This is a genomic window from Arthrobacter sp. 01N442, assembly GCF_056399345.1.
Window position 1 is genome coordinate 334,351 of the sequence record NZ_JBFTRD010000002.1, and the last position, 56,420, is coordinate 390,770.

The 56,420-nt window shown below is 68.1% G+C and carries 53 protein-coding genes and 1 tRNA gene (2 of these 54 only partly in view); 27 read left to right on the plus strand and 27 right to left on the minus strand.

The features are described 5' to 3' along the window. The 5 genes from AC1DNC_RS03940 to AC1DNC_RS03960 form a co-directional block, all read right to left on the minus strand. Positions 1-102, minus strand: the 5' end (the start) of a protein-coding gene (locus AC1DNC_RS03940; RefSeq protein WP_476861250.1) for an NAD-dependent succinate-semialdehyde dehydrogenase. 1,272 nt of this gene lie to the left of the window's left edge; 102 of the gene's 1,374 nt are visible here — the first part of the coding sequence; the start codon lies at positions 100-102; its stop codon lies off the left edge, out of view. A 309-nt stretch (positions 103-411) separates the two neighbouring features. After that, positions 412-2,742, minus strand: a complete 2,331-nt coding sequence (locus AC1DNC_RS03945) for a glycoside hydrolase family 65 protein (protein ID WP_476861251.1) — start codon at positions 2,740-2,742, stop codon at positions 412-414. A 58-nt stretch (positions 2,743-2,800) separates the two neighbouring features. Next, the gene (locus AC1DNC_RS03950; protein WP_476861252.1) at positions 2,801-3,592 is read right to left on the minus strand and encodes an HAD family hydrolase; all 792 of its coding nucleotides are present in this window, start codon (positions 3,590-3,592) and stop codon (positions 2,801-2,803) included. A gap of 106 nt (positions 3,593-3,698) precedes the next feature. After that, positions 3,699-4,709, minus strand: coding sequence for a LacI family DNA-binding transcriptional regulator (locus AC1DNC_RS03955; protein ID WP_476861253.1), 1,011 nt, complete (start codon positions 4,707-4,709; stop codon positions 3,699-3,701). A 161-nt stretch (positions 4,710-4,870) separates the two neighbouring features. Continuing rightward, a complete protein-coding gene (locus AC1DNC_RS03960) occupies positions 4,871-5,488 on the minus strand; it encodes an alpha/beta hydrolase (protein ID WP_476861254.1) in 618 nt (205 codons plus the stop codon). A gap of 396 nt (positions 5,489-5,884) precedes the next feature. Between AC1DNC_RS03960 and AC1DNC_RS03965 the strand changes: the two genes are divergently transcribed. The 7 genes from AC1DNC_RS03965 (at position 5,885) to AC1DNC_RS03995 (ending at position 12,050) form a co-directional block, all read left to right on the plus strand. Then, the gene (locus AC1DNC_RS03965) at positions 5,885-6,148 is read left to right on the plus strand and encodes a DUF6458 family protein (protein ID WP_476861255.1); all 264 of its coding nucleotides are present in this window, start codon (positions 5,885-5,887) and stop codon (positions 6,146-6,148) included. Positions 6,149-6,810: 662 nt separating this feature from the next. Continuing rightward, positions 6,811-7,626 carry a DeoR/GlpR family DNA-binding transcription regulator gene (locus tag AC1DNC_RS03970; RefSeq protein ID WP_476861256.1) on the plus strand — a complete coding sequence of 272 codons (816 nt, stop codon included), beginning with the start codon at positions 6,811-6,813 and terminating at the stop codon, positions 7,624-7,626. After that, positions 7,623-8,609: a 1-phosphofructokinase family hexose kinase gene (locus AC1DNC_RS03975; RefSeq protein ID WP_476861257.1), complete on the plus strand. Its 987-nt coding sequence runs from the start codon at positions 7,623-7,625 to the stop codon at positions 8,607-8,609. The genes AC1DNC_RS03970 and AC1DNC_RS03975 overlap by 4 nt, the downstream gene beginning before the upstream one ends. Before the next feature lie 2 nt (positions 8,610-8,611). After that, complete coding sequence (locus AC1DNC_RS03980) at positions 8,612-10,693, plus strand: PTS fructose transporter subunit IIABC (protein ID WP_476861258.1); 2,082 nt, start codon at positions 8,612-8,614, stop codon at positions 10,691-10,693. Between the two features lie 59 nt (positions 10,694-10,752). Further along, positions 10,753-11,031 (plus strand): HPr family phosphocarrier protein, encoded by a 279-nt coding sequence (locus AC1DNC_RS03985; RefSeq protein WP_138767728.1) that lies wholly within the window; start codon positions 10,753-10,755, stop codon positions 11,029-11,031. 201 nt (positions 11,032-11,232) lie between these two features. Further along, positions 11,233-11,760: an SRPBCC family protein gene (locus tag AC1DNC_RS03990; RefSeq protein WP_476861259.1), complete on the plus strand. Its 528-nt coding sequence runs from the start codon at positions 11,233-11,235 to the stop codon at positions 11,758-11,760. 2 nt (positions 11,761-11,762) lie between these two features. After that, positions 11,763-12,050: a DUF7218 family protein gene (locus tag AC1DNC_RS03995; RefSeq protein ID WP_476861260.1), complete on the plus strand. Its 288-nt coding sequence runs from the start codon at positions 11,763-11,765 to the stop codon at positions 12,048-12,050. A gap of 43 nt (positions 12,051-12,093) precedes the next feature. Here the strand turns inward: AC1DNC_RS03995 and ku are convergent, their stop codons facing one another. Beyond that, positions 12,094-13,152, minus strand: coding sequence for a non-homologous end joining protein Ku (gene ku, locus AC1DNC_RS04000; RefSeq protein ID WP_476861261.1), 1,059 nt, complete (start codon positions 13,150-13,152; stop codon positions 12,094-12,096). 40 nt (positions 13,153-13,192) lie between these two features. On the opposite strand from ku, the gene AC1DNC_RS04005 reads away from it, so the two are divergent. Continuing rightward, entirely contained in the window at positions 13,193-15,715 is a 2,523-nt protein-coding gene (locus tag AC1DNC_RS04005; RefSeq protein WP_476861262.1) for an ATP-dependent DNA ligase, read from the plus strand. Between the two features lie 30 nt (positions 15,716-15,745). Here AC1DNC_RS04005 and AC1DNC_RS04010 read toward each other — a convergent pair whose 3' ends face one another. Both AC1DNC_RS04010 and AC1DNC_RS04015 read right to left on the minus strand, forming a co-directional pair. After that, entirely contained in the window at positions 15,746-16,003 is a 258-nt protein-coding gene (locus tag AC1DNC_RS04010; RefSeq protein ID WP_476861263.1) for a hypothetical protein, read from the minus strand. Positions 16,004-16,075: 72 nt separating this feature from the next. After that, entirely contained in the window at positions 16,076-16,300 is a 225-nt protein-coding gene (locus AC1DNC_RS04015; RefSeq protein ID WP_476861264.1) for a hypothetical protein, read from the minus strand. A 124-nt stretch (positions 16,301-16,424) separates the two neighbouring features. On the opposite strand from AC1DNC_RS04015, the gene AC1DNC_RS04020 reads away from it, so the two are divergent. From AC1DNC_RS04020 to AC1DNC_RS04030, 3 genes are all read left to right on the plus strand, one after another. Continuing rightward, entirely contained in the window at positions 16,425-16,928 is a 504-nt protein-coding gene (locus AC1DNC_RS04020; protein ID WP_476861265.1) for an N-acetyltransferase family protein, read from the plus strand. 268 nt (positions 16,929-17,196) lie between these two features. After that, positions 17,197-18,795: an MFS transporter gene (locus AC1DNC_RS04025; RefSeq protein ID WP_476861266.1), complete on the plus strand. Its 1,599-nt coding sequence runs from the start codon at positions 17,197-17,199 to the stop codon at positions 18,793-18,795. Between the two features lie 205 nt (positions 18,796-19,000). Further along, positions 19,001-20,068, plus strand: a complete 1,068-nt coding sequence (locus tag AC1DNC_RS04030; protein WP_476861267.1) for an FUSC family protein — start codon at positions 19,001-19,003, stop codon at positions 20,066-20,068. A gap of 14 nt (positions 20,069-20,082) precedes the next feature. On the opposite strand, the gene AC1DNC_RS04035 is transcribed toward AC1DNC_RS04030, so the two are convergent. The 5 genes from AC1DNC_RS04035 to AC1DNC_RS04055 all read right to left on the minus strand — a co-directional run bounded on the left by AC1DNC_RS04035 (position 20,083) and on the right by AC1DNC_RS04055 (position 23,900). Further along, positions 20,083-20,889 (minus strand): SDR family NAD(P)-dependent oxidoreductase, encoded by an 807-nt coding sequence (locus AC1DNC_RS04035; protein WP_476861268.1) that lies wholly within the window; start codon positions 20,887-20,889, stop codon positions 20,083-20,085. A 32-nt stretch (positions 20,890-20,921) separates the two neighbouring features. Then, entirely contained in the window at positions 20,922-21,764 is an 843-nt protein-coding gene (locus tag AC1DNC_RS04040; RefSeq protein ID WP_476861269.1) for a hypothetical protein, read from the minus strand. Between the two features lie 83 nt (positions 21,765-21,847). Continuing rightward, positions 21,848-22,192, minus strand: a complete 345-nt coding sequence (locus tag AC1DNC_RS04045; RefSeq protein WP_476861270.1) for a GNAT family N-acetyltransferase — start codon at positions 22,190-22,192, stop codon at positions 21,848-21,850. Next, on the minus strand, positions 22,189-23,520 hold the full coding sequence (locus AC1DNC_RS04050; protein ID WP_476861271.1) for an acyltransferase family protein: 1,332 nt from the start codon (positions 23,518-23,520) through the stop codon (positions 22,189-22,191). Before AC1DNC_RS04050 ends, AC1DNC_RS04045 begins: the two co-directional genes overlap by 4 nt. Positions 23,521-23,642: 122 nt before the next feature. Next, positions 23,643-23,900 carry a metal-sensitive transcriptional regulator gene (locus tag AC1DNC_RS04055; RefSeq protein ID WP_138767747.1) on the minus strand — a complete coding sequence of 86 codons (258 nt, stop codon included), beginning with the start codon at positions 23,898-23,900 and terminating at the stop codon, positions 23,643-23,645. 201 nt (positions 23,901-24,101) lie between these two features. Between AC1DNC_RS04055 and AC1DNC_RS04060 the strand changes: the two genes are divergently transcribed. The 4 genes from AC1DNC_RS04060 to AC1DNC_RS04075 all read left to right on the plus strand — a co-directional run bounded on the left by AC1DNC_RS04060 (position 24,102) and on the right by AC1DNC_RS04075 (position 26,312). Beyond that, entirely contained in the window at positions 24,102-24,923 is an 822-nt protein-coding gene (locus AC1DNC_RS04060; RefSeq protein WP_476861588.1) for an SGNH/GDSL hydrolase family protein, read from the plus strand. An 82-nt stretch (positions 24,924-25,005) separates the two neighbouring features. After that, the gene (locus AC1DNC_RS04065) at positions 25,006-25,215 is read left to right on the plus strand and encodes a dodecin (RefSeq protein ID WP_175322466.1); all 210 of its coding nucleotides are present in this window, start codon (positions 25,006-25,008) and stop codon (positions 25,213-25,215) included. Between the two features lie 171 nt (positions 25,216-25,386). Next, positions 25,387-25,650 (plus strand): GlsB/YeaQ/YmgE family stress response membrane protein, encoded by a 264-nt coding sequence (locus tag AC1DNC_RS04070; protein WP_138767750.1) that lies wholly within the window; start codon positions 25,387-25,389, stop codon positions 25,648-25,650. 122 nt (positions 25,651-25,772) lie between these two features. Then, positions 25,773-26,312 carry a hypothetical protein gene (locus AC1DNC_RS04075; protein ID WP_476861272.1) on the plus strand — a complete coding sequence of 180 codons (540 nt, stop codon included), beginning with the start codon at positions 25,773-25,775 and terminating at the stop codon, positions 26,310-26,312. 33 nt (positions 26,313-26,345) lie between these two features. Here the strand turns inward: AC1DNC_RS04075 and AC1DNC_RS04080 are convergent, their stop codons facing one another. Then, positions 26,346-27,194 (minus strand): putative protein N(5)-glutamine methyltransferase, encoded by an 849-nt coding sequence (locus tag AC1DNC_RS04080; protein ID WP_476861273.1) that lies wholly within the window; start codon positions 27,192-27,194, stop codon positions 26,346-26,348. Between the two features lie 320 nt (positions 27,195-27,514). Between AC1DNC_RS04080 and AC1DNC_RS04085 the strand changes: the two genes are divergently transcribed. Continuing rightward, positions 27,515-30,565, plus strand: a complete 3,051-nt coding sequence (locus AC1DNC_RS04085; protein WP_476861589.1) for an alpha-amylase family glycosyl hydrolase — start codon at positions 27,515-27,517, stop codon at positions 30,563-30,565. A 133-nt stretch (positions 30,566-30,698) separates the two neighbouring features. On the opposite strand, the gene AC1DNC_RS04090 is transcribed toward AC1DNC_RS04085, so the two are convergent. The 4 genes from AC1DNC_RS04090 to AC1DNC_RS04105 all read right to left on the minus strand — a co-directional run bounded on the left by AC1DNC_RS04090 (position 30,699) and on the right by AC1DNC_RS04105 (position 32,744). Then, a complete protein-coding gene (locus AC1DNC_RS04090) occupies positions 30,699-31,622 on the minus strand; it encodes a serine/threonine-protein kinase (RefSeq protein ID WP_476861274.1) in 924 nt (307 codons plus the stop codon). Next, positions 31,619-31,921 (minus strand): hypothetical protein, encoded by a 303-nt coding sequence (locus tag AC1DNC_RS04095; protein WP_476861275.1) that lies wholly within the window; start codon positions 31,919-31,921, stop codon positions 31,619-31,621. Before AC1DNC_RS04095 ends, AC1DNC_RS04090 begins: the two co-directional genes overlap by 4 nt. Positions 31,922-32,029: 108 nt before the next feature. Beyond that, on the minus strand, positions 32,030-32,533 hold the full coding sequence (locus tag AC1DNC_RS04100) for a MarR family winged helix-turn-helix transcriptional regulator (protein ID WP_476861276.1): 504 nt from the start codon (positions 32,531-32,533) through the stop codon (positions 32,030-32,032). 138 nt (positions 32,534-32,671) lie between these two features. Then, a tRNA-Lys gene (locus tag AC1DNC_RS04105) sits at positions 32,672-32,744 on the minus strand. A gap of 204 nt (positions 32,745-32,948) precedes the next feature. Between AC1DNC_RS04105 and AC1DNC_RS04110 the strand changes: the two genes are divergently transcribed. The 3 genes from AC1DNC_RS04110 to AC1DNC_RS04120 all read left to right on the plus strand — a co-directional run bounded on the left by AC1DNC_RS04110 (position 32,949) and on the right by AC1DNC_RS04120 (position 35,628). After that, positions 32,949-33,620, plus strand: a complete 672-nt coding sequence (locus AC1DNC_RS04110; protein ID WP_476861277.1) for a hypothetical protein — start codon at positions 32,949-32,951, stop codon at positions 33,618-33,620. Between the two features lie 372 nt (positions 33,621-33,992). Continuing rightward, complete coding sequence (locus AC1DNC_RS04115) at positions 33,993-34,610, plus strand: DUF47 domain-containing protein (protein ID WP_476861278.1); 618 nt, start codon at positions 33,993-33,995, stop codon at positions 34,608-34,610. A 1-nt stretch (position 34,611) separates the two neighbouring features. Beyond that, entirely contained in the window at positions 34,612-35,628 is a 1,017-nt protein-coding gene (locus tag AC1DNC_RS04120; RefSeq protein WP_476861279.1) for an inorganic phosphate transporter, read from the plus strand. Between the two features lie 79 nt (positions 35,629-35,707). On the opposite strand, the gene pstB is transcribed toward AC1DNC_RS04120, so the two are convergent. The 4 genes from pstB to pstS form a co-directional block, all read right to left on the minus strand. Further along, the gene (gene pstB / locus AC1DNC_RS04125) at positions 35,708-36,487 is read right to left on the minus strand and encodes a phosphate ABC transporter ATP-binding protein PstB (RefSeq protein ID WP_476861280.1); all 780 of its coding nucleotides are present in this window, start codon (positions 36,485-36,487) and stop codon (positions 35,708-35,710) included. A gap of 46 nt (positions 36,488-36,533) precedes the next feature. Continuing rightward, positions 36,534-37,643: a phosphate ABC transporter permease PstA gene (gene pstA, locus AC1DNC_RS04130; protein ID WP_476861281.1), complete on the minus strand. Its 1,110-nt coding sequence runs from the start codon at positions 37,641-37,643 to the stop codon at positions 36,534-36,536. Further along, positions 37,644-38,576 (minus strand): phosphate ABC transporter permease subunit PstC, encoded by a 933-nt coding sequence (gene pstC / locus AC1DNC_RS04135; protein ID WP_476861282.1) that lies wholly within the window; start codon positions 38,574-38,576, stop codon positions 37,644-37,646. Positions 38,577-38,722: 146 nt separating this feature from the next. Next, on the minus strand, positions 38,723-39,841 hold the full coding sequence (gene pstS / locus AC1DNC_RS04140) for a phosphate ABC transporter substrate-binding protein PstS (protein WP_476861283.1): 1,119 nt from the start codon (positions 39,839-39,841) through the stop codon (positions 38,723-38,725). Positions 39,842-40,101: 260 nt separating this feature from the next. Between pstS and AC1DNC_RS04145 the strand changes: the two genes are divergently transcribed. The 6 genes from AC1DNC_RS04145 to AC1DNC_RS04170 all read left to right on the plus strand — a co-directional run bounded on the left by AC1DNC_RS04145 (position 40,102) and on the right by AC1DNC_RS04170 (position 47,477). Further along, positions 40,102-41,229, plus strand: coding sequence for an FUSC family protein (locus tag AC1DNC_RS04145; protein ID WP_476861284.1), 1,128 nt, complete (start codon positions 40,102-40,104; stop codon positions 41,227-41,229). 82 nt (positions 41,230-41,311) lie between these two features. Continuing rightward, complete coding sequence (radA, locus tag AC1DNC_RS04150; RefSeq protein ID WP_175322452.1) at positions 41,312-42,685, plus strand: DNA repair protein RadA; 1,374 nt, start codon at positions 41,312-41,314, stop codon at positions 42,683-42,685. Positions 42,686-42,781: 96 nt separating this feature from the next. Next, positions 42,782-43,117: an SHOCT domain-containing protein gene (locus AC1DNC_RS04155; protein WP_476861285.1), complete on the plus strand. Its 336-nt coding sequence runs from the start codon at positions 42,782-42,784 to the stop codon at positions 43,115-43,117. After that, positions 43,117-44,601 carry a multicopper oxidase family protein gene (locus tag AC1DNC_RS04160; RefSeq protein WP_476861286.1) on the plus strand — a complete coding sequence of 495 codons (1,485 nt, stop codon included), beginning with the start codon at positions 43,117-43,119 and terminating at the stop codon, positions 44,599-44,601. Before AC1DNC_RS04155 ends, AC1DNC_RS04160 begins: the two co-directional genes overlap by 1 nt. Positions 44,602-44,713: 112 nt before the next feature. Further along, positions 44,714-46,819 (plus strand): copper-translocating P-type ATPase, encoded by a 2,106-nt coding sequence (locus AC1DNC_RS04165; protein ID WP_476861287.1) that lies wholly within the window; start codon positions 44,714-44,716, stop codon positions 46,817-46,819. Positions 46,820-46,847: 28 nt separating this feature from the next. Next, positions 46,848-47,477, plus strand: a complete 630-nt coding sequence (locus AC1DNC_RS04170) for a class I SAM-dependent methyltransferase (protein WP_476861288.1) — start codon at positions 46,848-46,850, stop codon at positions 47,475-47,477. A gap of 17 nt (positions 47,478-47,494) precedes the next feature. On the opposite strand, the gene AC1DNC_RS04175 is transcribed toward AC1DNC_RS04170, so the two are convergent. From AC1DNC_RS04175 to AC1DNC_RS04185, 3 genes are all read right to left on the minus strand, one after another. Next, complete coding sequence (locus AC1DNC_RS04175) at positions 47,495-48,211, minus strand: EAL domain-containing protein (RefSeq protein ID WP_476861289.1); 717 nt, start codon at positions 48,209-48,211, stop codon at positions 47,495-47,497. Between the two features lie 172 nt (positions 48,212-48,383). Beyond that, positions 48,384-49,574 (minus strand): fatty acid desaturase family protein, encoded by a 1,191-nt coding sequence (locus AC1DNC_RS04180; RefSeq protein ID WP_476861290.1) that lies wholly within the window; start codon positions 49,572-49,574, stop codon positions 48,384-48,386. Between the two features lie 14 nt (positions 49,575-49,588). Then, positions 49,589-50,686 carry a ferredoxin reductase gene (locus tag AC1DNC_RS04185; protein ID WP_476861291.1) on the minus strand — a complete coding sequence of 366 codons (1,098 nt, stop codon included), beginning with the start codon at positions 50,684-50,686 and terminating at the stop codon, positions 49,589-49,591. Positions 50,687-50,785: 99 nt separating this feature from the next. Here AC1DNC_RS04185 and AC1DNC_RS04190 point away from each other — a divergent pair, with 99 nt between their 5' ends. Beyond that, positions 50,786-51,988 (plus strand): PucR family transcriptional regulator, encoded by a 1,203-nt coding sequence (locus tag AC1DNC_RS04190; RefSeq protein ID WP_476861292.1) that lies wholly within the window; start codon positions 50,786-50,788, stop codon positions 51,986-51,988. On the opposite strand, the gene AC1DNC_RS04195 is transcribed toward AC1DNC_RS04190, so the two are convergent. Together AC1DNC_RS04195 and AC1DNC_RS04200 are read right to left on the minus strand one after the other, a co-directional pair. Next, positions 51,985-53,355, minus strand: a complete 1,371-nt coding sequence (locus AC1DNC_RS04195; protein WP_476861293.1) for a protein kinase domain-containing protein — start codon at positions 53,353-53,355, stop codon at positions 51,985-51,987. The two genes, AC1DNC_RS04190 and AC1DNC_RS04195, sit on opposite strands and share 4 nt — an antisense overlap. Before the next feature lie 211 nt (positions 53,356-53,566). After that, positions 53,567-55,180 carry a peptide chain release factor 3 gene (locus AC1DNC_RS04200; protein ID WP_476861294.1) on the minus strand — a complete coding sequence of 538 codons (1,614 nt, stop codon included), beginning with the start codon at positions 55,178-55,180 and terminating at the stop codon, positions 53,567-53,569. A 331-nt stretch (positions 55,181-55,511) separates the two neighbouring features. Between AC1DNC_RS04200 and disA the strand changes: the two genes are divergently transcribed. After that, positions 55,512-56,420, plus strand: partial view of a DNA integrity scanning diadenylate cyclase DisA gene (gene disA, locus AC1DNC_RS04205; RefSeq protein WP_476861295.1) — the 5' portion only. It continues 168 nt past the right edge of the window; 909 of the gene's 1,077 nt are visible here — the first part of the coding sequence; the start codon lies at positions 55,512-55,514; the stop codon falls past the right edge of the window.

A 56,420-nucleotide genomic window follows, 5' to 3' on the forward strand; every position in this document is an offset into this window, starting at 1 on the left:
CTGCGCGGCGGCGAGCGCCGTCTCGACCTCTTCCTGGGTTGCGAGCGGAAATTCCTTTTCCGTCTCTCCGGTCGCGGGGTTCACTGTCTTGTAGGCAGTCATTGGTCCACCATCTCCGTTTCTGGCTGGGTTGAGCCGGTGCGGGCGCGGACCGCCGGTGGCGCCGGCTACGGCGTCGACGGCGGTTCCCGCCCATTGCGCGGGGCCGGCGTGCCGTTCCGGCAGCATCGGTCCCTTAGGCGCCAACCGAGGTGGCCCCGGGAGTATTCCGGCCGAGGGTTCCGGCGGCCGTTCCGGGTCCCAACTACACCAGCCGTTTCGACGGTTCCCTGCCCAAAAGATGCTTCGCGACGTCGAGCGCGCAGGCAACCGTCGAAACGGACGCGGCCGCGGGTCGGCCGCGCAAGCCGCCTAGTTGACGGCGCGCACCACCGGGATCGACGCCGTCGCCGGGCCCGGGAACACCGTCGGCTCCGGGCTCGCCACGGCGTGCAGCGGCACGGTCACCGGCTCGCTGCCCACGCTGAACCGTTCGCCGCGCACGTCGACGTCCAGCGGCGTGCCCTCCCGGACGCTCAGCCGAAGCGCCTCATGGCCCAGCTCCACGTGCAGCAGCCCCCCGCGGAGTTTCAGGTGGAAGGACAAGGAGTCCCATTCGGCCGGCAGCCGCGGATCGAAGTACGGAACTTCGCCCTGGTCGCGGAGGCCGGCGAAGCCGCTGACCAGCGAGCTCCAGACCCCGCCCGTCGAGGCGATGTGCACGCCGTCGATCGTGTTGCCGTGGGTGTCGTCCAGGTCGATGTAGAGGGCGTGGATGAAGTGGTTGAGCGCGGCTTCCCCGTAGCCCACCTCGGCCGCCATGATGCCCTGCACACAGGCGGACAGGGTGGAGTCGCCGGTGGTGATCGGGTCGTAGAAGTCGAAGGCGCGGCGCTTCTCCTCGGCGGTGAAGTCCTGCCACTGCAGGAACATCGCCAGGACGGTGTCGGCCTGTTTGAGGACCTGGTGCCGGTAGATCACCAAGGGGTGGAAGTTCAGCAGCAGCGGGTACTTTGACCGCGGAGTGTCCCAATCCCACGGTTCCAGGGTCATGAAGTCGTTGTCCTGCGAGTGGACCTGCAGGTCCTCGTCGTAGGGCACCTGCATCCGGCTCGCGGCCTGCTCCCAGACCTCCCGCTCGGCGTCGTCAATGCCCGGGTGGTCCAGCGCCGCGGCCGCACGGAGGTTAAAGCGGGCCATGACGTTGGTGTAGAGGTTGTCGTTGACGACGGCGGTGTACTCGTCCGGGCCGGTGACTCCGTGGATGTGGAACAGCCCGTCCTTGCCGAAGAAGCCCAGCGAGGCCCACATCCGAGCCGTCTCGATCAGCAGCTCCGCGCCCTGGGTTTCCTTGAACCCGGTGTCGCCGCTGGCCCAGAGGTAGCGGTTGGTGGCGAAGGCGATTGCGGCGGCGATGTGGAACTGCGCGGTGCCGGCGGCGTAGTACGCGCTGGCTTCGAGGCCGTTGATGGTGCGCCACGGGAAGAGGGCGCCGTCCACGCTGAGCTCCTTCGCGCGGACCCTTGCCTCGGGCAGCAGCTCGTGGCGGAATTCCAGGACCTGGCGGGCGTTGCCGGGGCTGGTGTAGGTCAGGTACGGCAGCAGGTACACCTCCTGGTCCCAGAAGTAGTGCCCGTCGTAGCCGGAGCCGGAGACGCCCTTGGCCGGAATGCCGGCCACGTCCGCGCACGCCGTGGCCTGCGCCAGCTGGAAGAGGTTCCAGCGGATGGCCTGCTGCAGCTCGGCCCGGCCGCCGATGACAATGTCGCTGGTGGTCCAGTAGTCGCGGTAGTGCGCCGCGCTCTGGGCGAAGATCTCGCTCACCGGCAGCAGGGCCGCCTCGGCCGTCTCGGCGAGGTCCTCGTCCGAGGCAGGCCCCACCGCGTAGCTGACGCTTTTCTCGAGCACGAAGGGAACCTCCGCGCTGACGGCGAGGACGTAGCGGACGCTGCTGTCGTCCTGGTCCACCTGGGTGTCGAACGGCTGGACGCCGGCGGAGGTCCAGTGGTCCACGGCCATGCCGAGCCGCTGCTTGGACTCTGCGGCTTCCCAGGACAGCCGGAGCGAGCCGTCGCCGCCGTCGAGCCTTACCGGGAGCAGCACGCGCCCGGCGTGCCGGCCGGCGCGGCGCGGGTCGTGCGCCGAGTGGTCTTCCACCGGCTGGTCCTGGCGGTTCACGACGGCGGAGGTCACGTCGGCGGAGATGTCCCGGTCGGCCGCGACTTCCAGCGAGATGCCGAGGGCGCCGCGCGCCTGGTACCCCACCGCACGGCGTTCCGTGGTGGTCACGGTAGCGCCGGAGCGGCACTGCCAGACGATCCGGCACTCGTAGACGCCGGTGGCGAAGTCCACGCTCCGCCGGTAGTCCAGCACCGTGGATTCTTCAAGGCTGAGCATTTCGCCGTCGATGACCACGGCGAAGTTGTTGGCATCCGGAACGTAGAGGATGCGCTGGCCGGTGCGGGCGAAGCCGTACGCGTTTTCCGCGTGCTTGATGTCCCAGATCTCGTGGAAGCCGTTGATGAAGCTGCCCGGGAGTTCGGCGTCGGCGGCTGCCCAGTGGGCGCCGCGGATGCCGAGGTGGCCGTTGCCGAGGCTGAAGAGGGTCTCTAGCGTCCCGGCGTTACCCGGCAGGTGGACGGTTTCCACGAGCTGCCAGGGGTCATTGGGGAACCTGGCGCGGTCCGAGGTGATGAGTGCCATGGTGGGGGTCCTTTTGGCGGTGAGGGTTGTGCGGGCGGGTGATGGTGGAGGCGCTGGGCTAGAGCAGTTCGGCGAGATCGTTGACGACGATCGTGGCGCCGGCGTCGAGCAGGGTTTTCCGGCCCGCGCCGCGGTCCACGCCGATGACCGAGTGGAAGCTCCCCGCGCTTCCAGCCTGGACACCGGAGACCGCGTCCTCGACGACGACGCACTCTTCACTGGGAAGGCCCAGCAGTCGCGCGGCGTACTCGTAGGTGGCCGGGCTGGGCTTGCCCGGCAGCCCCTCGGACACCGCGACGACGCCGTCAACTACCACCGGGAAGTAGTCCGAGAGCCCGGCCGCCTTGAGCACCGGAACGGCATTGCGGGAGGAGGAGACGACGGCGAGCTTGAGTCCGCGCTTCAGCGCGGCCTCGATGAAGCGGACGGAGCCCTCGAAAGGCCGCACGCCGCCGGCGGCCACAATGTCGTTGAAGACCTTGTTCTTGCGGTTGCCGAGGCCGTGCACGGTGTCGTGCGACGGGTCGTCGTCGGCCGGGCCTTCCGGCAGCACGATGTCCCGTGACGCCAGGAAGTCGCGGACCCCGTCGAAGCGGGGCTTACCGTCGATGTGGTCGAAGTAGTCGCTCTCGCGGTAGCCCGGGGCGTCCGGGACGCTCCTGAGGAACCCGTCGAAGAGTTCCTGCCAGGCGCGCTCGTGCACCACCGCGGTGGGCGTCAGGACGCCGTCGAGGTCGAAGAGGATGGCGGAGGCGCCGGCGAGCACGTCGGCCGGCGCGCTGGCGGCGTTGGAAATGCCGGCCTGGGAAACGTCGGTGCCGTTGCCGTGGCTGTTGGAGGTCTCAGTCATGGGGCGTATGTCCTTTCAGACGGTGGCGGGAAAGTCTTCGAAAAAGTTGGTGGGCTCTCGGGACGGCGTGCCGGGACGGGCACTTGTCTGGGGGCGTTGGCCGGCCTCAGCGCCGGCGGCGGGTGCTCCTGCGCTCGACCAGCTTGGTCTCCAGCAGGTGGGTGGCGGGGGGATTCGGAAGCCCCGAGCGGTGCAGCCTTTCGATCAGCAGGTTGGCGGCAAACGCGCCCTGGTCCGCGACCGGCTGGGCAATAGTGGTCAGCCCGAGGAACCAGCTCATCTGATGATCGTCTATTCCAATGATGGAGACGTTTTTTGGCGCCGACAAACCGAGATCCCGCAGTGCCATCAGTGCACCGAACGCGGTCTCGTCGCAGCCGGCGAACACCGCGGAGGGCCTCCGGCGGTTTTCGATCAGCTCGGTCATGGCCCTGCGTCCACCCTCAATGCTGGACCCGGCGTCGAGCACGAGGTCCGGGTCGACGGTGAGCTCGTGCTCGGCCAGGGCCTGTTCGAAGCCGCGCCGACGCGCGTCGGCGGTGTTCACCGAGCGGCCCTCCGGCTCCCGGCCGGCCAGTACCGCCAGGTCCCAGTGGCCCAGCCCAAGCAGGTGGCCGGTGGCCTGCCGGGCGGCGGCCTCGTTGTCGATTCCCACGTTGTCCCACGGGACGCCGTGCATGCCCACGCTCGCGACGGCGAGGCCCGAGGCTTCGAGGGCGGCCACCTCGTCGCCGTCGAGCGCGACGTTCAGCAGCAGGACCCCGTCCACCCGCTGGGCCAGCCCGGCCAGGTCGCCGAAGAGCTTGCGCTGCACACTGGGTCGGTTCCGCAGGCTGATCAGGACGGTGTCGTAGCCGCTGTCGGCGAGGACTTCCTCGGCGGCCTCGACAGCGCGGGCGAAGAACCACGCCGTGGCGGTAGGCACGACGATGGCCACGGCGCCGGTGGTTCCGCCGGCTAGGCGGGAGGCAGCGGAGGACGCCTTGTAGCCGAGCTTGGCGGCCGCGTCGGCGACTTTGGCCTGGGCGTTTTCGGATACGTTGGGGAGGTGCCGGAGAGCACGGGAAACGGTGCAAATGGAGAGCCCGGCGAGGGCTGCGACGTCCTGGATTGTCACGCGTGGAGCCTTAGCCATGCGACACGGGCCTGGACCTTTCTTCCCCCTGCAGTAGTGGGCCGATCAAAATGGCCAAAGTAAACTGTAAACGCTTATAAATTCAGCGCGCAAGTGGCAGCGGTTTTCCACCGAATGGAATTTGTTCCGCGGGCCGGGACGGTTCAGCGCAGCACGTAGTGGCGCAGGAACGCGCCGACGTCGGCAAGTTCGGCCGGGGACACCGCATGGCCCATTCCGGGGTAGCTGCGGGCCGTGAGTTGGGTGTTCCGTTCGAGCCATTCTTCGGTGTGCGCGGTGGCGTCCTCGTTGATTACGGGATCCGCCTTGTCCCGCCCCCAGAAGAACGGCGGCCGGGCGTCGAAGGACTCGCTCATGGCCAGCAGTTCGTTGTCCAGCACGAACCCGGACAGCCCGACGACGGCTTTGAACGCTTCCGGCCGCAGCCGCAGCAGCGTGCTCGCCATGGCCATGCCCTGGGAGTAGCCCAGCAGGCTGACACTGCTGTGCTGGCCCCGAACCGTGTCGATCCAGCTGAAAACAGAGTTCGTCGCGGTGATGACGTCCGCGAAGTCGTGGGTGAGGAAATAGTCCAGCAGGAACCAGCCGTAGTCGTCGCCGATCACCTTCGGCCCGCGCAGCGCTGCGCAGGTGAACGCCGGCGGCAGGCCAGGGAAGAGTTTCGCCATCCGGGTCTCGTCCGTGCCGTAGCCATGCAGCATCACCAGCAGCGGTGTGCCGGCGCGCTCCGACTCCGGCCTGGACCAGACGACTGTGTTCATGGGGCCAGCCTAGCGATCGCGGTGGGCTTGCTCGATTCCCAACCCCGGTGTCCGCTACGGTTTGCGCTACGACCCGGGGATTCCGCTACGACCCGGGGATTCCGCTACGACCCGGGGATTCCGCTACGGCCCGGGGATTCCGCTACGGATTCGGACAGACGCATCCCGGATCCGCGCAGCGTATGTCCGGAATTGCCGCCGCCGTCCGGAACCCCCGCCGTCGTCCGGAACCCCCGCGGAAATGCCCCGACGTGGCCCGATTCCGCCCTTCACCTGCGCATTTCCCGGCGGGGCGGCCCCGGAATCGTTGAAAGGACACATACCTGGCTGTAGCGTGACGCTGGACAGCATGCTTAGCAATACCTATCGGTCACACCGGACACCAAGGAGCAAGTCATGAGAATCGGTTCCTCCATCTTCCTCATCGCCATCGGCGCCATCCTCGCCTGGGCCGTCACGCCCGGCCTGATCCCCAATGTGGACCAGACCATGATCGGCTACATCCTCATGGTGGTCGGCGTCATCGGGCTGATCGCGTCCCTGGTCCTGGCCTCCCCCGGCCGCAGCCGCACCCGCCGCGTCAGTGAGACCCGCTCCGTCGTCGATCCCAACACCGGCGAAACCATCACCCGGAATGAAAGCCGCGACGCCGGGATCTGATCGCCGGGCGCAGCAACGCGCCACCAACTTGACCCGGACGCCGGGCCGGACCGCACAGGTCGGGCCCGGCGTCCGGCGTTTAAGCTGCAGCCGCCGAACTCCTCGCGGCTATTTTTTGGCCCGGCCCTGCCGCGGACATGCCCGACTCTCGACCCTCCGGATGGGCATGCCCCGCCCTGGCCGCAGGGAGTGGACATAGTCCCGAAATGTCCAAGCTGCGCCACGAGGAATGAGCATGTCCATAGCTGGGCGCCCCAAGGGCTGGGCATGTCCCGCAGCCAAGCCGAGCCCGGACACCAAAAACCTGGGCCCATCGAACGGACTTGCCCTTCCTCGGACTCAGGGARTGGACATAGTCCCGAAATGTCCAARCTGCGCCACGAGGAATGAGCATGTCCRTAGCTGGGCGCCCCGACGAATGAGCATGTTCCCACCGCGCCGCGAGAAACGGGCATGCCCTCAGCGAGGGCACCAGCACCGGGCATGTCCCCCGGGCCCAACAAACCCCACTTCTGCGTACTTGTTGTTTTTCGTTGACAAAGCCACATGAACAAAGATAAAGTCAATCAATTCCACTTCATGTGATGAGGGTCACCGACGAAGCCGGAAGCCGCAGAACCGGAAATAGCAGCACTTGAAGTAAATGTCGCAATGGAGGGCACGTGTTCGCCGAGGAACGCCAACAACTGATCGTGGAGCTCGTCGCCGCCAGCGGCCGGGCCAGCGTCACCGACCTCGCCGAGCGCTTCAGCATCACCACGGAAACCGTCCGCCGCGACCTGGCCGCCCTTGAGATCGCCGGCACTGTCCGCCGGGTGCATGGCGGCGCCGTCTCGCCGGAGCGTTTCAGCACTACGGAAGAAAGCATCCTTGAGCGCACGGTGCAGCGGCCGACGGAGAAGACCCGGATCGCCGAGGCCGCCCTTGCCCTCATCCCCCAGGGCCGTGCCGGCAGCATCCTGATCGACGCCGGCTCCACCACCGAGGCCCTGGCAGAACTGCTCGCCGCCCGCACTGCGGGGAGCGGCGCGGGGACAGCCGCCGGAACAGCCGGCGAGACGGAACTCGTGGTCATCACCCACGCACTGCCCATCGCGGCCAAGCTTTCCGGCGAAGCCGGCATCGCCCTGCACCTGCTCGGCGGCAAGGTCCGCGGCCTGACGCAGGCCGCCGTCGGCCAATCCACCGTGGAAGCCGCCCGGCGGATCCGGCCCGACATCGCGTTCATTGGCACCAACGGCATTTCCGCGGCCTTCGGGCTGAGCACTCCCGATCCTGAAGAAGCAGCCGTCAAGGCCGCCTTCGTCCATTCAGCGCGCCGCATTGTGGTGCTGGCTGATTCCTCCAAGCTGGACGCCGAGACGCTGGTCCAGTTCGCCTCCTTGAAAGATCTGGACACCGTGATCACAGACACGCAACCCAGCCCGGCCCTCGCCGAAGCCCTCGCGGACGCCGGAGTGGAGGTGGTGGTCGCATGATCGTCACCCTCACAGCCAATCCCAGCCTGGACCGCACCGTGGCGCTGCCCGGCCCGCTGCTCCGCGGTGAGGTCCAGCGAGCCCTCTCCGTCCGGCAGGAGTCCGGCGGCAAGGGAGTCAACGTCTCCCGCGCCCTCGTAGCCTCCGGCCTGCAAACCCTTGCCGTGCTCCCGGGCGCGGCTGCGGATCCGGTGCTCGCCGGCCTGCGGGACCATGACGTGCCGTTCGCCGCACTGCCCATCGGCGAGTCGCTGCGCAGCAACGTGGCGCTCACCGAGCCCAGCGGCGTCACCACCAAGATCAACGAGCCCGGCCCGGCGCTGAGCGGCGAACAGCAGGAGGCCCTGATCGGGCTGCTGCTGGATTCCTCCCGCGGCGCCAGCTGGGTGGTCCTGGCCGGGTCCCTCCCCCCGGGAGTCCCGGCCGACTTCTACGCCACCGTTACCCGGCGGCTGCGTTCCCTGCACGACGGCACCGAGGTACCCCTCATCGCCGTCGACTCCTCCGGCGAACCGCTCGCCGCCGCGATCTCCGGGGATGCCCTGGGGAAACCGGACCTGCTCAAACCCAATGCCGAGGAACTGGCGGAACTGGCTGCCGCAGCCGGATTCGCCACGGATAAGTCCGCCGAGGAGCTCGAGGGCGATCCGGAGGCTGCCGCGGCAGCCGCCGCCGCCGTCGTGGCTTCCGGAGTGGGCGCTGTACTCGCCACCCTCGGTTCCAAGGGTGCGGTGCTTGTGACGGCCGACGGCGCGTGGCTGGCCACGCACCCGCCGGTCAAGGCGGTCAGCACGGTCGGCGCCGGAGATTCCGCGCTGGCCGGCTACCTGCTCGCCGCCAGCCAGGGCGCCGCCCCGGCCGATTGCCTGCGTCAAGCGGTGGCCCACGGTGCCGCCGCGGCTTCCCTGCCCGGATCCACCGTCCCGGCAGTGCACCAAACAACCCCCGCCGCCGTTACCATCACGGCCCTGAAAAAGGATTGACAGTGACCCAGCTCATTACTACCGAACTGGTCGAGCTCGACCAGAATCTGGGCAATTCGCCCGAGGACGTGATCCGGCACCTGGCAGGCAGAGTTGCGGCCAACGGGCGCGCCACCGAAGTCGAAGGACTCTTCACGGACGCCTTCGCCCGCGAGTCCAAGACCGCCACCGGCGTGCCCGGCGGCATCGCGATCCCGCACTGCCGCTCGACGGCGGTCACGGAGGCCACACTGGCCATGGCACGGCTGTCCCAGCCGGTCGATTTCGGCGCCAAGGACGGCCCGGCCGACCTGATTTTCTTCATCGCGGCCCCGGAAGGCGCGGACCAGGAGCACCTCAAGCTCCTGTCCAAGCTCGCCCGGTCCCTGATCAAGAAGGACTTCACCGGCGCGCTGCGGGCCGCCACCACGGAGGCCGAAGTCGTGGAGCTGGTCGAGGGTGCGCTGGCGGACAAGCCCGCCAGCCACGCCGCGGCCGCTCCGGTGGACGCAGCACCGGCGGCCAGCGCCGCCGCAACGTCCGGCGCAACTCCGGCCGGCGCAACCGCAGTCGCCGGGGCTCCCCGCACCAAGCGCCTCGTTGCCGTCACGGCCTGCCCCACCGGCATCGCCCACACCTACATGGCCGCGGACTCCCTCGTCGCTGCCGCCAAGGAAGTCGGCGTGGACCTGCAGGTGGAAACCCAGGGCTCGTCCGGGGCCAAGGCCCTGGATCCGGCCGTGATCGCCGCCGCCGACGCCGTGATCTTCGCCGTCGACGTCGATGTCCGCGGCAAGGAGCGCTTCGCCGGCAAGCCGGTCATCAACGCCCCGGTCAAGCGCGGCATCGACGAGCCGGACAAGATGGTCCAGGAAGCCCTGGCCGCGGCGGACAACCCCCACGCCCGGCGCGTTCCGCACTTCGGCGCGGAGGAGCAGGCCGAGCACGAGGCGGAGGAAAAAGGTGAGCACATTGGCCAGAAGCTGAAGAAGGCACTCCTCACCGGTGTCAGCTACATGATTCCGTTCGTGGCCGGTGGCGGCCTGCTGATCGCCCTCGGCTTCCTCATGGGCGGCTACCTGATCACCAAGTACGCGGACACGATCGTTGTCCAGAACAGCCTCTTCAACCTGCCCACCGAGTTCCCGGACAATGCCTGGGGCCCGCTGGGCGCCTACCTCGGCGCCGTGCTGTTCAAGATCGGCGCGCTCTCGCTGGGCTTCCTGGTTCCGGCCCTGGCCGGCTACATCGCCTACGCAATCGCTGACCGCCCCGGCATCGCTCCCGGCTTCGTCGCCGGCGCCGTGGCCGGGTTCATGGGTGCCGGCTTCCTCGGTGGCATCGTCGGCGGCCTGCTCGCCGGCTACATCGCCCTCGTGATCGGCCGCCTGCAGGTGGCCCGCTGGCTGCGCGGCCTAATGCCGGTGGTGATCATCCCGCTGCTGGCCTCGATCGTCGCCTCCGGCCTGATGTTCCTGATCCTGGGCGGCCCGATCGTCGCCATCACCAAGGGCCTGAACGCCTGGCTTTCCGGCCTGACCGGCGCCGGCGCGATCGCCCTCGGCGTGATCCTGGGCCTCATGATGTGCTTCGACCTCGGCGGCCCGGTCAACAAGGTTGCCTACTCCTTCGCCGTCGCCGGCCTGGGCGCCGCTTCCCTGGACAACCAGGCTCCGTGGCAGATCATGGCTGCCGTGATGGCCTCCGGCATGGTGCCGCCGCTGGCCATGGCCCTGGCTTCCACGGTCCTGAACAAGAAGCTCTTCAGCCTCGCGGAACAGGAAAACGGAAAGGCGGCCTGGCTGCTGGGCGCCTCCTTCATCTCGGAAGGTGCCATCCCCTTCGCCGCGGCCGACCCGCTGCGCGTCATCCCGGCCAGCATGCTGGGCGGCGCGGTGACCGGCGCCATTTCGATGGCAGCCGGCGTCGGATCCAAAGCCCCGCACGGCGGCATCTTCGTCTTCTTCGCCATCGACAACTTCCTGATGTTCGTCGTCGCAATCGCGGTCGGCACGGTGGTCACCGCGCTTTCCGTGATCGCACTCAAGCGCTGGGCAGTCAAGAAGACCGTTGATACGGTTGAACCGGTTCCCGTAACCGTCTGAGCCGGTCCACAACAGACCTTCCCAAGCTGATAACCCAAAGCTGAATTCAAGGAGCAAATATGACCGAACGTAACGCCACCATTGCCAGCCGCGTCGGGCTGCATGCCCGCCCGGCCGCCATCTTTGCCGAGGCTGCAGGCGAGTTCGATCTCGAAATCACCATCGCCCGGCTCGGCGAACCCGAGGACGAGGCCATGGACGCGGCCAGCATCCTGTCCCTGATGAGCCTGGGCGCATCGCACGGTGAGGTTGTGGTGTTGCGGGCCGAGGGCGACGGCGCCGACGCCGCCCTGGACCGCCTCGTCCAGATCCTTGAGACGGACCACGACGCCGAATAGCACCAGGTTGGGCGGCGGCCCGGCAGCACCCTACGGGGTGGTGTCGGGCCGCCGTCGTATCCGGCCGGACCCGCTCCGGACCACTTCATAAGGGGACTTAGTAAATGCTTGTCTTCCCCGGCGGGCGTCGATAGTTTGGACATCGTGGCCGCCGCCCCAGGCAGCCCCCAGGAATAGTTCCCGGCCCAAAGGAGACCACCCGTGGCAAGCGTGCAGGAGAGCATCGAAGTCGACGTCCCCGTGTCGACGGCCTACAACCAGTGGACCCAGTTCGAGACCTTCCCGGAATTCATGAAGGGGGTCGAGGCGGTGGAACAGGTCGATGAGACCTCGCTCCAGTTCCGCACCGACGTTGCCGGCGTGCGGCGCGAGTACCTGGCCCAGATCACGGAGCAAACCCCGGACCGCAGGATTGCCTGGGTCAGCGCGGACAAACCACGCAACGCGGGCACCGTCACCTTCGAATCCCTCGGCGCCGAGCGCACCCGCGTCAACGTCGAGCTCGAGTGGGAGCCCGAGGGCGTGGCGGAGAAGACCGGCGCCGCGCTCGGCGCCGACAGCCGCCAGGTCAGCGCCGACCTGGGCCGCTTCAAGGAGTTCATCGAGTCCCGGGGCATTGAAACCGGGGAGTGGCGCTCCTCCGTGGACCGCGGCGAGGTCGACGACGCCGACCCGGCGGACCCTGCCGACGTCGACCCGGCCGATCCGGCCGGCGGGGGGCCGCGGTAGCCATGCCCACGAAAAAGGGAGCACCGCAGGGTTCCGAAAGCCCGAGCATCAAGGACCCGGAACTCTATGAGGCGCTGCTGGAGGACGGGGCCTCGAAGCAGAAGGCTGCCCGCATTTCCAACGCCGCCGCCAAGCGCGGCCGGTCCTCGGTAGGCCGCAAGGGCGGCAGGTCCGGCGACTACGAGGACTGGACAGTCCCGCAACTGCGCGAGAAGGCCAAGGAAATCGGCCTCAAGGGCTACTCCGCGAAGAAAAAGAGCGAACTGATCTCCGCTCTGCGGAATTCCTAGGCCGATGACGCCGCGGACGCGGGCTGGCTCCGCGGGCGCGGACTCAGGCGCCCTTCCGCGCCGCTCCCTTCGCGGCAGCTGTCTTCGACGCGGAGGTCTTCGAGGCGGCGGGCTTGGATGCGGCGGTTTTCGACGCCGCCGGCTTGGCCGCAGCGGATTTCTCGGCGGCCGTCTTGGACGCCCTGCCGGTTCCGCCGGCGGCAGCCTTCGGGGCCGCCTTGGACCGGGTGGTTTTAGCCGGTGCAGCCTTGGCCTTGCTGCCGCCCGCCCCGCCACCTGCGGCCCCGCCGTCGTCCGCGGCGGAACCCGAAGCGGCCCCGCGCTTGCGCTCAATACTGCGCTTCAGCGCGTCCATCAGGTCGATCACCTCGCCGGTGCCGGCTTCCGCCGCGGGAGCGCCAAAGGTCTCCTCGGTGTCCAGCGACTCGCCCTGCTCGATCTTTGCGTCGATCAGCTGCCGCAACTGCAGCTGGTAGTCATCCGTGAACTGCTCGGGTTCGAAGTCGGCAGCCATCGAGTCCACCAAGGCCGCGGACATCTCCCGTTCCTGGGCGGAGATCCGGACGCTGGTCTCGAGGGCAGGGAAGGCCGCCTCGCGCACCTCGTCGGCCCACAGCAGCCCCTGCAGCACCAGCACGTCGCCGCGGATGCGCAGCGCACCCAGTCGGGTCTTTTCCCGCAGCGCGAACTGGACGATTGCCACCCGGTCGGTGTCCTCCAGGGCCCGGCGAAGCAGCACGTAAGCCTTGGGCGACTTGGCGTCCGGTTCCAGGTAATAGCTCTTCTCGAACATCATCGGGTCGAGCTGCTCGGCCGGGACGAACTGCACCACCTCGATCTCGTGGCTGTTTTCCGCGGGGATCGACTTGAGCTCCTCGCGGCTGAGGATCACCGTGCGGCCTTCGTCCTCGTAGGCCTTGTCGATGTCCTCATAGTCGATGATCTTGCTGCAGACCTCACACCGGCGCTGGTAGCGGATCCGGCCGCCGTCGGCGTTGTGGACCTGATGCAGGCTGATGTCGTGGTCCTCGGTCGCGCTGTAGACCTTGACCGGCACGTTGACCAGCCCGAACGCTATCGCGCCTTTCCAGATGGCTCTCATGGCTCAAGTGAACACCAGAGCCGCAAGGAGGTGAAGTGTTTTGGCTGACAGCAAGGAACGCGTCCGCGTCGACGGCCGGGAGTTGGTGCTGACCAACCTGGACAAGGTGATGTACCCGGAGACCGGAACCACCAAAGCCGACGTACTCGCCTACTACGCCGCGGTGGCGCCCGTGCTGATCCCGGCCGCCGCGAACCGACCGGCCACCCGGAAGCGCTGGGTCCACGGCGTGGGGACCGCCGACGAGCCGGGCGAGATGTTCTTCCAAAAGAACCTGGACCACTCCACGCCGGGCTGGGTGCCGCGCGCCTCCATCACGCACAAGGAGCGCACCATCCAGTATCCGCTGGTGAACGATCCGGCCACGCTCACCTGGCTGGCCCAGATCGCGGCACTGGAGATCCACGTGCCGCAGTGGCGGGTGGATTCGCACGGCAACGCGCTGCCGCCGGACCGGCTGGTACTGGACCTCGACCCGGGCGACGGCGCCGGCCTCGCCGAATGCGTGGAAGTCGCCAAACTCGCCCGCGGCATCCTGCAGGACGTCGGCCTGGAGCCCGTGCCCGTGACCAGCGGCAGCAAGGGCATTCACCTCTACGCCGCGCTGGACGGGACGCAGAGCTCGGACCAGGTCTCGGAGTTCGCCCACGAACTCGCCCGGGCGCTGGAGGCCGACCACCCCGATCTGGCGGTCAGCGACATGAAGAAGACGCTCCGCACAGGCAAGGTGCTGGTGGACTGGAGCCAGAACAGCGCCGCGAAAACCACCATCGTGCCCTACTCGCTGCGCGGCAGGCTCCGGCCCACCGTGGCGGCGCCGCGGACCTGGCGGGAGCTCGGCTCACCCTCGCTGCACCAGTTCGACTACCTGGAGGTGATGAAGCGGGTCAAGGCGGGCAAGGACCCGTTCGCGGTCATCTCGGGCGGCGGGCACCACGGCGCGCCAGGCGCGCACGGCGCCGAAGATCAGGACCCCGCCGAACACGACGGCGGCGATGCCGACCCGCGGCTGGAAAAATACCGGACCAAGCGGGACGCGGCCGCCACGCCGGAGCCGTTCACGGCCGCACAGCACCGCAGCAGGAACGACGGCGGCACGCTCCGGGAAAGCTTCGTGATCCAGGAGCACCACGCCAGCCGGCTGCACTACGACTTCCGCCTCGAGCGCGACGGCGTCCTGGTGTCCTGGGCGCTGCCCAAGGGAGTGCCCGTCACCAAGGCCAAGAACCATCTGGCGGTCCAGACCGAGGACCACCCGATGGACTACGCGGACTTCGAAGGAACAATCCCCAAGGGCCAGTACGGCGCCGGCACCGTCAGCATCTGGGACCGCGGCCACTACGAGTGCGAGAAGTGGATAGCCGGTAAGGAGGTCATCGCCACCCTTACCGGCAAGGAGGGCGGCGGACTGGGCGGCACCCGGAGGTTCGCGCTGATCCATACCGGCCAGGCCAACGATCAGTGGCTCATCCACCTCATGGACACGCCCGCTGCGGAGCCAGACAACACTGCGCAGCCGGCCAAAGGCCCGGCAAAGGAGCACTCCCCGGCCCGCACCCCGGCAGACGGCACCGGGCCGCCGCCCGCCCCCGATCCGGCGGAGCTCTCGCCCATGCTGGCCAGCGCCGGGACCCCGGCGGACCTGGCGGACAACGACTGGCAGTTCGAATTGAAATGGGACGGCATCCGGGCCCTGGTCCTGGGCGACGCCGAACGGATCCGGCTGATCAGCCGCAACGGCAACGACATGACCGCCAGCTACCCGGAGCTTACGGAGCGCTCCTGCTGGCCGCCGCAGGATTTTGCCGCCGACGGCGAGATCATCGCCGTCGGCCCGACGGGCCGGCCGGACTTCGGGCTGCTGCAGGGGCGGATGAAACTAAGCAAGGCCGCCGACGTCGCGAAGGCGCAGGCGTCCACCCCCGTGCGCCTGCTCCTCTTCGACCTGCTCACGGAGGGCGGCGAGGACCTTCGGCGCAGGCCCCTGAGGGAGCGGCGGAACCGTCTGGAAGCTTTCTTCGGGGACCGCCCCGGGGACGGCACCTGCCCGGTGGACCTCTCCGAGGTGATCGACGCCGACGTCGGCCACATCCTCGAAAGCGCGGAGGAACTGGGCCTCGAGGGCGTGATGGCCAAGCGCACCGGCGGACGCTACGTCGGCCAGCGCAGCCGGTCCTGGCTCAAGCTCAAGTTCGAAAAGACCCAGGAAGTGGTCGTGGGGGGCTGGCGGCCGGGTAACGGCGGGCGCCGCGACTCGGTCGGCTCGTTGTTGCTCGGCATCCCGGAGGGCTCAAAGCTCCGCTACGTGGGCCGCGTCGGCAGCGGGTTCAGCACCCGTGAACTCAAGGAACTGCGCCAGCAACTCGACGCCATCCCGCGGAAGACCTCACCCTTCGCGGACGTCCCGGCGGAAGACGCCGCCGACGCGCACTGGGTGTCGGCGCGGCTGGTCGGCGAGGTCACCTTCGGCGACTGGACCGGAAGCGGAAAGCTCCGCCACCCCGTCTGGCGCGGCTGGCGCCTGGACAAGGCCCCGGCCGACGTCGTCGACGAACACCAGTGAGGGCCCGCCGTAGCGGGCCCTCACTTGTGCTTAATCGTGGTGCGGGATCTGGGGGCGGCTTTGCCGGTGGATGGCCGCGTCGGCCACCTGCTGTGCCTGCTGCCCGCGGACAACGTCGCGGTCCTTCGGATGGCGGTGTTTCCCGCTGCCGTCTGGCCATTCATGGCCGTCGGCCGGCGAGGGCGGTTCCGGCCGCTTGCTTTCCGGGCCGGGGACCTCGTCCATGGACTCCGCGAGGTGACTGGCAACCTCAGGCTCGATCTCTTCTTTCGAGTGATGATCCGCCATGGCTCTTCCTCTCTGCGATGAAATGAAGCGTCCCCCAATCGTAGGTCTGAGCCGGTGAGATGTCTCTAGCTCCTACCAGCGGACTTTCTTCTGCGCCGGGCCCTGTTTGCCGCTGGCATGGGTGGGCTTGTGGCTGCGGCCGACGCTCTGCAGGCCCGCGCCGCCGCGGGACTTGCTGGCAAGCATCTCCTTTTGAGCATCCGTGAGTCGGGACTTGACGCCCCGCTCGGGTTTCGGCGCGGTGCCGGGTTCCTCCGGCGTCCCGGGCTCTTCGCTCATACCGGATTTGTCAGTCATGAAAGGGCTCCCCTCGGCTCGGCTCGTGTCGGCACTGGCGTGCCGCACTGTCGGTGGCACCACCATAGGCAGTTCCCCCACGTGTTGAACAGAGCCCCGGTGGGCGCCGAAGTTAGGCTGGGGCATGGAATACAGGATCCGGCGAGCCACGGCCGATGACGCCGATGCCTTGGTCCGAATGCACACCCAGGCCCACGAGGAGTGCTACGGACACCTCCTGCCTGCGGCCTTCTTCGAAGCCCGGCGCGCCAACATCGCGGCGAGGGTGGAACAGCGGCGGCCCCATTTGGAGAGCCCTGAGCCCCGGATCATTGCCCTGGACGCGCACAATCACGTCGTGGGATTCGCCGAGGCGGGTGTGGGGCGCGACGAGGACCGGGCCAACGAGCTGGAGCTGTTTGCCATCTACACGCTGAGCAGCGCCCACGGCAGCGGTCTCGGCAGCGCGTTGCTGACGGCCGCCATCGGGGACTCGCCCTGCTACCTGTGGGTGCTGGCGGAAAACCCCCGGGCCCGGGCCTTCTACGCCAAGCACGGGTTCCAGCCCGACGGCGAACGCAGACTGCTGCCGCCCGAGTGGTCATGCCTGCCCGCGATCCGCCTGGCGCGGCCGGCGACGCCGCGCTAAAAAGGGCCCGAACCGCGCCCAAAAGCCCCCTTGACGGGCTCATAGGCGAAAAAGTTTCCAAAAAGATAAGTGAACTGCCTACTTCCCAGAAACGGCGCGGGTAAATCGCGCCACGGGGCCGCCGCTGAAGTGCCGTCCAGGCGCCAAAATCGGCTGATCATACGCCACTGAAATCGGAAACGCCATGGAAATCGCGTAAAATTGAAACCCTGCCCGGAGCGGGGCAGCTACAAGTCGCAAGCAAATGACCTCCACAGGAGTTGCCCAAATGCCCAAAGACCGAAGCACGACCGACTCTTCAGCTGGCGTTTTGAACGCCGGCGGAACTAACCAAGGCGCACCCCGGGGCGCCAAGAAACCACGGCTTCGTCGCCGTCGGCTCCGCGAGTCCGACGTCAACGTCGTCGACCAGCCGATGCTTAAGAAAGCGCTTGGCGGCACCATCGTGGGTAACACCATGGAATGGTACGACGTCGGCGTATTCGGCTACCTGATTACTACCATGGGACCGGTGTTCCTGCCGGAGGCGGACAAGTCCGTCCAGACCCTCTTCCTGCTCGGCACCTTTGCCGCCACCTTCATCGCCCGCCCCCTCGGCGGCGTCGTGTTCGGCTGGCTTGGCGACAAGATCGGCCGGCAGAAGGTCCTCGCAGCGACCCTCATGATCATGGCGGCCAGCACCTTCGCCGTCGGCCTCCTGCCCGGTTACGCCCAGATCGGCATCTGGGCCGCTGTCCTGCTGGTCCTGTTCAAGGTCATCCAGGGCTTCTCCACCGGCGGCGAGTACGCCGGTGCCACGACCTTCGTCAGCGAGTACGCGCCGGACAAGCGGCGCGGTTTCTTCGCTAGCTTCCTGGACATGGGCAGCTACCTCGGCTTCGCCGCCGGCGCAGCCCTCGTGTCGGTGCTGCAGCTGACCCTCGGCCAGGACACCATGGAGCAGTGGGGCTGGCGCATTCCGTTCCTGCTGGCCGGACCCCTCGGCCTGATCGCGGTCTACTTCCGGAGCAAGATCGAGGAATCCCCCCAGTTCCAGGCCACCCTGGATGCCCAGGAGAACCTCGCCAAGGACGCCACCGCTGCTGACGCTGCCGCGTCCAAGGGACCGGTGGGCATCGTGAAGGCCTACTGGCGCTCGATCATCGTCGCCATGATCCTGGTGGCCGCGGCCAACACCGCCGGCTACGCCCTGACCTCGTACATGCCCACCTACCTCACCGAGTCCAAGGGCTACGACGAACTCCACGGCACCCTGCTGACCATCCCCGTGTTGGTCATCATGAGCCTCTGCATCCCGCTGACCGGCAAGCTGTCCGACCGGATTGGCCGCCGCCCCGTGCTGTGGATCGGCGCCCTGAGCACCGTTGTCCTGGCCACCCCGGCGTTCCTGCTGATCGGCGTCGGCGAGATCTGGTCCACCCTGGCCGGCCTCGCGCTGATCGCCTTCCCGGTGACGTTCTACGTGGCCAACCTGGCCTCGGCCCTCCCGGCCCAGTTCCCCACGGCCAGCCGCTACGGCGCCATGGGCATCGCGTACAACTTCTCGGTCGCCATCTTCGGCGGTACCACCCCGTTCATCGTTGCCGCGCTGATCAACGCCACCGGCAACGACATGATGCCGGCCTACTACCTGATGGCCACCTCGGCGATCGGCGCCGTGGCGATCTACTTCCTCAAGGAATCCGCCCAGATGCCGCTGCCGGGCTCCATGCCGAGCGTGGACACCCAGGCGGAGGCCCGGGAACTGGTTGCGACGCAGGACGAGAACCCGCTGATCGACCTTGAGCACATGGACATGCCGCTGACCGCAGCCGATGCGGCCGATGCATCCGACGGCGACGCCGGTAAGGTACCCGCCCGGGCCTAGTCCAGGCCCGCAGGTCCGAACCGCGTAGCCCAGCGCCCCGCCCGTAGAGGCCTGTCCCGCGCGCTTTCCATTGGGGGAAGCACACGGGGCAGGCCTTTGGCGCGTCCCCGGCCCCGAGTCCCATGCCGGGCAGCCGGCGCCGGATGACACGGCCACCGACGGACACAGCTCTCAGGTATCCGCCCCCGAACCCCAGGAGGTCCGCATGCAGTCGCTCTTGCGCCATGTCCGCGTCTTGCACCGGCTTGGGCCGGCGAACCGTGACAGCGTCTCGGCACTGCGCGTCGCGGTCGGGGTGGCGGTCCCGTCGCTGGCCCTGCTCGCGGCCGGGCGGCCGGATCTCATCATTTACGCTGTGTTTGGTGCCCTCACCGGCATGTATGGCCGCTCCGAACCGCACCAACTCAGGCTCACGCATCAGCTTCAGGCGGCCTTCGTCCTGGTCGGCGGCTTGGGGGTGGGCGTCGCGCTTTCGGTGAACCAGCTCCATTCGTGGGCCCTCGTGGCCGTGGAGTCGGTCCTGGCCGCCGCCGGGTCCCTTTTCGCGGACAAGGTCGGGCTCAAGCCCAATGGACCGTTCTTTGGAATCCTGGCGCTGGGAGCCTGCGCCTCGATTCCCACTGCGGTTCCGTGGCAGCTCGCCCTGCTGATCGGCGCGGGATCGGCCGCTTTCTCGATCGCGGTAGGCTTCGGCGGCTGGGTCCGTGGCAGGACCTGGCAGCGCGGCGCTGCACGCGTTGTGCCGCCGCTGCTCGGGGTCCGCCGTCGCGCCGCCTGGATCCATGCGGCGCGGTACCTCGCCGCCGTGGCAGCAGCCGGCAGCATCGGGGTGCTCAGCGGCAGCGCCCACCCGCACTGGGCGATGGCCGCCGCGGCGGTGCCCCTGGCCGGGGCCGACCTGCCCAGCAGCGTCTACCGCGGGCTGCACCGGATCGTCGGCACCCTGCTGGGCCTGGCGGTGGTGGCCGCGGTGCTGTTTCCATGGGCCGGGTCGCCGCTGCGGCTCTTCCCTGGACACGAGACCGCCGTCCTGGCCGTGCTGGTGATTGTCCTGCAATTCACCACCGAGCTCTTCATGACCCGGCACTACGGGCTCGCGATGGTGTCCTTCACGCCCGTCATCCTGCTGATGACGCAGCTGGCAGTCCCCGCCGATCCGCGCTTCCTGCTGGCAGAACGGGCGGTGGAGACCTTGGTCGGCGCGTGCACGGGCATCGCCGTCGTGGTCCTGATCCGGCGCCGCCGGCCGTTAGCCGCAGCGCCGGCCGCGTAACCCGGCTGTCCCTCCTACTTCGCGCGCCGCGGCGGCCCCGCGACGAGCCGCGCGGGCAGCACGCGTGCCGCTGCCGTGAGGAGCTTGTAGCGCTTGCTCGGGATCGAGACGGCCCTGCCCTTTTCGTTGTCGGCGAGGCCCTCACGGACAACCTGTTCTGCCTGCAGCCACATCCAGGCGGGAGCCGCCGTCTTGTCCATGCCCATGCGGTCGTGGAATTCGGTGTGCGTGAAGCCGGGGCACACGGCCGTCACCTTTATCCCCCGGCCGGCGTAGGCGAGGTTGGCCCAGCGGCTGAAACTGAGCAGCCATGCCTTCGCGGCGGAATAGGTTTCGCGGGGAAGGAAGGCCGCCACGCTGGCCACGTTGATCACCCTGCCCGAATGCCGCTGCAGCATGCCCTGCAACGCGGCATGCGTCAGTTCCATGGCCGTTTCGACGTGCAGCTTGAGGTGCCGTTTCTCCTCGGCGATGTCATTGTCCGCAAAGGAGTGCAGCAGGCCGATCCCGGCATTGTTGACCAGGACCTCCACCGGGCGCGCCGGGTCGCTTAGGCGCCCGACGACGGCGGCCACGCCGCCGTCGTCCGCCAAGTCAGCGGCGAGCACCTCCGCCCGGCCCCCGTAGTTGTTCTCCAGCTCCGCCGCGTACGACAGGAGCCGTGCCTCATCGCGCGCCACCAGGACCAGGTGGTATCCCTGCTGGGCGAGCTGGCGGGCGAACTCGGCCCCGAGACCGGCCGTGGCGCCCGTGACCAGGGCAGTCTGGGCCGTCTGGGCCGTCTGGGCCGTAGCCGATGATCCTTGAGCCGGTGTGTCCATAGCCACAGCCTAGCGTCGCCGCGTTCCGGGCCTCAGGCCAGGGCCGGCCCTGCGGCGAGTTCGCCCTCCGACGGGCCGTCGGGAAGCTTGCCGGCCGGCGCAGCGTCGTCCAGCGCAGCCCCGCCCAGCGCAGCGTCGCCCAATCCGGTCTCGCCTAGTCCGTCCTCGTCCGCGGCGCGGTAGCGCTGCTGGAGCTCTTCGGCAGCGAGCTCGTACCAGGTGTGGGCGCCAAAGGACGGGGCGGGAGTGTCCAGGTGGCGGTATAGGGCATCGGCCAGCTGACCGAGGGCGGCGTCGGAGAGCGCCTGCACGGTGGCGGCCGGATCCAGCGTCCCCTCGAAATAGTCAGAGAGTTCAAGGCCGTCAATTAGGTCGGGACGGGCCACGGTCTCGCTGCCCGCAGCGTCCGTCGCGGGGTCCGCTCCGTCGAGGTCGGTGACCTCGCCCAGGAGCTGGCCGGTGACGGCTCCGGTGATCTCGCCGTCGAGGTCGGCCAGGACCTCGCCGTCGGAACCGACGTGGACCAGGCAGATGGGCAGTTCGGCCGGTTCCTGCAGCATCAGGCGGAAACCTTCGGTACCACCGGCCGTAACGCCAAGCGCGGCAGCCACAGGCTCCTGGGCCGGGGCATCTTGGGCTGCCGCTGGGCCCTGGCTCGCGGCGAGCTGCCGGAGATAGAGAAGGATCTCCGGGTCGAGGTGGGAAGCGCCGTGCAGATCGATGCTGACGTCCGAGCCGGAAGCCAGCCGGCTGGCGCGCCTCATGATGTGCAGCAGGGCGGGGTAGTTGGCCTGGGTCAGGCAACCGGTGACTTCGAGGGTCACATGTCCGGGATCGACATCAACACGGACAAGCACACGCAGTTTGTGGTTCACGGGGTTCTCCAAATGACACGTCCTTGAGCCAACTGCATAACCCAAGCTAAACAATACGAAATTGTCGCCCCGCTCACAAGCGGTCACGCCCCGGCGGGCGCCTGCTCCGGCCAATCGATGCACTGGTTGTAGGCGTCATGCTTGCGGAGGTAGCGGTAGATGTAGGGGCAGTGCGGGATGATCCGCTTCCCGGAAGCCACCACATCGTCCAGCGCGAAATGGGCGAGCACACCGGCCAGGCCCTGCCCCTTGAACTGTTCGGCCGTCTCGGTGTGGATGAAGTCCACATGGCCCGGCCGGTCGACGTAACGGACCTGGACCGCAAGCTTGCCGCCGACGTGCAGCTCATAGCGGTGCAGGGCATCGTTTCGGGTGGTGGAGACGTCCGGGCTGAACGTGTCTTCAGTTTCTGCCGAGTTCTCCGTCATGGTTCGAGATTGGCACGTAATGGCGGGCGTGGCAATGGTCGTCCGGATCCGCCGCCGGTGGCGCTTGCCGGGCTGCGATCCGGGACCCGGCCCAGCAGCAGCACGGCGAGCGCGAAGCAGGCGGCGGCGCCGCCCAGCAGTCCCACAGTGAGCCCGTTCAGGGCAGCATCCACCACCGGGATGAAGACGACGACGGCGGCTGTCACCACGGCGGCCGCCGGCCGAACGCGGGACTGGCCCGGCGACGTCGGCCGCTCCTCCAGACGCCCGAACAGTGCCAGCACCGGCAGCAGGAGGGCGACGACACCCAAGAGAACAAGCGGCCGGGTCCACCACCACGCGGCCGTTCCGCCGGACGGTTGCGGGAGATCGGTGAGCAGCAGCAGCCCGGACATCGCTGCCAGCAGAGGCAGATGCCACAGGTAGACGGTCATGGAACGCGGACCCGTCCGGACCAAGGCCCCGCGAACCGGCCCGACGGCGGCCAGCCTGGCGAGGAGCGGCCGAAGAAGCTGCAAACCTGCGGCTTGGGAGACCGCGAGCAGGAACAGGGGCAGGTTGGGCGGGTTGAGGTTGACCAGCATGTTTCCTGAATACAGACGGAGCGCCACCAGGATGCCAAGCAGCAGGTTGCTCGCCGCCACGACCCCGAGCAGCGCCGACGGCGTCAGGGCCTGCAGCTTCCCGTCGGCCACGAAGAAACCAAGCTGCTGCACGGCGCACCACAGGAAGACCATGTTGGCGAAGGCCAGAGCGGGCAGCGCGCCGCGGAGGCAGTCCACGGCCACCACCAGAGTGACGAGCGCGGCCAGGGTCGGCCAGGGCGCGCGGGCGTGGAGTGCGGCCAGCCAAGGCAGGTTCAGCTGCGCCGCGAGGTAGGCGGCCAGGAACCACAGCGGCATGCCCGCGCCGGCGGCCAGCAACTGGATGACCTGCGGGTCCACACCGCTGAGCCGCGCAGCCCACAGTCCGGTGAACATGACCGCCAGCAGCACCGCGGCGGGGCGGATCAGCCGCAGCAGCCGGCCCTGGACGAACTCGAAGGCACCGCCGCCCTGGGACCGCAGTCGGCGCCACGAGTACAGGCCGGTGACGCCGCCTGCGACGAAGAACAGCGGCATTACCTGGAGTACCCAGACCACAGGTTCAAACCAGCGCTGGTTCCCCAGCGTGTTGTCGGAGCTCACCGTGCCGTCCGGATGCAGGACGGGGCTGACCATCATCGTGTGGCCGATGACCACCAGCGCGAGGCAGAAGAAGCGGGCCAGGTCGATGACCAGGTCCCGCTCCGGTACGGCTGGTGCTTCGCCGCCTGCGGGCTGCTGCATGGCGCTCCTTACCGTCGCGGCAGGGGCACCCGGCCGCCCTTCCCTCCATTGTCGGCCGCGCCGGAGGGAACGCAAGAGGCCAGGACCATCAGATGATCCTGGCCTCCGGCTACGGCATGACCTTAGGCGAGGGAGAGGAAGAGCTTCTCCAGTTCGGCCCGGTCCAGGCTCGGGTCCTCCTGCTGCATGCACTGCTGCAGTCCGGTGGCGATGATGGAGAATCCTGCCTTGTCCAGGGCGCTGGAGACGGCGGCAAGCTGCGTAACCACGCTCTTGCAGTCCCGGCCTTCTTCGATCATGCGTGTGACCGCCGCGAGCTGGCCCTGGGCGCGGCGCAGGCGGTTAATGACGGACTTCATGTCGGTGGGATCGAGTTCCATGGGGGCCTCCCGGAGTAGACGGATTACATTCCATGATATACCCCCCTTGGTATTCCACATACCCCTAGTGGTATAAGCGGCCTCGAGCAGTGCGAAAGCGGCCCCAAATCCGGCTTCGGTAGGGACGTAAGTACCTACCGAACGGGAGGTCACCGGCGTATTTCTGATGATGTGAACGCGGCCAGTTTCGTCAACCCGGCGATGGCCCGCAAAAGCGCCACAAGCGCCGGCACGGGCCCTTGGCAGCGCTACGTCGCCCTCGGGGATTCGTTCACCGCCGGCCTCGGCGATCCAGAACCCCTCAGTCCCGGCGGGATGCGGGGCTGGGCCGACCGGATCGCCGAGGAAATCAGCACCGCCCACTCCGATTTCTCCTACGCAAACCTTGCCGTCAACGGCCTGGTGCTGCAGGAGATCGTAGACCGGCAGCTTGGCCCGGCAATCGCCTTCAAACCTGACCTCGTCACGCTGTCCGCCGGGGGTAACGACCTGGTGTTCCACCGGCGCGACCCGGACCGGCTCGCGGTCGCCCTGGACGCCGCCGTCGCCGCACTCTCTGCCACCGGCGCCACCGTGGTGCTCTTTACCGGCCCTGACTGGGGCGATACCCCCGTCTTCAGCCACATCCGCGGCAAAGTGGCCGTCTTCAACGAAAACATCCGGACTATAGCGGCCCGCCACAACGGCGTGATCGCGGACTTGTGGACCCTGCGCCAGTTGAGCGACCCGCGGATGTGGGATCCGGACCGCCTGCATTTCTCTCCCCTGGGCCACCACACGATTGCCGGCATGGTGCTGGACACGCTGCAGTTCCCGCACGGCTTACACCCGCTGCAACCGAAACCGCTTCCCGTCGGCAACTGGCGGGAGACCCGCGCCGGAGACCTGGCCTGGGCCACGCACTACCTGCTGCCTTGGATGATGCGGCGCGTGCGGCCCCGCGACGGCGAAGCCCCGCCTGCCCCCAAGCGGCCCCAACCAGGCCCGGTGTTCAGCTCGCCGGGCAATGTGGCGCACCCCTAGTCCGGCCCGACTGCGTGGGCTAGTCTGCAGGGACGGCCCCCGGCCGGAGCCAGCAGACCGATGACGATCACGAGGAGCGAAGTTGTCTAACCACACCTACAGCATTTCTGAAATTGTCGGGACCTCGAATGAAGGTGTGGACGCCGCCGTCCGCAACGGCATTTCCGAGGCCGCGAAGACACTGCGGAACCTGGACTGGTTCGAGGTCAAGGAGATTCGCGGGCACCTCGAGAACGGCCAGGTAGCCGACTGGCAGGTGACCATCAAGCTCGGTTTCCGGCTGGAGCGCTGACCGCCTGGAGCGCCCGGCGCCGCGAAATCTGCCTGTGAATACAACGGTTCTGCAAACTTTCCGCGACGCCGAGTAGCGTTTTGATAGTAAGCATGATTAGTATTTAGGCAGAAGGATGAAGCGCACCCGGCAACCCGGGTGTCTCCTCAATGAAAGAGAAGGGCCAATAAAATGGGTTTTTTCGCATTTCTTATTCTGGGTCTTATTGCCGGAGCAATTGCTAAGGCTATCCTGCCGGGACGTCAGGGCGGTGGCTGGGTCATCACGCTGATCCTCGGTGTTGTGGGCGCTCTTCTGGGCGGCCTCATCGGTAGCGCACTCTTCGGCACGGGACTGCAGGAATTCTTCTCGCTGACCACGTGGCTGCTGGCGATCGGCGGTGCGATCATCGTACTGCTGGTCTACGGCATGATCACCAAGCGCTCGCACCGCTAAAACGGTGTGACCGGAAAACCGGTCCCGGGATTATTTCCTGGGGCCGGTTTTTTGGTACCCGTCAGCTTTCCAAACAAGACTTCTAGAGCACCCTTCCAGAGAACACAGAGCAGGAGTACAGCATGAAAGCCAAACTTCTTTTCGGCACCGGCCTCGCGGCAGGTTATGTCCTTGGATCCCGTTCCGGGCGCGCAGCCTACGAAAAGCTGAAGGCGCGGGCTGCAGGCCTTTGGCAGAGCCAGCCGGTCCAGGACAAAGTGGCGGCCGCGGCCGAAGCGGTCAAGGAAAAAGCTCCCGAAGTTTCCGGCCAGCTCACCGAGGCCGCCCGCCGGGCCGGCACGGTCATCAGTTCCGCCGTCCACCGCGACGAGACCCCGTCCGGGGACACCACGTCCCCTGAGACGGCATCCGCGCAGGCCCATACCGCAGCGGGTGCGCATGCCGCTGCAGGGACGCCGGCCGGCAGTGCGGTCCCCGCGCACAGCACCCACCCCGGAACGCCGAACCTGGGCACCCCCGGCGGAGCCCACGCCGCCGGAGACACTGCCTCCGACGTCGCTTCCGATCCTGCGCTGAACGATGAGACCGGCCAAGACTGGTCCGACGAGGGCGGCGCTACGCCGGCCGGACCCGCAACCAACGTCGACCCGGACAAGCACTAACGCCCTACGCCGGCGGGTTCGGGGCAGGCTTCCTCAGCCCGCAGCACCGCCCGCGGGTCCGCCGGGCACCCCCGCGGCGCCACCGAGCACGACGGTGGCGTCGCGCTTCCGGGAGCGGAATACCCGGGCGGAGAGCCCGCTCCCGGCGAAGATCTGGACGGTACGGGCCGCCTGCTGCCGGCTCGTCTCAATCAGTAGGTGGCCGCCCGGCGCCAGCCACTCCGGCGCCGCGGCGGCCACCCGCCGTTGCAGCTCCAGCCCGTCCGGGCCCCCGTCGAGGGACGAACGTTTTTCGTGCAGGCGCGCTTCGGGCGGCATGGTTTCGATCATCCCGGAGGGAACGTAGGGCGCATTCACCGCCAGGAGGTCCACCCGGCCGCGGAGCCGGTCCGGCAACGCACCGTACAGGTCGCCCTCGTGGACTTCCCCGCCGAGTGGCAGCACGTTGCGCCGCGCGCAGGCTGTCGCGGCGGCGTCGACGTCGGCAGCGTACAGCTCGATCGGGCCCGCCGAGGCGGCCAGCGCGGTGCCCACGGCCCCCGAGCCGCAACAGAGGTCAACGACCACCGGCGTCCCGGCCGCCCCGGCCGTCAGGCGCGACCCGCGCGCCCGAAGGAGTTTCACTCCCTGCCGGACAAGATATTCGGTGCGGCGGCGCGGGACGAAGACTTGCGGATCCAGCAGGATGCGGAGGCCGCAGAACTCCGCCCAGCCCAGCACCTGCTCCAGGGGCAGTCCTTCGACCCGCCGCCGGACAAGCTCATCGAGTTCGCCGGCCGTGGCCGCGGTGGCCAACAGCAGGGTGGCCTCTTCTTCGGCGAAGACGCAGCCGGCGCTGCGGAGCCGGGAAACGACCTCGGCGTGCCGCGTCAGGGTCGGCATATCACCACACCCCTTTCGCCGCGCGCCGGCAACCGTTCGGGCCCACCCGAAAGTCTAAGAAGCCCTGAGGGCCCCATGCTATCCAAACGGGCACCGTCCGTCTCAGCTCCGGCGTCGAAATTTCCCGCGGTGCCGACTGATGCAGCCTGCAAACCCAAACCCTGAGGATTTGCTGGAAAATCCATGTGCAAGCGCTTACAGTTGTGACTTGGCTCTCAGTAGCCGGTCTCCCGCATCCACCCTTCGTCGAGGCAACGTCGCTCACCCGGAAGGTCTCCATCGTGAATATCCGCAGCTCCAGCCTGCCCAGGCCGTCCCGTTTGTTGCGCGGCAGAGGGCGCGTCCGCACCGCCGGCGTCGCCCTGGCGGCGGCGCTGGCCGTCACCGCCGCCGCCGTCGTCCCTGCCCAGGCTGCTCCCGACCCGCGGGGTCCGGGCGCGCCGTCGGCCTCACACTCCCTGCGCGGGCCGGTCACCGACGAGCGGTTCTACTTTGTGATGGCGGACCGCTTCAACAACGGCAGCACAGCCAACGACGAGGGCGGACTGGGTTCCGACCCGATGGTTTCCGGCTTTGACCCGACGAACAAGGGTTTCTACAACGGCGGAGACCTCAAGGGCCTGCGGGAGAAGATCGACTACATCCAGGGCCTGGGCACCACCTCGATCTGGCTCACCCCCAGCTTCAAGAACAAGGCCGTCCAGCCGGAGGACAAGTCGGCCGGTTACCACGGCTACTGGGTCACCGACTTTACCCAGATCGATCCGCACCTCGGCACCAACGCGGAACTGAAGACCCTCATTGATGAGGCGCACTCGCGCGGCATGAAGGTCTACTTCGACATCATCACCAACCACACCGCCGACGTGATCGGCTACGAACAGGGCGACCGCACCGCCTACAAGTCCAAGGATGCCGCCCCGTATCTGACCGCCGCCGGCGAGCCATTCGATGACCGGGACTACGCCGGCACCGGAACCTTCCCGAAGCTGGATGCGGCCAAGTCGTTCCCGTACACGCCGAAACTTGCACCCGGCGAGGAGAACCTCAAGGTGCCGGCCTGGCTGAACGACACCACGCTCTACCACAACCGCGGCGACACCACGTTCGAGGGCGAGAACTCCTCCTACGGCGACTTCTTCGGCCTCGACGACCTGTTCACCGAGCACCCCAAGGTGGTCAACGGCATGGTTGACATCTACGAGAAGTGGATCGGCGACTTCGGCGTGGACGGCTTCCGGATCGACACCATGAAGCACGTCAACGACGAGTTCTGGCAGCAGTTCGGCCCCCGGGTCCTCGCCTACGCCAAGGCACACGGCAAGGACGAGTTCTTCATGTTCGGCGAGGTCTTCGACACCTCCAAGAGCTTCACCTCGCAGTTCACCACCCGCAACAAGATGCAGGCCGTGCTCGACTTCCCCTTCCAGGAAGCGGCCCGGAACTTCGCCTCCCGCGGCCAGGGCGCCAAGGAACTGGAGACCTTCTTCGCCGGCGACGACTGGTACACCGACGCCGACTCCAACGTCTACGAGCTCCCGACCTTCCTGGGCAACCACGACATGGGCAGGATCGGCAGCTTCATCACCGCGGACAACCCGGGCGCGGACGACGCCGAGCGCGTCGCCCGGGACCGTCTGGCCCACGAGCTGATGTACTTCTCCCGCGGCAACCCGGTGGTCTACTACGGCGACGAACAGGGCTTCACCGGCCCCGGCGGGGACCAGGATGCGCGCCAGACGATGTTTGCCAGCAAGGTCCCGGACTACCTCGACGATGACCTGCTGGGGACCGACGCCACGCACGCGACCGACAACTTCAACACCGCCCACCCGCTGTACCGCGACATCAGCGCTCTCGCGACCCTGACGGCCGAACACCCGGCGCTGCGCAACGGCGCCCACCAGAACCGCTACGCCTCCGACGGGCCGGGCATCTACGCCTTCTCCCGGACCGACGCCAAGGACCAGCGCGAGTACGTGGTGTCCATCAACAACAGCAAGCAGGCCCAGACGGCAGCGGTCCCCACCTACGTGGGCAAACGCGCCTTCAACCGGATCTACGGCGAAGCGTCGGCCGAGGTCAAGACCGCGGCGGACGGGAAGCTGACGGTCACCGTTCCGCCGCTGTCCGCCGTCGTCTACGAGTCCGCCGGCCGCATCCCGCATTCCAAGGCAGCACCCGCAGTGAGCCTGCAGGCACCTGCAGCCTCGGCCGCGGACAACAGCCGGATCCGGGTGGGGGCCGACGTCGACGGCAGTTCCTTCTACGAGGTGACGTTCCAGGCCCGCACGGCTGGCGGCGCCTGGACCTCGATCGGCACCGACGACACGGCGCCCTACCAGGTCTTCCACGACGTCTCCGCACTGACGGCCGGCACCGCGGTGGAGTACCGCGCCGTGGTGTTGGACAACGGGGCGCACACCTCCGTAAGCCAGCCCCGCAGCGGCACGGTGCCGTCCCCGGTGCTCAGCATCGTGAACCCGAAGGAAGGCAGCAGCGTCCGCGGCAAGGTCGAAGTCAGCGCCGTCGCCAGTCCGGAAAAGGCCGACTACGTAGTGCGGTTCGAACGCAGCGTCGACGGCGGAGCGTGGACGAAGTTCGGCGAGGACAGCTCCTCCCCCGACTACACCGCGGTGGATGACCTGGCCGCACTGTCGGTGCCGGACGGCACGCAACTGCGCTACCGCGCCCTCCTGACGGTGCCCGGTGCGGGCGAAGTCGTCAGCGGTATCCGCACGGTAGTCGTGGGGGAACTCCCCCAGCCGAAATCGGTCACGATTGCCGGCAGCCTCAACTCGGAAATGGGCTGTCCCGGCGACTGGCAGCCCGACTGCGCGGCAGCCTTCCTGAAGCTTGATCCGGCGGACAAGATCTGGCGCCTGACCGTTCCTAACCTCCCCGCCGGGAGCTACGAGTTCAAGGCCGCCATTAATGGATCCTGGGACGAGAACTACGGCGCCGGGGGTGGCGCCAACGGCAGCAACATCGTGCTGAACCACCCGGGCGGCGCAGTGACCTTCCGCTATGACAACAGCACCCACCTCATGAGCGCCGTCTACGCCTCGCAGCAGCCCGCTGCGGTGGCCGTTGCCGGGGACCTCGATTCCGAGCTGGGGTGCCCGGGCGACTGGATGCCGGACTGCCCGCAGGCCCAGCTCTCGCTGGATCCGACGGACCTGGTCTGGAAGCTGACATTCCCGGACCTGCCGGCGGGCACCTACTCGTTCAAGGCCGCACTCAACCGGTCCTGGGCCGAGAACTATGGTGCCGGCGGGGCTCCGGGCGGAGCGAACCTGGGCTACGTGCACGACGGCGGGCCGGTCACCTTCCGGTATGACCACTTCACCCACCTGATCAGCGCAGGCTAGCCCGGCTGGTTCCGCGGGCCGAGGGCCGCGGGAACAACGCGAAAGGTCGGCCCGCTCTCTCTTGGTGCGGGCCGGCCTTTGGCATATCTGGACCGGTATCAGGGCCGGGAGCCGGATTCAGGCTGGCGGCGCCTCAGCCGACCAGCCGGAGCGGGGGAAGTGCCCGGCCCAGCCTGGTTGCCAGCTTCTGGGCGGCCGCCGCCGAGGGCCGCGCCGCGGGATCCATCGCCGTCATGGCCGTCAGCAGGGAAACCCAGCCGGGGCCGAGGCTGGCCGGAATTTCCGGGCCCCGCAGGGTGCGGGCCACGAGCGACTCGACCGGCGTCCCGGGATAGGCCTTCACCCCGGTCAGGCACTCGAGCAGCACCAGCCCCAGCGCATAGACGTCGGTGGCAGCAGTGACCGGCTGGCCGGCTGCCTGCTCCGGGCTCATGTAATGCACGGTGCCCGACGAATCCCCCGGTTCCGGGGCTGTCCCTGCCGGCGTGGCGATCCCGAAGTCGGCGATTCGTACCGAGCACCTCCGGAGCGCGCTGAGCAGGATGTTGGCGGGTTTGATGTCGCGGTGGACCAGCCCGCGGGAGTGCACGTGGGCCAGGCCGGAGAGCGCGTCGGCGGCCCAGCCGGCCACTTCCTCCGGCGCGGCAGCTCCGGCGCGGATCCGCTCGGCCAGGCTGCCGCCGTAGGCGAATTCTTCGACCAGGAAGGGCCGGCCCGCCCACTGGTCACCGTGCGGTACCGTGCCCGCGGCCATGAAGCTGACCACCGCGGGGTGGTCCAGGGAGGCCAGCACCCGCGCCTCCGCGTGGATCCGGTTGGCATCCTTCTCGGCGGGACCCTCGGCCACCTTGATGGCGACCGGACGGTCGTTGAGCAGGTCAGTGCCGCGGAATACGGTGGCGGTTGCCCCGCGGCCGAGGAGTTCGTGGACCAGGAAGCGTCCTCCCGGAGCGTCCGGGAGGCACAGGATCTTGGCGTTTAACCCCGCGGAGTTCGTTGCCGCCGGGCAGGGGACGGGCTGGCTCTCGGCCGCCGCAAGCACGGGTACGGCGCTCACGACAGCGCTGCCAGCGCGTTGGACGTATGGACGATGCCGTCAAGCTGGAAGCCACAGGAGCAGCGCCACACGGGCGGGAGCTCGGCGGCGCCGGTTCCGGCGTCGAACGAATAGGCGGACATGGTGGCCAGCGCCGGTGCAGTCCACTCCATCGGGGCTCCGCAGTGACTGGGCGCCTTGCTCGCCGTGGTCAGGGGCATGGCGGAGGCCGCGCTGCCCGGTTCAGTTGGGGAGTCCGGCGCACCCAGCGGGGCCGCACCGGCTCCCGGGGTTCCGGCGATCGTCAACAACTCAGTCACGACTCCTCCACGAAAACGATTATCTGACACAAGTAGTAAGCATACATATCACTAGTCCAACTAGCTAGTTGCTGGGCGCAGGTATTCGTAGCCGGCAGGCCGGACGGCTCAGTGGCGGTCGGTGTGTTCCTGGAGGGCCTCGGCCATGCGCCGAAGGAACGACACGATGACACGGCTTTCGTCGGCGCTGAGCTCTTCCGCCACGGCCAACATCCTGCGGTGCATCTCGCCGAGCGTCTCGCGCACTTCCGAATCAGTCGCGGCGGTCGGGACGATTACCAGGGAACGGCGGTCGGTGGGATGCGGCTCGCGCCGCACGTGGCCGCTGCCGACCAGCCGGTCAATCAACGAAGTAGTGGACGCCGTGGTGATGCCGAGCATGCGACTCAGGTCCTTGGGTCCCACCCGCTCGCCGGCGGCCTGGGCGCGCAACAGATAACGCAAGGCCAGCAGGTCGGTTTCCCCCATGCCCATGGAGTCGCGCGTCGAACGCCGGGTGGCAACCTCGGCGGCGCGGTAGCCGCGCAGGGCCTGCAGCACCGCGGTGGGCGGGTCAAGCCGCTCATCGGGGCCGTACCAGTACCCTGAGCCTGCTGAGCTGTCCGAGTTCATCCGATAATCCTAGCCGATCTAACTACTAGGCAGGCTTGCTTGTGACGCCCGGGCCGCCGCGTCCGGGAGAGGACGCAAAAAACCCCCGGCTTCCTGTCGCCAGGATGCCGGGGGTTTATCCACTCTTCGCTAAAAGAGTGGGCCCTGTGGGGATCGAACCCACGACCCACGGATTAAAAGTCCGATGCTCTACCAACTGAGCTAAAGGCCCCAGCCGACAGCCCCAACCCGCGGAAAAAATCCCCGGTTGACAGGCGCGTCGGCCCAGTCCATTTCTGGACGTTAACACTGTACCCCAGACCCGGGCGGCCTTTTCGCACCTGGCCCGACGCGCCGCCGTCGCCCGTCTTCCCGCCGCTGTCCCCACGGCAGGCGCATGCTCGATTCCCGGTATGCACAGGAGTAGCGTGGTGGCATGAGCGAGCAAGCAGGAGCCAGCAGCCCAGGACCGCACCGCGCAGCACCGCACCGCCACCACAAGCCGAAGCCCTTTGCGCCGATCGACTTCGAGCCGTTCGCCGGGGGCGCGGATCCGGCACGGGTTTCCGAGGCAGCCCACCTTGCGGCCCAGGCCCTGGTGCGCCGCGGCCGGGACAGCGACGACCCCAAGATCACCCGCCGGCTGGTCAAACTTGCCGACGAACAGGGCCTCGATGCCATCGCCGAAATGTGGGCGGAGAGCCCGGCCCGCTCCCTGCCGGGCGCACTCTGGCGGCTCTATGCACTCCGGGCAGCCACCATCCGCGACCCGGAGCGGATCTCGGTCTACTTCAAGGCAGGCAAGGACACCGCCCAGGTCTCCCACGTCGTCGCGGGCGCGGCCGAGCCGCCGGGCGCCGAGGAAATGAAGTCGATGGCGGATGCCATCCTCTCCGGCGCCTTCGACGGCGAGTTCGACGTCGCGCTGGAGCGTTCGGCGGCATTCTGCCGGGTGGTGGCACTGGGCCAGGCCACCCTCGCCGACGGCGCGGAGCACAGCAACGCGAACCATGCGAGCAAGCTGACGCGGAATTCGCACCTGCTCGTCAAGACCGCCGAGGACCTTGAACACGCCGCCAACGCCTGGCGGCTGGGCGAGCTGGACTGACACATCCGACGGCGGCGGGCAGCCGGAATCCGGCAGCCACGCCCCGTATTGCGGCACTACGAACACGCACGCCGGAGCCCCGCTGTCAATGTTGACTTGGTCCTCGCGAAGTAGAAAACTAAAGGCGGTGCCGAGCCGCGAAACCCCCGGGCTTCAACAATTAGCCGCCTAGAGCGGCCTACCGCCGAGAGGCGTATCCGGTTCGGCACCATTTTCATGCCCGCCGCCGGCCGGCCCGTCGCCTGCGCCGGCCAGTGTTCCCGGCGCCCTGAGTCCGGGCGGTAAAGTAATCCTCATGCGCGGGTCATCGTCACGTTCCAGGGCCGGCAGAAAACGCCCGTGTAAGCCTCGTCCGGAGACCGGTAACCCCACGTGAAGCTGCGCCTTTTCCCCCAGGAGCCCGCCGGGCTGAACCTGCTGTCCCAGATGGCCCGCCAGATAGCCGTGGCCACGGGAACCCTTTCGGAGATCCTTGGCGCCCCCGCCAGCGAACATTCGCGCCTGGTGGAGGACATGCATAACCACGAGGCGAAGTCTGCGGAACTGCATTTTGCCCTCCTGACCCATATGCGGACCAGCTTCCTGAACCCGCTCCCGCGCGAGGACATGTACGCGCTCTCCCGCTATCTCAACGAGGCGATGGAGAAGCTGGACGCCGCCGCGGACCTCGTCTTCCTCTACAAGCTGGAGCGGCTGCCCAAGCGCGCGGCGGACCAGCTGGAAATCATCAGCCGGCAGGCCGAACTCACCGTCGATGCCATGCGCCAGCTAAACAACCTCGATGACCTGGAGGACTACTGGATCGAAGTCCTCCGGCTCACCAAGCGCGCCGAGCGCACCCACCGGGTCTGGGTGGCGGACATGATCAAGGACATGAAATCGGCCCAGTACGCGCGCAACCGCGACATCGCGGACCAGCTCGTGGAAGTCACCAAGGACATGCGGCGGATCGCCACCCAGGTGGGCAGCATCATCGTCAAGGAATCCTGAGGTGTCCCTCGTATTCTTTGCCCTGGTGGTTCTCTTCGCCGGGGCGTTCGCCTTTCTCAACGGCTTCCGCGATGCCTCATCCTCGGTGGCCCTCGCCGTCCGGACCCGGGCACTGACGCCCACTGTCGCCGTGCTCCTGGCCGGGCTGTTCAACTTCGTCGGCGCCGGGCTCAGCGCGGCCATGGCGCTGGAGGTGAGCCGCACGTGGGTGGTTCTGCCCTCCGGCGGCAACGGCCTGACCATTCTCATCGCCGGCCTGCTGAGCGCCGTCCTCTGGGGCATCTACACCTGGTGGCGCGGCATTCCGGCCTCCTCGACCCACGCCCTCGTGGGAGGCTTGGCCGGGGCCGGCGTGGCCAGCGTAGCCGTAGGCGGGAACTCGGTCCTGGGCGTGGACCAGTCGCTGCTCATCCAGGTGGTGCTGCCCCTGCTGCTCTCCCCCGTCATCGCCTTCGCGGGCGCCTACCTGCTGGTCTGGCCCGCCACGTGGGCGGCCCGCTACACGCCGCCGAGCGTTGTGAATACCAGGTCCAGGCGGGCCCAGGCCATCGCCGCCGGCGCCGTCGCTTTCGGCCATGGACTGCAGGACGGCCAGCGCACCAGTGCCGTGCTGATCCTGGCGATGCTGGCTGCGGGACTGCCCGACGGCGGCACCACGCCCGTCTGGGTGGCGCTCCTGACCGCGGCCATGCTGACGGCCGGAACCCTTGCGGGCGGCTGGCGGATCTCCTACACGATCGGCTACCGGATGATCAGGGTCGATCCGCTGCGCGGCTTCGTCGCGCAGCTCTACAGCAGCGCCATCCTGCTGGTGGGCGCGATCGGCCTGCACTGGCCGATCTCCACCACCCACACGGTCACCGCAGCCGTGTTGGGCGCGGGCACGAACCAGAGGTACACGGCGACCAACCGCCGGCTGGTGCTCCGGATCCTCGCCTTCTGGACGCTCACCCCGCTGGTTACCGCCGCGGCGGCCTTCGTGCTGGAGCTGGCCCTGTCGCCCCTCGCGGGGCTCTGAGAAACCCGTCGACTGCTCCGTAGCCGCCCTTTTGAGGGGTCAAAACGGCGGTTACGGAGCACTCGATGAGCGGGCGGCTTTATCCGAAGCGGCCGGAGACGTAATCCTCGGTTGCCTTCACGGTCGGGTTGCTGAAGATGGTGTGCGTGTCACCGTACTCGATCAGCTTGCCGGGCTTGCCGGTACCGGCAATGTTGAAGAACGCCGTCTTGTCCGAGACGCGCGCCGCCTGCTGCATGTTGTGGGTCACGATCACCACGGTGTATTCGTCCTTGAGCTCGTTGATGAGGTCCTCAATGGCGAGCGTGGAGATCGGGTCCAGGGCCGAGCAGGGCTCGTCCATCAGGATCACCTGGGGCTCGACGGCGATGGCGCGGGCGATGCAGAGGCGCTGCTGCTGGCCGCCGGACAGACCGGAACCGGGCTTGGCCAGGCGGTCCTTGACCTCGTTCCAGAGGTTGGCGCCGCGCAGGGAGCGCTCGACGAGAGAGTCCGCCTCACCCTTGGAAATCTTCTGGTTGTTCAGCTTCACGCCGGCCAGCACGTTGTCCCGGATGGACATGGTGGGGAACGGGTTGGGGCGCTGGAAGACCATGCCGATCTGCGAGCGAACGGTTACAGGGTCCACTCCGGGACCGTAGAGGTTGTCGCCGTCGAGCAGTACTTCGCCTTCCACCCGGGCGCCGGGGATGACTTCGTGCATCCGGTTCAGCGTGCGCAGGAAGGTGGACTTGCCGCAGCCGGAGGGGCCGATGAAGGCGGTGACGGACTTGGCGTCGATGTTGATGTTGACGTCCTCGACGGCCAGGAATTTGCCGTAGTAGACGTTCAGGTCTTTGACGTCGATGCGCTTAGACATGCTGTTCCTTCACTTGTGGTGGTAGGGGCCGGGAGCCTGCGGTGGCCTAGCGGCCGGCCTTCGGGGCGAAGATGCGGGCCACCAGGCGGGCGGCCAGGTTGAGCAGCATCACGAGGATGATGAGGACCAGGGCAGCGCCCCAGGCGCGCTGGTCCGACGGACCCGGGTTGGACGGGGAGGTCGGGTTCAGGATCTGCGTATAGATGAAGGTAGGCAGCGAGGCCATCCAACCGCCGAACACGTTGTTATTGATGGACGTCGCGAAGCCGGCGGTGACCAGGATCGGCGCGGTCTCGCCGATCACGCGCGCGATCGCCAGGGTGACGCCGGAGGCGATGCCGGAGATCGCCGTCGGGATGACCACCTTCAGGATGGTCCGCCACTTGCGGACGCCGAGGGCGTAGGCGGCCTCACGGAGCTCGTTCGGGACGATCTTGAGCATTTCCTCGCTGGAGCGGACCACCACCGGGATCATGAGCACGGAGAGTGCGACGGCGGCAACGGCACCGGTTTTGGTGCCCGGGCCGACGACGACGAAGAAGAACGCCGCGGCGAACAGGCCGGCCACGATCGAGGGGATCCCGGTCATCACGTCGACGAAGAAGGTGATGGCGCGGGCCAGGGCGCGGTCTTCGCCGTATTCGACGAGGTAGATCGAGGTCAGCAGGCCGACCGGCACGGAGATGACGGTGGCGAGCAGGGTGATCTGCACGGTCCCGACCAGGGCGTGGTAGATGCCGCCCAGCACCGGGGCGCCTTCTTCGACGCTCTTGTTGTCGAAGGCGCCGGTGACGCCATTCATGGACGTGCTCAGGAAGCCGGGGTCCAGCAGGCCGGGCAGGCCCTTGACCAGGACGGTCCAGATCACCGAGATCAGCGGCAGCAGGGCCACCAGGAAGGCGCCGACCACCAGGCAGGTCACCAGCTTGTCCTTGGCCTTGCGTGAGCCTTCGACGGCGGCGCTCCAGCCGACGAGCCCGGCGGTGAAGAGCAGGGCGGAGACGACGCCCCAGCCGAAGGCGTTGAAGCCGATGAGCGCCAGCATCGCGGCACCGAGGACGAGGGCCAGGGCCAGCACGATGTACGGGGCGGCCTTGGGCAGCTGGCCCTTGGTCAGGGCGGAGCGTTTACGGACCGGGGTCAGGGTGGAGGTCATTTAATTGGCTCCCGAGAATTCTTTGTGCCGAGTGATGATCCACCTGGCAATCATGTTCACGCCGAGGGTGATGATGAACAGCACCAGGCCGGCGGCGATCAGGGTGCTGATCTTCAGGCCGCTGGCCTCGGGGAAGTTCAGCGCGATTTCGGCGGCGATGGTCTGGTTGCCGGACTGGATCAGGCTGGCCGTGAGGGCGCCGGAAGAGAGCACCAGGGCCACGGCCATGGTCTCGCCGAGCGCGCGGCCCAGGCCCAGCATGACGGCGCTGACGATTCCGGGGCGGCCGAACGGCAGCACGGCCATCCGGATCATTTCCCAGCGGGTGGCGCCGAGGGCGAGGGCGGCTTCCTCGTGCAGCTTGGGGGTCTGCAGGAAGATTTCGCGCGAGAGCGAGGTGATGATCGGCAGGACCATCACCGCGAGGACAATGCCTGCCGTCAGGATGGTCTTACCGGTGGCCGACGCCGGCCCCTGGAAGATCGGCAGCCAGCCGAGGTTCGCGGCCAGCCAGCTGTAGGCAGGCGAGATTTCCTTGGCCAGGAAGGCCGCGCCCCAGGCGCCGTAGACCACGGAGGGGATGGCGGCCAGCAGGTCCACCACGTAGCCGAGGCCGGAGGCCAGCCGGCGCGGGGCATAGTGCGAGATGAAGAGGGCGACGCCGATGGCGACCGGGGTGGCGATGACCAGCGCGATCACGGCGGCGATCAGGGTGCCGACGACGATCGGCCAGATGTAGGCGAAGAAGCCCTCGCCGCCCTGGATGTCGGCGGCCGGCGCGGTCAAGGCCGGGATGGCCTGGACGACGAGGAAGAGCGCAACGCCAAAGAGTACAGCGAGGATCAGGCAGCCGGCCGCCAGGGTGGCCCCTGAGAAGACTTTGTCCCCGGCCCGTCCTGCGCCTCGGGATTTGGTCAGGGAGGTGGAGGTCATACCTGGCCCTTCGGTGTTGATGGTGCGGACGTACGGTCCTTGAGCGGAGCGTACTTATCGGGAACTGCGAAAGCTTCGGAAAACACTGCTAAGTTCCCCGTCCCGCCGGAGGGCGGGGCGGGGAACTTAGCGCTACAGATCAAACTTTACGACTTGACCTTGATGGTTTCGATGGCCTTGACGGCCTTCTCTGCCAGAGTGGAGGACAGCGGAGCCGACTTGGCGGACTCGGCAGCAGCCTTCTGGCCCTCTGCAGAGAGTACGTACTTCTCGAAGCCCTTGACCAGATCGACAGTTTCCTGCTTGTCGTAGGTGCTGCACACGATGTGGTAGGAAACGAGGACCAGCGGGTATGCGCCGGCTTCGGTGGTGGTGCGGTCCAGCTTGATGGCGAGGTCGTTGGCGCCGCGGCCCTCGACCGGCTTGCCCAGGTCCACGGCCTTGGAGGCAGCTTCAGCGGAGATCTTGACGAAGTCGGAACCGACCTTGATCTGGGCGGTGCCCAGCTTGCCGCTGACGGCCGAGTCATCGGCGTAGGTAACCGCACCGGCGGTGTCGGTGACCGTCTTGACGACGCCGGAGGTGCCCTTGGCGTTTTCGCCCTTCAGCGAAGCCGGCCACACACCGTCAGCCTTGTCCTTCCAGACGGCCGGGGCCGCGGCGGCGAGGTACTCGGTGAAGTTCTTGGTGGTACCGGAATCGTCAGAGCGGTTGACCGGGGTGACCTTGAGGTCGGGAAGCTTGGCATCCGGGTTCAGCGCGGTGATGGCCGGGTCGTTCCACTTGGCGATTTCGCCGCGGAAGATCTTGGCCGCCGTGGGGGCGTCCAGCTTCAGGTCCGTCACGCCGGGCACGTTGAAGGCGATGGCGATCGGGGAAATGTAGACCGGGACCTCGATGGCACCGTCCGGGCCGCACTTGTCCTTGGCCTTGGCTGCCTCTTCGTCCTTGAGGTAGGCGTCCGAGCCGGCGAACTGGGCCGAGCCGTCGAGGATGGCCTTGCGGCCGGCGCCGGAACCGTCCGGGGAGTACTGCACGTTGGCGCCCTGGTTGGCGGAGGCGAAGTTGGTCTTCCACACATCCATGGCCGCACCCTGCGCGGAGGAACCGATGCCGGTCAGCGTGCCGGTGACCTTGGGGCCAGAAGCAGCCTGGGTGCCCGCAGCGGTGTTGGTTGCGTTGTCGGAACCGCAAGCGGTGAGCGCGAGAGCGCCGGCTGCGATAACAGCAATGGCCGCGTTGCGGCCGAAGCGTGATGCCTTCACTAGATGTACCCCTTCCAGGGTTATTCAGATGCGTGTCGGACCGGAGACGTCCGAGCAATAAAGACGGTGGGTACGTTTTGTACCTTTACCGAAGTTAGGTGCCCCAAGTGAAGAGAATTGGGGTCCAAAGTGAACGCAGGGTTAACGACGTCGGACTATTGGTCGACGCCTGACGGGTTGGCCTTGCGTTGGCTGCGTCACAGCCGTAGGGGCTGCCGGCGGCACACCTTGCACCGCAGGCAGCAAATAGACTGGTGGGCATGGCCTCCGCTACTGGATTCACTGCAAGCGCACGATTCCTGCGCGGCCGGGTCCGCACCGGTTTCGTCCGGAGCCGTAATTCGCTCGTTCCTGCGGTCCAGATGACGGCCTGCGCGGTGGGCGCCTACGCGTTCGCCGAGTACGTCCTGGGCCACACCGGGCCATTGTTTGCCGCCACCTCCTCCCTGATCGCCCTGGGCTTCTCCCGGGACCCGCGGCTTCGCCGGGTCGTGGAGGTGGGGCTGGGCTGCACCATCGGCATTGTGGTGGGCGACCTGTTGCTGCACTGGCTGGGCGCGGGAATCTGGCAGGCCGCCGTCGTGCTCCTTTTCTCGATTCTACTGGCCCGTTTCCTGGACAGCGGAACTATTTTCACCACCCAACTGGGCCTTCAATCATTGCTGGTGGTGCTCTTGCCCGCCCCCGCGGGAGGACCGTTCACCCGCAGCATCGACGCGGTGGTGGGCGGTGTGTTCGCGCTGGCGGTAACCTTCCTGATCCCCAAGGATCCGCGGCGCGAACCCCGCAACGATGTCAAGAAACTGCTGCATGAGCTGGCCGAGGTACTGCGCGAGTGCTCCTCGGCCCTGACCCACAGCGACTCCACCCAGGCCTGGCACGCCCTGATCCGCGGCCGCAACTGCCAGCCCCTGGTGGACGCGATGCGCCAGACCCTGCGTTCCTCCGGCGAGGTGGCCGCGCTGGCTCCCGCCTACCGCCGGTACCGGGACGAGCTGGACCGGCTGGCGCAGTCGGTGGACTTCATCGACCTGGCGTTGCGTAACAGCCGCGTATTCGCGCGCCGGCTGACCAGTGCGATCAACCACGCCGCTCTCTCCGACGAGGCCACCGAGAACATTGCCGAGGTCCTGCTGGAGACCGCAGCGGCGGTCGATGAGCTGGGCCTGGGCCTGGCGGAGGTGCACGACGGCGTCCGCCGCGCGCACCTGCGCACGGCCCGGGTGGAACTAAGCGAAACGGCCGGCCGGCTGCACCCGCGCCTGCTGGACGTACAGCGGCTCGAGGGCGAAACCGTGGTGATGCTCTTCCGCCCGCTTATGGTGGACCTTCTCGAGGCCGCCGGCATGGACGCGGACGAGGCCCGGGACATCCTGCCCGCCCTCTAGCCCCGGCGGATGGGTCCGGGGCCGGCCCGCGTCCGGGCCACGTCCGGGCCTGGATGTCGCTGCCCCCGGTTAGGGTGGAGCAATGGCAACAAAGACTTCCCGCGCCGCCAAGGCGCCGGGCTATAAGTGCGCGGAGTGCGGCTGGACCACCGCAAAGTGGGTGGGCCGGTGCGGCGAGTGCCAGGCCTGGGGCACGGTTGAGGAAACCGGTGCCGCCGTCGCCCGGACGACGGCGGCGACCACCGTCCTGGAGCCGGCCCGCCGGATCGCCGACGTCGACGCCACAACGGCAGCGTTCCTCCCCACCGGGGTGGACGAGCTGGACCGCGTGCTCGGCGGCGGCCTGGTTCCCGGGGCGGTGATCCTGCTCGCCGGCGAACCCGGCGTGGGCAAGTCCACGCTGCTGCTGGATGTCGCGGCCAAGTTCGCCCGCACGGCCCAGGACGTCCTCTACGTCACCGGCGAGGAATCCGCCGCCCAGGTGAAGCTGCGCGCGGACCGGATCGACGCCGTCGCCGAGTCGCTGTACCTGTCCGCCGAAACAGACCTCGGCCAAGCGCTGGGCCAGGTGGAAAAACTCGAGCCGAGACTGCTGGTGGTGGACTCCGTCCAGACACTGAGCAGCGCCGACGTCGAAGGCAGCGCCGGCGGCGTCTCCCAGGTCCGTGAGGTTGCGGCGTCCCTGATCGCGGCGGCCAAGCGCCGCAACATGACCACCCTGCTGGTAGGCCACGTGACGAAGGACGGCTCCATCGCAGGTCCTCGGCTGCTCGAGCACCTCGTGGACGTGGTCTGCCAGTTCGAGGGCGAGCGGCACTCGCGGCTGCGGCTGCTGCGCGCCGTGAAGAACCGCTACGGCCCCACCGACGACGTGGGCTGCTTCGACCTTAATGAGGACGGCATCGTCGGCCTGGCCGATCCGAGCGGCTTGTTTGTTTCCCGCACCAAGGACCCCGTGTCCGGCACCTGCATCACGGTGACACTGGAAGGCCGCCGGCCGCTGCTGGCCGAGGTCCAGTCGCTGCTCGCCGAAAGCGCCAACGCGCAGCCGCGCCGGGCCACCAGCGGACTGGACAGCTCGCGGGTAGCCATGCTCCTGGCCGTGCTGCAGCAGCGCGCAGGCTGCCTGCTGCACAAGGACGACTCCTACGTGGCGACCGTGGGCGGGGTAAAGCTCAGCGAACCCGCCACGGACCTGGCCGTGGCCCTTGCCGTGGCTTCCGCGAAGGCCAAGAAGCCGCTGCCGCAGCGCCTGATCGCGTTCGGCGAGGTAGGCCTGGCCGGCGAGGTCCGTCCGGTGCCGGGGATCAACCAGCGCATCCAGGAGGCGCACAGGCTGGGCTTCACCCACGCCGTGGTGCCCGCCAGTCCCAACGGGCCGGGTCCGGTCCCGGCGGGCTTCTCGGTCCGGGAAGTCGGCCACCTCGCGGAGGCCCTGGGCCTGCTCATCAGCTGACCGCGCGCCTCAACGGTGGCGACTTAGGACCCTAGCGCTCCTGCCGCCGCGGGCGCACCATGGGAGCAGTGGCTTCCGTGGGCGAAGGGAATAGTCATGATGTGGGGTTACGGTCAGAACCTCGGATGGATGTGGCTTTGGGGCGTGCTGCTGCTCATCGGGATCGCTGTGCTCGTGTTGCTCGCGGTGCGGGTCTTTGCCGGCCCCGGCCGCGGACAGCAGCCCGGGCCAGGACACCCCGGCACCTACGGCCAGCCCCCGGCCTACGGGCAGCCCGGGCCCTACGCCCAGCCGGGCGGCCCCGGCCGGAGCCCCGGATCTGCGGGTGGCAGGAGCCAGGCCCGGCTCATCCTCGACGAACGCTTCGCGAGGGGCGAGCTGACCGCGGAGCAGTACCGCGAGCACGTGAAGGAACTCGGCGAGGGGACATAGTGCCGCCCATTAGCCGCCGCAGCGCATTGTTGCTGGGCGGACTCGGTCTTACCGGCACAGTTGCCGGCGGCGCCGGGCTGTGGTGGACCCTCAACTCCCGGCCGGCGCCGGTCACCGGCGAGTCGTTGCGGCAGCCTCCGGCGCTCAGCAGTTCGGGCGGCATCCTCGAGGCCAGCCTCGAGGCGGCGCCGGGACTGTTCCCGCTGGCCGGACGGCAGGCGGGGGCGCTGGGCTACAACGGCGGCATCCCCGGCCCTACCCTCCGGGTGCGCCCCGGGGACGTGCTGAGGGTCAAACTGGTGAACAAGCTGGCCGAACCCAGCAATCTGCACCTGCACGGTCTCCACGTCTCGCCCCAGGGCAACGGCGACAACGTGTTCGTGACCGTGGACCCCGGCCGCAGCTTCGACTACAAACACCGGATCCCGGACGGACACCCGCCCGGACTGTACTGGTACCACCCGCACCACCACGGCCGGGTTGCCGACCAGATCTTCGCCGGCCTTTTCGGCGCCATTATTGTCGAGGATCCCGCCCCGCCCGCCGCTGGCCCCGAGCGCGTGCTGCTGGTCTCGGATACCAGCCTGGACGGCGCCGGGAACGTGGCCGAGGCCTCGCAACCGGACCGGATGGCCGGGCGCGAAGGGTCGCTCCTGCTGGTGAACGGGCAGGCCAATCCCCGGATGGAGGCCCGGCCCGGGCAGCGGGAGCGGTGGCGGATCGTGAACTGCTGCGTAGCCCGATACCTGCGCCTAAGGCTGGACGGACAGAAACTGCAGCTCGTCGGCATGGACTCGGGGCGGTTCCGTTCGCCGTCGGACGTGCAGGAAGTGCTGCTGGCGCCGGGGAACCGGGCGGAGCTGCTGGTCACGGCTGCACTGGGGCAATCCGAACTGCGGGCCATGCCCTATGACCGCGGGGCCATGTCCGGGATGATGGGCCGGCGCGGCACGGGCCCGGGCCTGCCGGCGGAGCAGGACGGGTCCGTGGATCCGGCCGGCATCACCCTGGCAACCCTGGCCGTGGCCGGCGATCCTGTCCCGCCCGCCCCGGTAATTGCCGCCGGGAACGCGCCGGCCGACCTGCGCTCGGCCGCCGTGGCTGCGCGGCGGCAACTGGTGCTCGCCACTTCCATGGGCGGGGGGATGGGCGCGGAAATGATGGGCTTCACCATCAACGGCCAAAGCTTCCAGGAGGGAAGGACCGACACCACCGTGGGGGCCGGGACGGTCGAGGAATGGGTTCTGGTCAACCGCAGCCCCATGGACCACCCGTTCCATCTGCACGTGTGGCCGATGCAGCTGATCGCCGAAAACGGCCGGGCCGTGGAGCCGGCGGCACTCCGGGATGTGGTCAACGTGCCGGCCAACGGCCAGTGCACGGTCCGGATCGCGTTCCGGGATTTCACCGGCCGTTCCGTCTACCACTGCCACATCCTGGATCACGAGGACCTCGGCATGATGGGCGTCATCGAGGTGCGGTGACCTTGGGCCCGGGAGCACCATCGGGCGTCTTATGGTATTGCCAAACATACCCCCTGGGGGTATGTTTGGAGTCGAGATGAGGACCAGCCGAGACTTTCCAGGAGGCAGGAACATGGAACACCAGCACCACGGCCAGACCGACCAACTGCAGGCCGGCGCCGGGCACGGGGGCCACGCGGGGCACGCCCAGCCACAGCCCGGCCGGGACGACGAGCACCTCGTACACAGCCACGGCCAGCACGCGGGCCACAGCGTGGCAATGTTCAAAAACAGGTTCTGGCTGACGCTCGCGCTGGCGGTTCCGGTGGTCCTGTTCAGCCCCATGTTCGCGCACCTGCTCGGCTACGTCCCCCCGGTTTTCCCCGGCTCGGCGTGGATCCCGCCGGTGCTGGGAACCGTGATCTTCTTCTACGGCGGCCAGCCCTTCCTAAAGGGCGGCCTGGATGAACTGAAGAGCCGCAAACCGGCGATGATGCTGCTGATCGCCATGGCTATCACCGTCGCCTTCGTCGCGTCCTGGGTCACGAGCCTCGGCATCGGCGGTTTTGACCTCGACTTCTGGTGGGAACTGGCACTGCTGGTGGCGATCATGCTGCTGGGACACTGGATCGAGATGCGCGCGCTTGGCTCCGCGCAGGGCGCGCTCGACGCCCTCGCCGCGCTGCTGCCGGACGAAGCGGAACGGATCACCGCAGCGGGCACGGAAACCGTCAAGGTCAGCGAACTCGTGGCCGGGGACACCGTTCTGGTCCGCTCGGGCGCCCGGATGCCGGCAGACGGCGTGGTCATCGACGGGCAGGCCGAGGTCGACGAGTCGATGATCACCGGCGAATCGAAGACCGTGCTGCGTTCACCCGGGGACAAGGTCGTCGCCGGGACCGTGGCCACGGACAACACGGTCCGTGTGCAGGTCACCGCCGTCGGGGATGACACCGCTCTGGCCGGGATCCAGCGGCTGGTCGCCGAGGCGCAGGCCTCCTCGTCCAAGGCCCAGGCCCTCGCCGACCGGGCCGCAGCGTTCCTGTTCTACTTCGCCTCCGGCGCGGGCGTCATCACCTTCATCGCTTGGTCCCTGCTGGGCAGCATTCCCGACGCCGTCACCCGCACCGTCACCGTGCTGGTGATTGCCTGCCCGCACGCCCTGGGCCTGGCCATTCCGCTGGTTATCGCGATTTCCACCGAACAGGCCGCCCGGGCCGGAGTCCTGATCAAGAACCGGATGGCACTGGAACGGATGCGGACGGTCGACGTCGTCCTCTTCGACAAGACGGGGACGCTCACCAAAGGCGAACCCGCCCTCAAGGACGCTGCAGCCGCGGAGGGTGTTAACCGGAAGAGCCTGTTGGCGCTGGCCGCAGCCGTCGAAGCGGACAGCGAGCATCCGGTGGCGCGGGCCATCGTCCGGGCGGCGCGCGGGCAGGGCCTGCAGATTCCCGCGGCTACCGGATTTTCATCGATGACCGGCCGCGGCGTCCGCGCCACGGTTGACGGAAAGACCATCCGGATCGGCGGCCCAGCCCTGCTCCGCGAACTCGCAGTGGAAGAACCGCCGGCAATCGCACAGGCCACCCGGGCCTGGATGGACCGCGGCGCGGCCGTGCTGCACGTGATTGACGGGCAAAAAATCCTGGGGGCCGTGAGTCTCGAGGACGAGGTGCGCACCGAGTCCCGGCAGGCCGTCAGCGCTCTTCAGGCCCGCGGTATCAAGGTCGCGATGATTACCGGCGACGCCCGCCAGGTCGCCCACGCCGTGGGCGCGGAGCTCAACATCGACGAGGTCTTCGCCGAGGTCCTGCCGGCCGACAAGGACAAGAAAGTCGCCGAACTGCAGTCCCGCGGCCTGAAGGTGGCGATGGTGGGCGACGGCGTCAACGACTCCCCCGCGCTGGCCCGGGCCGAAGTGGGCATTGCGATCGGCGCCGGTACCGACGTCGCAATGGAGTCCGCCGGCGTCGTCCTGGCCGGCAACGACCCCCGCGCCGTCCTGTCCATGGTGGATCTTTCGCGGGCCAGCTACCGGAAGATGTGGCAGAACCTCATTTGGGCCGCCGGCTACAACATCATCTCCGTGCCGCTGGCCGCCGGCGCCCTTGCCTTCGCCGGCGTCGTCCTCTCCCCCGCGGTGGGCGCGGTGCTGATGTCCGCCTCGACAATTGTGGTGGCACTGAATGCCCAACTGCTGCGGCGCTTGAAGCTCAACCCGGACCAGGTCCGCTAGAAAGGGTCCGCTGAACGGAAGAACCAGCATGGACGACGCCCAAACCCCGTCCTTCGGACGCTCCTACGCGCGCATGGGACCCCGGATGGATGCACGCGGGGCGGCCGAGCACCGACGGCGCCTCGTCGCAGCCGCCCACGGTGCGGTCGTCGAAATCGGGGCAGGCTACGGGGCCACCTTCCCGTTCTATCCTGCTGCGGTTGACGCCGTGCTGGCGCTGGAGCCGGATCCCACGCTCCGGTCGCTGGCCCGGGCTGCCGCGGGCACGGCACCGGTACCGGTCACGGTGCTCGACGGGGTCGCGGAGTCGCTCCCCGTGGCGGACGCTTCGGTGGACATCGTCGTCTCCAGCCTCGTGCTGTGCAGCGTGGCCGAGCCGTCCGCCGTCCTGGCCGAAGCACTCCGGGTCCTCAGGCCGGGAGGCCGGTTGTTGTTCTACGAGCACGTCCGCTCGGCGCACCGCGTGCTGGGGTTCGCCGAAGATCTGCTCACACCGCTCTGGAGCCGGCTGGCCGGCGGCTGCCATCCCAACCGGGACACCGCCGCGAACATCGAGCGCGCCGGCCTGGCCGTCGTCGCGCTGGAGAGGTTCGGCTTTTCGGTGCTGCCGGGAAATCCTCCCCTCGCCCACGTGCTCGGGGCCGCGGTGAAGGCGTGAGCGCGCGCTAAAGGGCGCTAGGAGGTGGTTGCGGCGCCCAGTACCGGCACGGAGCGGACCTGTGGAAGCTCCTCGAAGGCCGGTTTCCCGAACCAGTAGCCCTGGAACAGCCGGATGCCGGTCGTTTTCAGGGCCAGGAACTCCGCCTCGGTCTCGATGCCTTCGGCGAGTACGGTGATGCCGAGCTCCGCGGCGATGCCCACGATGCCGGCAACCACGGCCTGCCGGGCGGGGCTGGTATCGATGTCCCGGATGAGCAACATGTCAATCTTCATCAGGTCGGGCTGGAAATCGACCAGCAGCCCCAGCCCGGCGTGGCCGGCACCAAAGTCGTCGATGGCGGTGGTGAACCCGTGCTTGCGGTATTCGGTGATGATGTTCGTCAGGTGCGCGGCGTCGAGGACCTCCTCGTTCTCCGTGAACTCGAACATGATCGACGACGTCGGAAAGTTGCTTCGCGCCGCGGCCTGCAGCGTCGCGCGCAGGCAGGCGGCCGGCTCGTACACCGCGTTCGGCATGAAGTTGATCGAGAGCATCAAGTCCTCGCCGGCGGGAAACAGGCGCGCGGCAAGCTCGATGGCCTTGACCCGGCAGGCCTGGTCGAAGCGATACTTCTGCTCCGGCGAGACCTTCGAGAGGACCTGGTAGGCACCCTCGCCCGAGAGGCCCCTGACCAGGGCTTCGTAGCCCCAGACCCGGCCGGCCACGGCGTCGTAGATCGGCTGGAAAGCCATGCTGAAATCGAAGTCGAGCTTCGGGGAAGTAGTGCAGCCGTCACATGCCAATGCAGGGGTCCTCTCAGTGAATAGCTCCACTGTAGGGCACGGCAGCGCGCGAAAGCCGCCTTCCGCACACGCCGTGGCGCGCGCCGAAGGCGGCTTTCCGGGGCCGGGCTGGGCCGGAGGGCTAGGCCTTTTTGGGCGGCAGGGCCAGCTTGAAGATCTTTGCCCAGGTGGATCCGACCTGCTTCCACATCGGGCCGGTGTTGTAAGGCAGGTTGTAGCGCCGGCAGATGTCCCGTACCTTCGGCGCCACCTCGCCGTAGCGGTTGGACGGCAGGTCCGGGAAGAGGTGGTGCTCGATCTGGTGCGAGAGGTTGCCGGTCATCAGGTGCATGAACTTGGAGCCTGAGATGTTGGCCGAGCCGATCATCTGGCGCACGTACCAGTCGCCGCGGGTCTCGCCGTCGACCATTTCCTCGGTGAAGGTGTCCGTTCCGTCCGGGAAGTGTCCGCAGAAGATCACCGCGTGGGCCCAGACGTTGCGGACGGCGTTGGCGGTCAGCGTGCCGTAGAGCGCCTGCTTGCCGGAGCCGGTGAGCATGGCGACGGCGGGTGTGGCGGCGTAGTCCTTGGTGAACTGCTTGACCGCCTTGCGGCCGAGTGCCTTGAGGTCCTTGAGCAGGGCTTCCTTGGACTTCCTGCCCTCCCGGTAGTCCACGAGTTCAAGGTCGTACACCGCGATGCCCCACTCGAAGACCGGGGCCAGCAGCGCGTTGTAGAGCGGGTTGCCCAGGTTGAAGGGCTTCCATTCCTGCTGCGGGTCCATCCGCAGCAGGTTGTACCCGATGTCGTTGTCCTTGCCGACAACGTTGGTCCAGCGGTGGTGCAGGTCATTGTGGGTGTGCTGCCAGGAGCGCGCGGGCGTGACGAAGTCCCATTCCCAGGTGGTGGAGTGAATGTCGGGATCGCGCATCCAGTCCCACTGGCCGTGCAGGATGTTGTGTCCCAGTTCCATGTTTTCCAGGATCTTGGCCAGGCTCAGCAGCGTGGTGCCGGTGGCCCAGGCGGCCTTGTTCTTGCTGACCAGCAGCGCGGCCCGGCCGGAAATTTCCAGGGCGCGCTGGATCTTGATCATCCGGCGGATGTAGGCGGCGTCGTCGGAGCCGCGCTTGGCAAGGATGTCGTCCTTGATGGCGTCGAGTTCGCGGCCCAGCTCTGCAACCTGTTCGTCGGACAGGTGCGCGGCGGCGGGCGGCCGGAGCAGCGGGCCGCCGGTCTCGGCGAGCGCTCCGGGCCGCTTCTTTACGGCGGGGGCGCTGATGCTGGCCGAGGTGCCGTCTTCGGCGGTATCGGGCTTGTCTGCAAGTGTGGTCATCGGGTGGGTTCTCCTCAGAGGTCGAGGTTAACGGGTCCGGCGGCTGCCGAGACACACGTCTGGATTAGTTGGCCGGGCTCGCCATGGACTTCGCCCGTGCGCAGGTCGCGGACCTGGCCGGCCCGGAGCGGGATGAGGCAGCTGTGGCAGATGCCCATCCGGCAACCGCTGGGCATCAGCACGCCGGCGTCCTCGCCGACGTCGAGCAGGGGGGTGTCCCCGTCGGCATCGACTTCGCGGTCGGAGGCCTCGAAGGTCACCAATCCGCCGTCGTGGCCTTCGCCGCCGGCCAGGCTGGTGCTGAAGCGTTCGATCGTCAACGTTGCGGCCGGAACCGTGCGTTCAACCGCCGTTCCGGAGTGATCCGCGGCCGCGGCTTCGGCTTCCCACAGCGCCTCGGCGTCGTCGAGGAAACCCGCGGGGCCGCAGGCGTAGGCCGCACGGTCTCGCCAGTCCGGGCAGAGCAGGTCAAGTTCGGCTGTGGCGCCGAAGTCCAGCCTGCCGCGTTCCCCGCTGAACCAGTGGGTGACCTTGAAATTGGGAAACTGGTCTGCGAGTTCGGCCAACTCCTCGCGGAAGATGGCGTCGGCCGGGGTCCGCGCCGTGTGGATGAGGACGACGTCGGCATCCGGACGGTGCGGGACGAGCGTGCGGATCATCGACATCACCGGGGTGATGCCGCTGCCCGCGGTGAGCATGAGGAGCGGGCGCGGATGCTCCGGCAGGATGAAGTCGCCCTGCGGCGGGGCGAGGAAAAGTACGTCGCCCGGCTTGGTGGTGCGGACCAGGGTTCCGGAGACGGCACCCATGTCCGTGACGGTGATGGCGGGGTCTTCGCCGGCGGGAGCGCTGAGCGAATAGGATCGCCAGTGGCGGACGCCGTTGAGTTCGACGCCGATGCGGGCCCACTGGCCTGCACGGTGTGCTTGCCAGCCTCGGCCGGGACGGAAGAAAATGGTGGCGGAATCGGCCGTTTCTGGAACCACCCGGGTAACCACGCCGCGCAACTGGCGGGCAGAAAACACGGGGTTGAAGAGCGACAGAATGTCTTCTGGAGCTAGTGGGGTGGTCAGTAGAGATGCGGCGCGCGCCAGCTTACGGAGCCGGATCATCTATCAAGCGTATGTCAGCCTGCGTCATAATTCTTCACCCAGGACATACGATCGACGTAAAGAAACTATCTCCACGCAACAAACTATTGGATACCCGTCATGGATGCTTCCCCCGCCGGCCACCCCGGCTACCCTGCCTACGACCCGCCATGGCTGGCGCTGCCAAAGGAAGTCAGCGACATGCTCCGGCCACAGGTGCCGGGCATTGTGGAGGCCATCATCGACGCCGTGCCCCAGCTGGTTCCCGCCTATGCCCGGCCGATCGAAGGCCGCTTCGGGCGGGGGCTGCGGCGGGGCGTCGCGACGGCGCTGGACCGTTTCCTGCAGCTTCCGGGTACCGCGCTGCCCGCGCTCTCCGAGGAGAGCCGGCTGCTGGTGGCGGGCCTGGGCAGCGGCGAGTTCCGGCAGGGCAGGAGCATGGATGCCCTGCTCAGCGCGTATCGGATGGGCGCCCGGGTGACGTTCCGCGAGATGTCGAAGGTCTCGGTGGAACACCACCTGGGCCAGAATGTGGTGGTTGACCTCGGCGAATCAATCCTGGCCTACATCGACGAGCTCTCCGCGGTCAGCGCGGAGGCTTATGCCTTTGAGCAGTCCGAACGCGCCGGGGCGGTGGACCGGCGCCGCACCGAGCTGCTGGACCTGCTGCTGCTGGGGCAGGCGGACGAGGCGGCGCTGCGCCAGACGGCGGCGATGGCGGACTGGTCGCTGCCCCAGCGCATGTCGGTCGTGACGCTGCCCTTGGACCGGGCCGGCGGGCTGCGGCTGCGGCTGGGCCCGGGAACCCTGGTGATCGAACGCGAGACCGACGCCGTGGTGCTGGTCCCGGCACGCAAGTCCAAGTCCGCCCGGATGGACCTGGAGAAGGCGCTGCGGGGCCGCGGGGCCGCCGTGGGCCCGGCCGGCGGGTGGGAGAAGGTTCCCGAATCCTTGCGCCTGGCAGTGCTGGCGGCATCTGTCCTGCCACACCGTGACGGCCCGGATGACCCGCCGATCTGGGCCGACGAGCATCTTGCGGCCGTAATCCTCGGTGCGGAGCCCTCCGCCATCGCCGAGCTGGCGCACCGACGCCTGGCGCCGCTTGAGGGGCTCCGGCCCGCACAGCGCGAACGGCTCGCCGAAACCCTGCTGTCCTGGCTCCGGCACTGGGGCCAGCGCGCCCCGGTGGCCGCCGAGCTGGGCATCCACCCGCAAACCGTGGGTTACCGGGCGGCCCAGTTGCGTGAGCTTTTCGGGGACGCGCTGGAGGACCCGGTGGCCCGGTTTGAACTGCAGCTCGCGCTGCACGCCGGCAGGCGCTAGCTGGCGATCGCTTCGCGGCCCTGCAGGCGCATCTCAAGGTCGTTCATCACAATCGCGGCCAGGTCCTCGAGCGTGCGGGTGTCCTCCGCGGTGAACTCCCGCGGTTCCCGGTCCAGGATGCAGAAGGTGCCCAGGTTGAAGCCGTCGGGGGTGCGCAGTGGAACCCCGGCATAGAACTGCAGCCCGAACTCGCCCGCAACCAGGGGGTTGGAAAGCGTGCGGGCGTCGTTGGCGGCATCCTCGACGATCCACGGGCCGTCCTGCAGGATTGCCGAGGCGCAAAGCCCCGGATCCCTGCCGATCTGGGTGACCTCGGTGCCGTGGTGGGCCTTGAACCAGATCCTGTCGTGGTCCACGACGCTGACGATCGCGACCGGGACCGAGAACACCCGTGCCGCGAGCGCCGCGATCCGGTCGAAGGTGCCGTCCTCGGGGGTGTCCAGGATCCGGTACCTCTCGACGGCGCGCATCCGGCCCTCTTCATCGTTCGCCGCGGTCGCGCGGTGTTGCCGGTGCCGCCCGGCACCGTTGATGACCTCCTGGCGGAGGGCAAGGGAGACCTCGCGGGCGTGCGGCCGGGCCTCCGGGTCCCGGGACAGCATGGAGGACAGCAGCGCCACCCACATCGGGGCGAGCTCCTCCGGGATCTGCGGATCGTGCAGCAGCCGTGCGACAGCGGACTGGATCGGTGCCCCCGGGTACGCCATCCTGCCGGTCAGTCCCTCGAGCAGCACGAGTCCAAGCGAGTAGATGTCGCTTGCCGGGCCCGCCGGTTCGCCGGCCGCCTGCTCTGGGCTCAGGTACGCCGGCGTCCCCGAGGTGCCGCCGTCGTCGTCCGCGCGGTTGTGCCCCAGGATGGCCGCGACGCCGAAGTCGGTCAGCTTGGCCCGCGGGCGGCGGTCGTCATTGCTGTAGTCGACCAGCAGGATGTTCCCCGGCTTGATGTCCCGGTGCACGATCCCGTGGTGGTGGATGTAGGAGAGCCCGTCCGCCAGGTCGTAGCCAATGTGAGCCATGTGCGCTGCGGAGAGCGGGCCCTGCAGGGAGCGGTGGCGCAGGTCCTGGCCGCGGACGAGTTCCATCACGAGGTAGGTGAGCCGGGAGTCCGGATTGCTCAGATCAGCACCGGCGTCGAACAGCGTCACCAATGCATGGTGGCTCATTCCCGCGAGGATCCGCACTTCCTGGCCTTGCCGGCGGGTGTGCTCGAGATCGTCCGCGTCATTGCGGAAGAGTTTGACCGCCACCTCGCGCTGCAGCAGTTCGTCGCGCGCCCGGTAGACAGTCGACTGGCTTCCCCTGCCAATGAGGGCTTCGATCCGGTACCGCCCGCTGAGCAGGAGGCCGGGTTCCATCGTTGTTGTCAAAGAGTTTTCTTGTTCCCTCAATACGGGTCCGCACATGGAATCGGACAGAGCAGTCCCAAAAGCCGGCCAGATCGGCAGGCGCCCGCGAAATTAGCAAGGTTACTTATGATACCGCGGATCGCGGATTCAGGAAGACCTGCGGGGGTCATTTTTCGGGCCCAGCCGGCTCCCGGCGGAGCCCGGGGCCCCGGGCCGGGCCCAGGCCCGGCAGTTACTTCGCCGGGTTGTGCGTGCCGATCGGCACCAGGGTCAGGTCCGGCAGGTTCTTCTCGATCCGGCGCAGGGCCCAGACGTCGTTGAACAACGCCAGGTATTCCCCGTCGGAGCGCAGCAGTACCTCGGCGCCCGGCACGTTGGCCAGCGCCGGCATGGCGTCCGCCGTCGTGATCCGCGCGAGTGAATACGGCAGCCGCTCAAGCCGCATCGGCGCGCTGAAGTCATGCGCCATGCGGTCCTCGACCACCTCGAACTGCATCGGGCCGACGGCGGCCAGCACGGGTGCCTGGTCGCCGCGGATGTCCGAACGAAGCACCTGGATGACACCCTCGTGCTCGAGCTGTTCGATGCCGCGGCGGAACTGCTTGAAGCGGCTGGGGTCCTTGGAACGGGCCACCTGGAAGTGCTCGGGGGCGAAGAGCGGGATGGCCGGGAACTCCACGGGACGTTCCAGGAACAGGCTGTCCCCCACCCGCAGCGAGGAGGCGTTCACCAGGCCCACGACGTCTCCGGGGAAGGCCTCGTCGATCACCTCGCGTTCGCGGCCGAAGACCTGCTGGGCGTACTTCGTGGCGAAGGACTTCCCGGTGCGGCCCTGCGTGACCACCATGCCGCGCTCAAAGACGCCCGAGCACACCCGGATGAAGGCGACGTGGTCGCGGTGGGCCTTGTTCATGCCGGCCTGGACCTTGAAGACGAACCCGGCAAAAGGGGCGTCGACGGGGCGGGCGGCGCCGTCGACGTCGGGCCGCGGCGCGGCGGGCGGGGCGAAGTCCACGAGGGCGTCGAGGATCTCCTTGACGCCGAAGTTGAGCGCGGCGGAGCTGAAGAGGATAGGCGTGGCCTTTCCGGCGTGGAAAGCCTCGACGTCGAACGCCAGGTTAGATTCGATCACCAGGCCGGCCTCGTCCACGGCGTTGGACCAGTCGCCGCCCTGACTGGCCGCTGCCTCCTCCGGGCTGAAGTACTCGGTGAGGGCGATGTTGGCGCCGGCGTTGTTGCGCTTGAACTGCGCGAAGCGGTCGTTGCGCAGGTCCCAGACGCCGCGGAAGTCACCGGAGATGCCCACGGCCCAGGTCAGCGGCATGGGCTGCAGTCCGGTCCGCTCGGTGATCTCGTCCATCAAGGCCAGGGCGTCGAGGCCGGGCCGGTCCCATTTGTTGATCACGGTGATGATGGGCAGGTTCCGCTGCTTGCAGACCTCGAAGAGCTTCATGGTCTGGGTTTCCAGGCCTTTGGCGGCGTCCACGAGCATCACGGCGCAGTCGACGGCGGCCAGCACGCGGTAGGTGTCCTCGGAGAAATCCGCGTGGCCCGGGGTGTCCAGCAGGTTGATGACTGTGTCGCGGTATGCGAACTGGAGCGCCGCCGAGCTGATCGAGATGCCGCGGTCCTTCTCCATTTGCATCCAGTCGGAGACCGTTTCCTTGCGGTTGGCCTTGCCGCTGGACGCGCCGGCGGTGCCGATCACCTTGGCGTGCAGGGCAAGGGCTTCGGTCAGCGTGGACTTGCCGGCGTCCGGGTGCGAGATGACTGCGAAGGTCCGGCGCCGGGCCGCCTGCTTGTGAATCTCCTGGACTCGGGCGGGGCTGTGGACTTCTTGGGACACGGTGCTACTTTCGCTGCGGCTGTGGATGGGTCACGGCGCGGAGAGCCCGCGGTACACCCTAGGCACCAAGTTTATCGCAGGCGGCGGCAGGCCCGGGCGGGCGGCCGGAAATGCGGGTTGCACTTGCGGCGCACGGGCCGTCTCCGCGGGACCCCGTGCAGGGCTGAAATGGGGCACTTTGAGGCTTGATGGTGCGGAAAACGGTCGTCGTTGCCCCTATGATGGTGCATACGGGAAACCGGGCACTTTTGTTCTTGCCGGACAGTGATGGAAAATCGACAAAATCCGGCGTACTTGCGGGCAGCGGCCTGCACCTTTGAAGGGAAAACCTATGGCACGGAGTCCCGAAGACGCACTTAAGGCGACTTTGGCCAGGGTGGCACCGGGGACGGCCCTTCGTGACGGTTTGGAGCGCATCCTCCGCGGCCGTACCGGCGCCCTGATCGTGCTGGGCATTGACCGGACCATTGAATCCATCTGTTCGGGTGGCTTCGAGATCGGGATCGACTTCTCCCCCACCCGCTTGCGGGAACTGGCCAAGATGGACGGCGCCATTGTCTGTGACAAGGATGCCAGCAACATCTTGCGGGCCGGCGTCCAACTGGTGCCCGATTCGAGCATCGAGACCCAGGAGACAGGAACCCGGCACCGCACCGCGGAGCGGGTTGCCATCCAGACCGGGGTTCCGGTGATCTCCGTGAGCCAGTCGATGCAGATCATCGCGCTCTACGTGAACGGCCTGCGGCACGTGCTGGAAGGCTCCGAGAAGGTGCTGGCCCGCGCCAACCAGGCTCTCGCCACGCTGGAGCGGTACCGCTCCCGGCTGGACCAGGTGACCAGTTCGCTGTCGGCCCTCGAGATCGAGGCCATGGTGACCGTCCGCGATGTGGCCGTGACCCTGCAGCGCCAGGAGATGGTGCGTCGCATTTCCGAGGAGATCTCCCAGTACGTGCTGGAACTCGGCGAGGACGGCCGGCTGCTCTCCCTGCAGCTGGACGAGCTGACGGTGGGCCGCGGTCCGGGCAGCGACGTGATCATCCGGGACTACTCCGGCCCGAAGGCCTCCGCCGCGGACATCGAGAACGCCGTCAAGGCCCTCGTGAACCTGGGGCCGACTGAGCTTATCGATCTGGGCAGGATTGCCGGGATCGTCGGCTTCGCGGGCGGTGAGGCGAACCTCGACGCCGTCGTGCAGCCCCGCGGGTACCGCCTGCTCTCCGGCCTCAAGGCGGTGCCGAAG

Coding starts and splice junctions, on each gene's coding strand:
- AC1DNC_RS03945 (WP_476861251.1), bottom strand. CDS start 2,742: ATGGCACTCATCACCTCGGACCGCGCCAGGTTCCCCAATGACCCCTGG.
- AC1DNC_RS03950 (WP_476861252.1), bottom strand. CDS start 3,592: ATGACTGAGACCTCCAACAGCCACGGCAACGGCACCGACGTTTCCCAG.
- AC1DNC_RS03960 (WP_476861254.1), bottom strand. CDS start 5,488: ATGAACACAGTCGTCTGGTCCAGGCCGGAGTCGGAGCGCGCCGGCACA.
- AC1DNC_RS03965 (WP_476861255.1), top strand. CDS start 5,885: ATGAGAATCGGTTCCTCCATCTTCCTCATCGCCATCGGCGCCATCCTC.
- AC1DNC_RS03975 (WP_476861257.1), top strand. CDS start 7,623: ATGATCGTCACCCTCACAGCCAATCCCAGCCTGGACCGCACCGTGGCG.
- AC1DNC_RS03985 (WP_138767728.1), top strand. CDS start 10,753: ATGACCGAACGTAACGCCACCATTGCCAGCCGCGTCGGGCTGCATGCC.
- AC1DNC_RS03995 (WP_476861260.1), top strand. CDS start 11,763: ATGCCCACGAAAAAGGGAGCACCGCAGGGTTCCGAAAGCCCGAGCATC.
- ku (WP_476861261.1), bottom strand. CDS start 13,152: ATGAGAGCCATCTGGAAAGGCGCGATAGCGTTCGGGCTGGTCAACGTG.
- AC1DNC_RS04010 (WP_476861263.1), bottom strand. CDS start 16,003: ATGGCGGATCATCACTCGAAAGAAGAGATCGAGCCTGAGGTTGCCAGT.
- AC1DNC_RS04015 (WP_476861264.1), bottom strand. CDS start 16,300: ATGACTGACAAATCCGGTATGAGCGAAGAGCCCGGGACGCCGGAGGAA.
- AC1DNC_RS04020 (WP_476861265.1), top strand. CDS start 16,425: ATGGAATACAGGATCCGGCGAGCCACGGCCGATGACGCCGATGCCTTG.
- AC1DNC_RS04025 (WP_476861266.1), top strand. CDS start 17,197: ATGCCCAAAGACCGAAGCACGACCGACTCTTCAGCTGGCGTTTTGAAC.
- AC1DNC_RS04030 (WP_476861267.1), top strand. CDS start 19,001: ATGCAGTCGCTCTTGCGCCATGTCCGCGTCTTGCACCGGCTTGGGCCG.
- AC1DNC_RS04035 (WP_476861268.1), bottom strand. CDS start 20,889: ATGGACACACCGGCTCAAGGATCATCGGCTACGGCCCAGACGGCCCAG.
- AC1DNC_RS04045 (WP_476861270.1), bottom strand. CDS start 22,192: ATGACGGAGAACTCGGCAGAAACTGAAGACACGTTCAGCCCGGACGTC.
- AC1DNC_RS04050 (WP_476861271.1), bottom strand. CDS start 23,520: ATGCAGCAGCCCGCAGGCGGCGAAGCACCAGCCGTACCGGAGCGGGAC.
- AC1DNC_RS04055 (WP_138767747.1), bottom strand. CDS start 23,900: ATGGAACTCGATCCCACCGACATGAAGTCCGTCATTAACCGCCTGCGC.
- AC1DNC_RS04060 (WP_476861588.1), top strand. CDS start 24,102: ATGGCCCGCAAAAGCGCCACAAGCGCCGGCACGGGCCCTTGGCAGCGC.
- AC1DNC_RS04070 (WP_138767750.1), top strand. CDS start 25,387: ATGGGTTTTTTCGCATTTCTTATTCTGGGTCTTATTGCCGGAGCAATT.
- AC1DNC_RS04075 (WP_476861272.1), top strand. CDS start 25,773: ATGAAAGCCAAACTTCTTTTCGGCACCGGCCTCGCGGCAGGTTATGTC.
- AC1DNC_RS04080 (WP_476861273.1), bottom strand. CDS start 27,194: ATGCCGACCCTGACGCGGCACGCCGAGGTCGTTTCCCGGCTCCGCAGC.
- AC1DNC_RS04100 (WP_476861276.1), bottom strand. CDS start 32,533: ATGAACTCGGACAGCTCAGCAGGCTCAGGGTACTGGTACGGCCCCGAT.
- AC1DNC_RS04110 (WP_476861277.1), top strand. CDS start 32,949: ATGAGCGAGCAAGCAGGAGCCAGCAGCCCAGGACCGCACCGCGCAGCA.
- pstB (WP_476861280.1), bottom strand. CDS start 36,487: ATGTCTAAGCGCATCGACGTCAAAGACCTGAACGTCTACTACGGCAAA.
- pstA (WP_476861281.1), bottom strand. CDS start 37,643: ATGACCTCCACCCTGACCCCGGTCCGTAAACGCTCCGCCCTGACCAAG.
- pstC (WP_476861282.1), bottom strand. CDS start 38,576: ATGACCTCCACCTCCCTGACCAAATCCCGAGGCGCAGGACGGGCCGGG.
- AC1DNC_RS04145 (WP_476861284.1), top strand. CDS start 40,102: ATGGCCTCCGCTACTGGATTCACTGCAAGCGCACGATTCCTGCGCGGC.
- radA (WP_175322452.1), top strand. CDS start 41,312: ATGGCAACAAAGACTTCCCGCGCCGCCAAGGCGCCGGGCTATAAGTGC.
- AC1DNC_RS04155 (WP_476861285.1), top strand. CDS start 42,782: ATGATGTGGGGTTACGGTCAGAACCTCGGATGGATGTGGCTTTGGGGC.
- AC1DNC_RS04165 (WP_476861287.1), top strand. CDS start 44,714: ATGGAACACCAGCACCACGGCCAGACCGACCAACTGCAGGCCGGCGCC.
- AC1DNC_RS04170 (WP_476861288.1), top strand. CDS start 46,848: ATGGACGACGCCCAAACCCCGTCCTTCGGACGCTCCTACGCGCGCATG.
- AC1DNC_RS04175 (WP_476861289.1), bottom strand. CDS start 48,211: ATGGCTTTCCAGCCGATCTACGACGCCGTGGCCGGCCGGGTCTGGGGC.
- AC1DNC_RS04180 (WP_476861290.1), bottom strand. CDS start 49,574: ATGACCACACTTGCAGACAAGCCCGATACCGCCGAAGACGGCACCTCG.
- AC1DNC_RS04185 (WP_476861291.1), bottom strand. CDS start 50,686: ATGATCCGGCTCCGTAAGCTGGCGCGCGCCGCATCTCTACTGACCACC.
- AC1DNC_RS04190 (WP_476861292.1), top strand. CDS start 50,786: ATGGATGCTTCCCCCGCCGGCCACCCCGGCTACCCTGCCTACGACCCG.